This window comes from Streptomyces sp. NPDC045287 (genome assembly GCF_056432325.1).
Map to the genome: position 1 here is coordinate 1 of NZ_JBWKJG010000015.1, position 57671 is coordinate 57671.

The following is a 57671-nucleotide window of genomic DNA, read 5'->3' on the forward strand; positions in this document are numbered from 1 at the left end:
TGTGATCCGTCGTGGTGAGCCAATCGACGACGATACGCCCCACACCCCGCCCCTTCACGGGCACAAGAGTGGACGACTCCATAGACGTGACCATGTGAATCCCATCGGTGGCAGGCCATGAACGCGACCATCGCCCCCTGTCGCGACGGTCAGAACACTACTGACCGGGGATTTCCCTGACACCTCGGACAAGCCGGTTGAGGAGAAGACATCTCATGCGATTTCTCTCCCGGGCGGACCCGCGCGGCCCGGCCGCCCCGCGTTCACCGCGAGGAACGCGTGCACGGGCGCGTAGGCCGGGTTCGCGGCCCGGGAGGTCCCGCTCTCCCGCCCGGCCGGCCTCCGCGCGCACCGCCCCCGCACGGCGTCGTGGCGCCGGTCGACGTCCGCCCGGCCCGCCCCCTCCCGCGGAGTTCCGGGACGGGCCGCGACGCGTGGGGGCCGGCGCCCGGAGCGGGGCGGGAACGGACCCGGCCCCGGTCGCCGGGCGCCACGGCGCCGCCGTGCCGGCCGCCGTCCGGGCGCCCCGCGGCGGGCCGACCGCGCCGCCGTCGTTCACTCGACGGAGTCCATGAAGGCCAGCATCCGGCGGTTGACCTCGTCCGCGTGGTCGATCTGCGGCCCGTGGCCCGTGCCGGAGACGATCTCGGCGCGGGCGGACGGCACCAGGCGCGGCACGCGCTCCACCTGCCGCCGCGGGTGCACGAGGAGGCTCCGCTTGCCGAGCACCAGGTAGAGCGGGGTGCGGATGGCGGACAGTTCCGCCTCGGACAAGGGCAGCGGGGCCGGGCGGCGGATGCGGTACGCGCGGACGCCCAGCCGGATCATCGCCCGCAGCTCCGGCACGACCAGCACCGGCTGCTCCAGCCAGGCCGCCAGCCGTGGGCGCAGCGCCTTGGGGGCGGACGTCGCGAAGAGGCTGGCGAAGATCCAGGCGAAGAAGCGCAGCCCCACCTTCTCCAGCCCGCCCGGGTCCAACAGGGTGACCGAGGCGAGGCGGTCCGGCCTGCGGTGCGCCTGGTTCAGGGCCAGCCACCCGCCGTAGGAGGAGCCGACCAGGTGCACCTGGTCGAGGCCGAGTCCGGCGAGCGTCTCGTCCAGCCACCGGGCGGCGTCCTCGGGCCGATGGAGGGGCTCGCGCTGCACGCTCCGCCCCGGATCGCCCGGCGTGTCGATCGCGTAGACGGGACGCTCGGCGCTGAGCGCGGGGGTGTTCGGATACCACATCGCGGAACAGCTGCCCGCGCCGTGCACGAGGACGACGGGGGTGCGGGCCGGGCCGGACGGGTCGTCGGAGCCGTACCGGTAGACGTGCGTCGTCCCGAAGTCCGTCTCCACGTCGGTCTCCGCGACGGCCGGTGCCCCCAGGGCGAACACGGCGTCGCACGCGGCGAAGTACCGCTCCCGCAGGGCGTCGTTCACATAGCGGCCGACGTCGGGCCGGGTACGGCCTCGGTCACGGGTCCTGGTCTCGGGCACGGTGCGCCACCTCCGGGGGGTCGTCTGTTCGTGATACGACCGTACCATCAAAATGATACGGCTGTACCATCAAGAGGGCCGGCCCGGTACGGGCGGGCGGGACCCCTGGACGGGAGGCGCACACCGATGCCCAAGCGCGTGGACCACGCGGAACGGCGTACCGAGATCGCCGAGGCGCTCCTGCGCGTCGCGGGGCGGCGCGGGCTGCACGCCGTGGGGATGCGCGACGTGGCGGCGGAGGCGGGCGTGTCGCTGCGGCTCGTGCAGTACTACTTCGAGACCAAGGAGAAGCTGCTGCTCCACGGCCTCCAGCACCTGGCCGAGCGGTTCGGGGAGCGGGTCGCCGCCCGGATCCGGGCGGCCGGGGGCGACCCGGACCCGCGCGCGACGGTCGAAGCGCTCCTGATGGCGTCGCTGCCGTCCGACGAGGAGAGCCGCACGTTCCACCTCGTCTACACCTCGTACGCCGTGCTGGCCGTGACCGACCGGGCGCTCGCCGCCCAGCCGTTCATCCGGAACCCCGACGCCGCCGAGGACGCCCTGACCGGACTCCTGGACCGGGCCCGGGAGGCAGGGCTCGCCCGGTCGGACGTGGACGCCCGCCTGGAGGCGGTCAGCCTGCTCGCCATGTCCGCGGGGCTCGGCACCGCCGTCCTCGCCGGGCAGCGCACCCCGGAGTCCGCCGCCGAGGTCCTGCGCCACCACCTGGACCGGATCTTCCCGGGCGGGCGCCCCGCCGAGGCGTGACGGCCCGGGCGGCGCCGGACGGGCGGGTCCCGCTCGGGTCCGCCCGTCCGGCGCCATGCCCGTCCGGCACCGTGCCCGTCCGGCACCGTGCCCGTCCGGCACCGTGCCGGTCCGATGCCGTGCCCGTCCGGCGCAGCGCACGCCCGCCTACGGCGCCATCTCGTACGCGCCGGACAGCGCCTCGACGCGCTCCCAGACGCGCGCCGAGCGGGCCGTGTCGACGACCGGGCGGCGGACCGCGTCCAGGGCCCAGCGCTGCTGCTCCTCCGTGGCCGAGTCCTTGCCGTGCAGCTCGACGGCGTACGCGGAGAAGTCCCGTACGAGAACGGCGAACAGCTCGTCGAGCACGTCCTCGTCCAGGCCGGTCAGAGCCGCCTGCTCCAGGATCAGCTGGCCGTGCACGACCAGCGCGAAGAGCTGGCCGACGGCGAGCAGCAGGTCGAGGTCGCGGCTCTGCTCCTCGTCCGGGGCGGCCGTGGCGGCGAACGCACAGAGGGCGTCCGCCTGCTCCCGGAAGCGGCCGACGTTCGACAGGTGCGCGTACGCGTCGAACGCGGGCCGCCAGTCGTGGAACCGGATGGCGCCCAGGCCGCGGGCCGGCCCCTGCCGGAAGAGGAAGGCGTCGTCGGCGGCGTCCAGGCGGGTCGGCACGGGAGCGTATCCGGCCGGGTCCAGCAGGTGGTTGCGCATGAACTTGAGGATCAGCGCCAGGTTGACGTGGACCGTGCCCTCCAGCTTCGGCAGGCTCCGGATCTCGGCGGCGGCCTGCGCGAAGTACGTGTCCTTCTCGAAGCCCTTGGCGGCGATGACGTCCCACATGAGGTCGACGACCTTCTCGCCCTCGGTGGTGACCTTCATCTTCGTCATCGGGTTGAACAGCAGGTACCGGCGGTCGTCGGGGCCCGCGGAGCGGAAGTAGTCGACGGCCCGGTCGCTGAACAGCTTCATCCCGACGAGGCGCACGTACGCGTCGGTCAGCTCGCGGCGCACGTGCGGGAACGCGGTGACGGGGCGGCCGTACAGGATCCGGTTGTGCGCGTGCGTCACGGCCTCGTACATCGCGTGCTCGCAGATGCCGATCGAGGCGGTGCACAGGTTGAACTTGCCGACGTTGACGGTGTTGAGCGCGGCGTCGAACGCGGCGCGCCCGGTGTGCAGGACGTCGTCGGGGCGGACCGGGTAGCCGTCGAGGCGGAACTCGCTGACGTACTTCGAGGAGTCGACGACGTTCTTCACCAGGTGGTACGCCGGGTGGCGGCTGTCGGCGGCGAAGAAGACGTACCCGTCGGGGCCCTCGACGTCCGTGCGGCGGCCGAAGACGGAGACGAGGCCGGCGGCGTTGCCGTTGCCGATGTAGTACTTGGAGCCGCTGGCGCGGAAGCCGCCCTCGCCGTCGGGCTCCAGCAGCATGTCGGTGGAGTAGATGTCGGCGCCGTGGCTCTTCTCGGACAGGCCGAAGGCGAACACCTCGCCCTGGGAGAGCAGTTCGGCGGCGCGGGCGCGGGCGGCGGCGTTGTCGCTCTGCCAGACCGGTCCGAGGCCGAGGATGGTGACCTGCCAGGCGTACCAGTAGTCGAGGCCGTAGAAGCCGAAGATCTCGTTGAGCGCCGCGATCCGGGCCGTGTCCCAGCGCTTGTCGGCGTGGCCCCCGGCGGCGGAGGCGGGGGTGAGGAAGGTCGCGAACAACTGCTCCTTCGCCGCGAAGGCGAGGAAGTCCGCCAGCCAGGCGCGCGAGCGGTAGTCCTCGATCAGCCTGCGCTTGCCGCGGGCCTCGAACCAGTCGACGGTGGCGCGCAGCAGCTTGCGGGTCTCCGGGTCGAAGTGCGCCGGGTCGTAGGTGCGCGGGTTGAACAGCAGGGGGTCGGCCATGCGGGGTCGCCTTTCCGGTTCGGGGGGTGTGCGTGGTGGTGGGGGTGCGGGGCGGCGCGGCGGGCGGCCGGGCGCCGCCGCGGGGTCAGCGGCCGGGGCCCAGCCGGTGGAGGGTGGCCAGTACGTCGTCGAGCCAGTCGATCATCATCCGCTCGTACGCGATCCCGCCGCGGAGGACCGCGTGCTGCAGCTCCCGGCCGGGGTCCGGCGGGGTCGGCGCGCCGGGCGCCGTGCCGAAGTCGCGCTCCTCGCCCGCCAGGTAGTGGGCGAGCCTGTCCCGGTGCATCCGCTGGTGCCGCTCGACCTCCCGGACCAGGGCGGCGGGGTCGTCGAAGGCCGCGCCCCGGATCTTCACGGCGAGGTCGTGCCGGACGCTCTCGGGTTCGATCGGGTCGTGCAGCCACCGGGAGAGGGCCTCCCGGCCCGCGGCGGCCACCGAGTACTCCTTCTTGTCCGGGCGCGTCCTCTGCGGCACGCCGCGCACGTCGACCCAGCCGTCGGCCTCCATCCGTTTGAGGACGCGGTAGATCTGCTGGTGGGTGGCGGTCCAGAAGTAGCCGATGGACCGCTCGAACCGCCGGGCCAGCTCGTAACCGGAGCCCGGCTTCTCCAGCAGGGAGACGAGGATCGCGTGTTCGAGCGCCATGCCGCGATCCTGCTATGCAACTAGTTGCATAGACAAGCCGGGCCGTCCCGGTGAGACGCGGCTCACGCGCCGGCGGGGAGGGGATGGGGGCGTCCGCTGGGCGGTGCCCGCCGTCCGGTCGCCGGGGTGTCGGCGGCTCCGGACGTTCCGCCGCCGTCCAGAGTATTGACGCGTACGTGACATGGCGTTGTTATGGGAGCGCTCCCATTTGATGTTCCGTACCCGAGTTCCCGGCGCTCACTTACTGGAGTCGCAGTGAGAACAGCACGAAGCACCACACCGAAGAGGTCCCCGGGCGGCCTGCTGGGCGGGCTGGCCGCCCTCCTCGGGCTGACCGTCCTCGCCACCCTCGGCCCGGCCACCACCCCCACCGCCCGGGCGGCCGAGGCCGACCCGCCGTCCGGCGCGGCCGCCACCGGACTGCACATCCGCGACGGCCGCCTGCTGGAGGGCAACGGCAACGACTTCATCATGCGCGGCGTCAACCACGCCCACACCTGGTACCCGGGCGAGACGCAGTCGCTGGCCGACGTCAAGGCGCTGGGCGCCAACACCGTCCGCGTCGTCCTCTCCAACGGCCACCGCTGGACGAAGAACAGCCCCGCCGACGTGGCCGGCGTCATCGACCAGTGCAAGGCCAACCGGCTCATCTGCGTCCTGGAGGTGCACGACACGACCGGGTACGGCGAGGAGCCCGCGGCCGCCACCCTCGACCAGGCGGCCGACTACTGGATCGGCCTCAAGGACGTCCTCGCCGGCGAAGAGGACTACGTCATCGTCAACATCGGCAACGAGCCCTGGGGCAACACCAACCCCGCCGGCTGGACCGCGCCGACGACCGCCGCCGTCAAGAAGCTGCGCGCCGCCGGCTTCCAGCACACGATCATGGTCGACGCGCCCAACTGGGGCCAGGACTGGCAGGGCGTCATGCGCGCCAACGCCCGGACCGTCTACGACGCCGACCCCACCGGCAACCTGATCTTCTCGATCCACATGTACAGCGTCTTCGACACCGCCGCGGAGATCACCGACTACCTGAACGCCTTCGTGGACGCCGGGCTGCCGCTGCTCATCGGCGAGTTCGGCGGGCCGCCCGACCAGTGGGGCGACCCCGACGAGGACACGATGCTGGCCGCCGCCGAGCAGCTCCGCCTCGGCTACCTGGCCTGGTCGTGGAGCGGCAACACCGACCCGATCCTCGACCTGGCGATCGACTTCGACCCGGGCCGGCTCAGCGGCTGGGGCCAGCGCATCTTCCACGGGGTCAACGGCATCGCCCAGACCGCCCGCGAAGCGACCGTCTTCGGCGGGACAGCCCCGGACGACACCCAGGCCCCGACCGCGCCCGGCACCCCGGCCGCCTCGGCCGTGACGGCCACCTCCGCGACCCTCACCTGGGCGTCCGCCACCGACAACGTCGGCGTCACCGGCTACGACGTCGTCCGCGTCACCGGCGGCACCGAGACCGTCCTCACCGCCTCCACCACCCCCACCGCCACGCTGACCGGCCTCACCGCCGGCACCACCTACACCTTCGCCGTGTACGCCCGCGACGCCGCCGGGAACCGCTCGCCCCGCTCCGCCACCGTCACCGTCACCACCGAGAAAGACGGCGGCACCCCCGGCACGTCCTGCTCCGTCGGGTACCGCGTCGTCAACGAGTGGCCCGGCGGCTTCCAGGGGGAGATCACCATCCGCAACACCGGCACCACCGCCCTCAGCGGCTGGAAGCTCGGCTTCACCTTCCCCGACGGCCAGACCATCACCAACATGTGGGGAGGCACCCCCACCCAGAACGGCGGCGCGGTGAGCGTCGCCCCGGCCTCCTACACGTCCACCATCCCCGCCAGCGGCGCGGTCACCGTCGGCTTCACCGGCAGCAAGGGCACCACCAACACCGCCCCCGCCGCGTTCACCCTCGGCACCACTCCCTGCACCACCCCCTGACCCACCCGGTGCGGCGGCGGAGCCGGCCGCAGCACCCGCGGGTCGCCGGAGGCACCGCCTCCGGCGACCCGCCGGCACCGGGCCTTCCCGGGCCGCCCCCTCAGAGCTTCCGGGTGTCCCGCGGCTCGACGTACGGCTCCGCCGCGGGCGGGTGGCCCGTGGCGACGGCGCGTTCGCGTTCCAGCTCGGCGTTGAACTCCAGGCCGAGCAGGACGGCGATGTTGGAGATCCACAGCCACACCAGGAACACGACGACGGCGGCCAGGCTGCCGTACGTCTTGTCGTAACCGGAGAAGTTCGCCACGTACAGGGCGAACGCGGCCGACGCGACGATCCAGATCAGCACCGCCAGCAGCCCGCCCGGGAACACCCAGCGGAAGCCGTGCCGGACGTTGGGGGCCGCCCAGTACAGCAGGGCGATGATCAGGCTGAACAGGAACACCATCACGGGCCACTTGGCGATGTTCCACACGGTGATCGCCGTGTCGCCGAGCCCCAGGACCTCCCCGGTGCGCCGGGCGAGGCCACCGGTGAAGACCACCCCGATGGCGATCAGCGCCAACAGGACCACCACGACGAGCGTGACGGCCAGCCGCACGGGCAGCGTCTTCCACACCGGGCGCCCCTCGCCGATGTCGTACACGGCGTTGGACGCCCGCATGAACCCGGCCACGTACCCGGACGCCGACCACAGCGCGACGGCCAGGCCGGCGACCAGCGCGAACCCGGCCCTGCCCCGGCTGCCCTCCAACTGCTCCAGCACACCGGCGATCAGGTCGCGGGCGGTGCCGGGCGCCAGCCCGCCCAGGTTGTCGAGGAGCGGCCTGATCGTGGAGGTCCCCATCAGCCCGACGACCGACAGGAGGGCCAGCAGTGCGGGGAAGATCGCCAATATGCCGTAGTAGGTGAGCGCGGCGGCCCAGTCGGTCAGGTCGTCCCGCTGGAACTCCTTGACGGTGCGCTTCAGCGCGGTCCCCCACGAGCGCCCCGACATCTGCGTGGGCCCCCGGGCGGGCTCCCGCGCCCCGCGCCCGCGGCCCCCGGAGGCGCCGCCGTCGCGGCGCGTGCGCGCGTTGCGGTCCATGGTTCCTCCTCGGGCGGTACCACCCGGCCGGGCCGGGCTCCGGGCCGACCCGGAACCCGGCCCGGCCCGGAGCGGTCCGTCCCGGCGCGCGCCGGGACTACGCGGTGCCCGGAGTGCCGGACCCCGATCCGCGCACCTCGCCGGCGACGTGCTGCCCGGACTCGCGCGCCTGCTCCTTGAGGTGCGCGGCCTGGTCGCGGGCCTGCTCGCCGGTGCTGCGGGCGGCTTCCGCGGCGGTGTCCTTGACCTGCGTGGCTGCCTGCCGGGCGGTCTGCGTGGCGTCTTCCTTCAACCGCTGCGCCGACTCCACGGCCGCCGCCTTGACCGGCTCGATCATCTCGCCGGCCCGGTCGGAGATCCGGCTCACCGCCTGCTGCTCGGACTTGGTCTCCGGCAGCAGGGAGGCGGCGAGCATCCCCGCGCCGAACGCGATCACCCCGGCCGCCAGCGGATTGCCCTGCGTCTGCCGCATGGCCTGTTCCGGGGCCTGCTTGACGGCTTCGCCCATGTGCTCGGCGCTGTCCTGCGCGGACCGCGCCGCGTGGCGCGTCCGGTCCGCGGCGGCGCTTCCCGTGTCCGAGGCGACGCCCATGACCCGGGCCCGCAGGCCCGACGCCGCCGAGCGTGCCCGGTCCGTACGCCTGCGCACCATCCGCTTCGGGCTGGTCCGGTCGGCCAGCCGGTCGACGTTCTGCGACAGCCTGTCACGCGTCGCTTCGATGTCGGCCCTCACTTGGTCGGGTGACGTGCCCATTGCGCGTCCTCCTTCAACGTCTCGATCGTCCGATCCGGCTTCGGCGACACCTCCCGCATGCGGGACCGGCCGAGCACGAACAGCACGGCCGCGATCACCGCCCACACGGCGGTGACGATGAGCGCGGCCCAGCCGGCGTCCATCACGTTGGCCAGCCCGAACACGGCCGCCAGCGACAGGAAGAGCGCCACCATGTAACCGGCGAAGCCCGCGCCGCCGAACATCCCGGCGGCCTTCCCCGCCTTCGACGCCTCCTCCTGGATCTCGGCCTTCGCCAGCCGGACCTCCTGCCTGAGCAGGTGTTGTACGTCCGCGGTCACCGCGGCCAGCAGCTCGCCGGCCGAGCGGTCCCGCGTGGAGCGCACCTCCTCCGAGGGCAGTGTGTGGGCGCCGCTGCGCGCCCGCGGGGAAATGGTCGCCATGTCACACCACCCGGGGGTATTCCGGCAGCTCCGTGCCTGCCGACCCGCCCGGAGGCAGGACCGGCTCCGTGATCTCCGACGTCCGCCGCGCGTCGCCGTCACCGGAGTGCGCGGCGTCACCGGACTGCACGGCCTTGCCGGCCTTCATGAGACGGCCGGCCACGAGACCCGCCACCACCGCTCCGCCGAGGAAAGCGCCCGGCCGCCGGCGTGCGAAGTCCTGGAGGTCGCCCATCAGGCCGTCCACGCCGCGCTGGTCCAGGTAGTCCGCGGCCCGGCGTCCGCCGTTGGCGGCCTGCGTGACGAGACCGCGGGCGGGGGAGTCGTCCGACGCGTTCCGCGCCATGCCCTCGAGGTCGTCCGCCCACTGCCGTACGGTGCCGGCGAGCCGCTCCGTCTGGCCCTGTCCTTCGTCCCGGACGCGGCGGCGGAGGTCGCGGACGGCGCTGCCCGCCTGCTGGCGGGCCTCACCGGCGACCGCCTTCGCCTGCTCGGCGGCGCTCCCGGCGACCTCGCGGCCCGCCTGACCGGCCTGAGAGGCCGTGACCGAGGCCTGTTCCTTCGCCACCTCGCCCGATTGCCGAACCCGACCGGCATCAGTCATAAGCCACTCCTCCTTCAGCTGCGGACCCCCTGTGGAGCCGGGGCCCGCCGGATTGTGTGTCGGGCTCGCGGGTACCACCGGGCGCCCGTGCAAAACAGCGGTAGCCCCGGCTTCCCGTCCCGATCGGCCGCGGTGCGGCCGGAGCGGGAGCGGAAGCCGGGGCTGCGGGCGGCCGGACGGGTCCGCGGGGAGGGGCCGCGGACCCGGCGGCGCGGCGCCGGGTCCGATGCGGGTCAGGCCGTGTGGAGCCTGAGCCCGTAGCGGTTCAGGATCTCGTTGACCGGCTGGTGCCAGGTCTGGCCGCCACCGCGGCAGTCGCCCCAGCCCCCGGAGGTGACACCCTGTGCCTGGTCACCGCTGATGAAGGAGCCCCCGGAGTCACCGGGCTCGGCGCAGACACTGGTCTTCGTCATCTGGTGCACCGGGCCCTGGCTGTAGTTGACGGTCTCGCCCTTGGCGAGGACGACACCGCAGTGCCAGCGGGTCGTCGACCCCGAGCGGCACACGGACGCGCCGACGGGCGCCTCGGCCGATCCGCGCACGAGCTGGTCGGGGACGGTGCCCCAGCCCAGGACGACCGGCACGGTCCACCAGCCGCTGCCCACGCTCACCCACGCGTAGTCGTCGCCGGGGAACGACGACCCCTGGAACGCGCCGACGTGGCTGCGGTCCCAGCCGTACACGGCCGCGCCCGGCGAGCCGCAGTGCCCGGCCGTGACGAAGCCGCCGTGCACCGAGAACCCGATGGAGCAGCGGACGTTCCCCGTGTAGTACGGGTCTCCGCCCACGGTGCCCGCCGCGAAGGTGCGGGGCACGTCCCCCGCGGTCCGGACGGTCACGGGGCCCGCCTGGCGGGCGCGCGCCACGAAGTCCCGGACGGCGGGGTCGTCCCGGTGGCCTTCGGCCACGTGGACGGCGACGGTGTTCGCCTCCGGGTCGACGTGCCAGCTCGCCACGCCCGCCGGGGCTTCGAGCCGGTCGATCCGGGCCTTGGCGGCGTCGAGCCGCCGCGCGGTGTGACGTACCAGTACGGTGTCGGCGCCGGTCGCCTCGACGGCGGCCCGCCTGGCCCGGTCCGTTACCGCGACGGTGAGCCGGCCGGAGTCCGCCTCGAACCACGAACCGCCGTAGGCGGCGCCCGCGGCCCGCCGCGCCGGCCCTTCGACGCCGCGCGCCGCCGTCTCGGCCCGGAGGCGGGCGGCGGCCTGCTCCTCCGTCAGCCCCAGGTCGCGCCGCATCGCGGTGAGCAGGCCGGGGGAGAGCGGGGTGTCGGCCCGGGAGGGGGCCGGGGACCGGTCGACGGCCGAGGCGGTGGAGGGACCGAGGGCCGCCGTGACGAGGAGCAGGGCGGAGGACAGCGCGGAGGACAGTGCGGTGCGCAGGATCGTCGTACGTCTCACTGGATTCCCTTCCGTCATCACTGACAGGGATCGGAGTGGAGCAAGAACGGTGTGAGAGCGCTCTCAAAAGACGCACGGCAGAGCGTACCGGCTCCTCCATGGCAGGACCATGCCAACGCCTTCGGTCTGGCTCGGAACCGCCCCCGCTCCTGGTCGTCTCGCGGCGCGCGGACGATCCCCGCGTAGCGGCGGCCGGCGGTCAGCGGCCCCGGCGCCGGGTGAGGAACCAGGTGCCGCCGACGACCAGCAGGGCGAACATCGCCAGCCCCCCGCCCTGCGCGGCCAGCAGCCAGAGCCGGTCGCGCAGCGGCAGGGTGCCGTTGAGGGTGACCTGGAGCGAGCCGACCGCGAAGGCGATCGCGGCGGTGAACACGGCGACCAGCTCCACCGCCCGTACCGACGAGGTGCGCAACGCCTCCTCCAACTCCCGCTGCGCACGCTCCTGCCGGTCCCACCGGAGCCGGTGCTCGGCGTCGAGGCGGGACCGGACCCGCGCCTCCTGGATCGCGTCGCGCTTGTTCAGGTACTGCTCCTGGAGCAGCTTGTGGCTGCCCCGGTTGCCCACTGCGGGCAGCAGGCGCAGCGCGGCGTCGATGCTGTCGAGGGCCGCGTCGTGCTCCCCGCACATGTGCCGGCCCCACGCCAGTCTGAAGTGGAACATGTGGTCCCGCGGATGGTCGCGTACGGCCTCCTCGGCGCGTGCGCGCAGCAGTTCGCCGTGCCCCTCGAACGGTGACGCGGCGTAGATGCCGTTGAGGCAGACGTCGATCACGTGCCGGGTCCGCCGGGGTGACGCCCAGGCGCGGTCGAGCAGCGAGACGGCGTGTTCCGAGGTGATCGCCCGGCTGCCGAACGCGGCGAACGCCCGCAGCGCCAGGAACAAGGGCTCCTCGTGGTGGGGGCCGGCAGCCAGCGCGAGCAGCGACGAGGAGAGGAACTGGTGCAGTTCGTCGGACCAGAAGTTCGAACGCAGCTTGCCCGCGTGGTACAGCGTCGCGAAGTACGCCACGTCACCGGAGGGCGAGTCCCGCGACACGATCTCCTCGGTGGCCTCGGCCAGTTCGCGCGCCGACTCGACGGTGTCCTTCGTGATGAACGCGTACCCCAGCGCCCACCTCTCCGCCACTTCGGTCCGGTGTTCCTCCGCGACGCGCTCGACCAGCCACACCGCGCACGCGGCGGCGGTGCGGATGCTCGGCAGGTCCAGGAACCGCAGCCGCCAGTAGCGGTCGGCGCAGATCAGGTACGGGTCCGCCGCGAAATCCGACGAACCCACGTCGAACGGGGGCTCCGTACCGTCGCGGTGGAGCGCCGCGGCCACCTCTTCGCAGACCCGGTCCAACTGGCGGGAGTCGCCCGTCATGATGCCGCCGAGCCGTGCGTCGACCGTGACCCTGTCCATGTTCCCCCTCATCGGCGCGTACGGCGATGTCCCGCCCCTCTGCCTACCACGCCCGACCGCCACCGTGTCGGCATATCATCCGATCTTGCTGGTGAACGTGGCGGTCTCGACGTCGATGGTGACCGGAATCCGTCGCCTCCGCAGCCGAGGGGGCTCCGGCTCGTGCGGCAGCGGGCCGAGACGTTGCTCCGGGGGCCCGCGTGGCGGGGGGCGGAATTCTGCGGGGAGGATACGATCAACGGCGGGTCGTGGGCGTTTTGCCGGAGCTTGCCTGATTCAGGCTGAGTGTCCCCGTGGTGTAGAACTGATAAAACGCCGGCGTTCACGCGAACGGAGTGACGCGGTCACCCGGATGCCGCGCATCCAGGCGATGTGGGTTGCGTTAGGCGGGATATGGCAGCAACGCTCACCGACAGCTATACCTCCGGTCGCGCCAGAGTCCCCGCCTGGGCGCACAGTTCCGTGGCCATGGGCGACTTCGTCTTCATCCCGGCGTCGCCGCTCTCCGGCAATGACGACGGGAAACTCTGGAACACGGACGAAGCCATCCCCCTCACCTGGTCCGCCCCCCTCCTGGAAGAATTCGTCACCGCGATGGAACGCATCGAGCGTGACTTCTCGTGCTCGTGGAAGAAGGTCGACCTGTCAGCAGGCAGCGCGGACCCGGCGGCCGGGAAGCGGGCGGGGCTGCACGAGCATGCGTGACTTCGGCGCCGGGGAGTCCTTCGGCAACCCCTACGGCTACCACGACCGCACCGGCACCCAGGCGTGGGCGCGGTCGCCCGAGGACCCGACCGTCCCGCAGACGGACCTCTCCGGATACGGCGGGCCCGGCGGCCTGCTGGACTCCTCCTGGGATCCGGCGGAGGAACTGGCCTCCCTGCTCCAGGGCACCATCGCGACCGAGCGGAACATCCCTCCACCGGTCCGCCACCCGGAGGACGAGGGCTACCCGCTCGCCCACGACCCCCTCGCGGGCCTGACCCAGATCACCGCCGACCTGCCGCCCGTCCGCCGCACCGCCGGCCCCGGCCACCGCAAGACCCGCCGGATCGCCATCGGCTGGGTGCCGACGATCAGTTACTCGATCGCCGCGGCGGCCACCGTCCTCGTGTCCATGGTGAGCGTCTTCAGCGGCGTCGTCGCCTACGACCCGCTGCGCCACATCGCCAAGTCCCGCATCTCCGCCGACGTCGTCGACTGGTGGCCCCTGCTCGTGTACGGCCCGTGGCTCGTGGCGTCCCTCTCCGTCCTGCGGGCCGCCGTGCACCAGCGCCGCGCCGCCCACTCCTGGATCGTCGTCCTGCTGTTCTCCCTCACCGCGATGCTGCTCTGCGTCACCCAGGCGCCCCGCACCCTCACCGACATCGCCGCCGCAGCCCTGCCGACGGTGGCCTCCCTGGCCTGCTTCCACCAGTTGGTCCGCCTCATCACGCTGACCAGGCCGCCCCGCAGGCCCACGCGTGGCCGCCGCGTCCTCCGTCCGTCCGCCCCTCCCGCGGCGATTCCCCTGCCCCGGCAGTCGACCGACGGCAAGCGCCTCTTCTGAGGACCGGCACCCCTCTCCGCGGCGGCGCCCCGAGCGGTGCCCCGAGCCCGCGCAGCCGCGGGGAGGGCGAGACCTCCCGCGCGGGGCCACCGGACGCGCACCGGCGAGCCGGGCCCGCCCACGCGGTACTTACGAAAGGAAACCCCTGTGGACACCACCCTGTGGCTCCTCGTGGCATGCGCGTCCGTGTGCTCGATGGTGTCGGCGTTCGGCTCGTCCCTCCGGATCGGGATGTCCCGCCTCGACGCGACCGAGCTGCGCCGCCACCGCCACATGGTCCGGGTGCTGGAGGCCAACGCCCAGCTCCTCACCCGCCGGCACGCCGCGTCCGCCCCGCCCCAGGACGGCACGGGGGCGAGGGTGCGTACCCGGTTGCGGAGACGGCTGATGCGCGTGTGCCGCCTCGTGTACCTCCGCTTCGGAGGCTGACGGACCGCCGCGCCCGTGCCGGGACCGCGCGTCGGGACGTGCGCGACGGTGTCGGGACGCACGCGACGGCCGGGCCGCCCCCCTCGCTTCCCCCACTGCCCGGGGTCGGCCACCGGCCCGGCACTACCCCGGCTCCCGTACGCCCGAAATACTGCGCTCCTACGTCATTTCACGGATGCCTCCGTACCACCCCCTCTGGAAGGGTCTCCCCGCGAGGCTCGGGAACAGGGGGAGCGGAACGGATGACACGTCGACGGCAGATACCGGTGGCCGGTTCGGTGATCGCTCGGGTACGCGTGGTGACGGCACCGGCGGGGGTGCCGCTGCTCTCGGTGAGCGCCCGCGGCGGCGCGGGCGACGAGGATCGGGCGGCCCGCCCGACGGCCGCGGCCCCCTCCGGTGCCCCGGGCAGCACCGGTGACGAAGCGGTGGGGAGGACCACCGCCTCGTCGCCGGCGCCGATGGCGTGCCCCGCCGTCCGCCGGGGCCCCGCCCTCCTCCGCTTCGCCGCCTCCCCGGCCACGTGCGGGGAGGCGCGCAGGCCGGCGCCGGTCGCCGTTCGGCGGACCGTGAAGCTCCGCGCGGCCACCGCCTAGGGGAAGGGACCGACCGTGCGGGGATGCCTGCTCCTCCTGCTGGCCGTCGCGTTCCTCGGGCAGCTCCTGTCGACGCCGCTGACCGTCTCCGACCTGATGGCGGCGCAGTCGCCGCCGCAGCACCCCACCCCGGGGGAGAGGGCCGTACTGGTCGGGATCTCCGCGGTGACGGCGCTCGTCGTGACCTGGTCGGCCGGGCGCCGCCGCCCCGGCCGCGCGCCCGCCCTCGCCGCCGGCACGGTGCTGCTGCTGGCGCTGTGCGCGGTGGTGACGCTGTGGGTCCGCGACCGGGTCGGCACCGACAACTGGATGCTCGGCTCCACCCTGGAGGGCCTCGCGGCCGGCGTCACCGCCCTGGTCTTCCGCGTGGTGGCGCGCCGGCGGGAGCGGGGCAGGCCGCTGCCGGGGGAGGTGTGGCTGGCGATGGTGCCGTTCCGGGACAGCGACGAGGAGGCGCGGCACTACTGCGTCGTCCTGAAACGCCGCTGGGGGTACGCCGACGTCCTGCAGATCACCTCGCAGAACAAGGACGGCCGCCCCGGTTACCTCCCCATGCCCAACGGCGAGTGGGACACCGTCTCCGGCAGGGGCCACTGGGTGGAGACCGCTCGGCGGCCGCGCCGGGTGCCGTACCGGAACTTCCTCAAGGACCGGCCCCAGGGGCCCTGCCCCACCGCGACCTGGCGGCAGCTCCGCCGCCGCACCGTCCCGGCCGTACTGCGCGGGCCGCGCCGGGGCACCCCCGCACGCGGCGGGTGGCGGTGAGCGGCGCCGGTACGGCACGGTGACCCCGCTCCGACCACCCGTCGCGTACTTTTCGCTCGCCGCTCGCCGCTCGCCGCTCGCCGCTCGCCGCTCGCCGCTCGCCGCTCGCCGCCCGCCCCGCGCCTCCCGGGCGCGGGGCGGGGCGGGTGACGGCTCGTGTCAGAGGACCAGTTCGGGCTTGTAGTGGTCCAGCCACAGCGCCAGGTCGACGACGCGCTCCAGGCGCAGGCGGTGGCCCCACTCCAGCCGGTCCGGCGCGGTGTCCAGGCACGGCTTGACGCGGGACTCGTCCGCCAGCGCCCGGACCTGGTCGAGGGCGAGGGCGTCCCGCGCCATGTCCTGCAGGCCCCGGTTGTAGTCGGGGTGGTGGGTGGCCGGGTAGTGGTTCTTCGGCCGGTACAGCACCGAGTCCGGCGCGTACCCGACGCCGGCGGCCCGCAGCAGGCTCTTCTCCCGGCCGTCGAAGCTCTTGAGCGCCCACGGGGTGGAGAAGGCGTACTCGACGAGCCGGTGGTCGCAGTACGGGACGCGGACCTCCAGGCCCTGGGCCATGCTCAGCCGGTCCTTGCGGTGGAGGAGCTGGCGCAGCCACCGCGTCAGCGACACGTGCTGCATGACGCGCTGGCGGTGCTCCTCGGGCGTCTCGTCGTCGAGGTGCGGCACGGCGTTCAGGGCGGCGCGGTACGTGTCCTCGCGGAACTCGGTGAGGCCGAGCCGCAGTTCCGGGTTCATCGGCATGGCGGCGTCGTCGCCGGTCACCAGCAGCCAGGGGAACGTCTCCGCGGCGAGCGCCTTCGGGTTGTGGAACCACGGGTACCCGCCGAACACCTCGTCGGCCGCCTCGCCGGACAGCGCGACGGTGGAGTGCTTGCGGATCTCGCCGAAGAGCAGGTACAGCGAGGTGTCCATGTCGCCGACGCCGATCGGCGAGTCGCGCGCGACGACGACCGCCTTGCGGTTCTCGGGGTCGAGCAGGGCCCGCGGGTCGAGGATGACCGTGCTGTGGTCCGTGCCGATGAAGGCCCCGGCCTCACTGGCGTACGGGGTGTCGTGGCCGGTGCGCAGGATGTCGCCGGTGAACTCCTCGGCCTGGTCGCTGTAGTCGACCGCGTACGAGCGGATGCGGGCGTCGGGGCCTTCGCGGCGGCGCAGCTCCTCGGCGAGGAGACCGGTCAGGACGGTCGAGTCGATGCCGCCGGACATGAGGCTGCACAGCGGTACGTCGGCCTCCAACTGGCTGCGGGCGGCGGAGCCGACCAGCTCGCGGACCCGCTCGACGGTGGCCTCCCGGTCCTCCCGGTGGGCGGTGGCCTCCAGTTGCCAGTAGCGGCGCTCGCGGATGCCGCCCCGGTCCAGGACGAGCAGTCCGCCGGGCTCCACCTCGCGGACGCCGGACCACACGGTCGGACCGGTGTTGAACAGCAGGCTGTACGCCTCCCGCAGCCCGTCCGCGTCGACCCGCGGCCGGATCTCGGGGTGTGCGAACAGTGCCTTCGGCTCGGAGGCGAAGGCCAGACCGCCGTCGACGGCCGCCCAGAACAGCGGCTTGACGCCGAGCCGGTCGCGCACCAGCAGCAGCCGCTGCTCCCGCTCGTCCCAGACGGCGAACGCGAACATGCCCTCCAGGTGCTCCGCCATGGCCTCGCCCCACTGGGCGTACGCGCGGAGGACGACCTCGGTGTCGCTGCGCGTGCGGAAGGCGTGGCCCAGGCTCTTCAATTCGGCGCGCAGCTCGTGGTGGTTGTACACCTCTCCGCTGTACGTGAGGACGACGGCCGGGTCGTCCGGGCGGTCCAGCATCGGCTGGACGCCGCCGGCGATGTCGATGACGGCGAGGCGCCGGTGGCCGATGGCGGCCCGCTCGCCGACCCACACGCCGCCCGCGTCCGGCCCGCGGGGGGTGAGGGTGGCGGTCATGGCCTCGATGACGGGGGCCTGGTGCCGGGCGTCGCGGTGGAACGACACCCAGCCGGTGATTCCGCACATGGTGCACTCCTACTTCATGGTCAGGGGCGGGCGGCTGGTCATGGTCAGGGGCGGGCGGCTGAAGCCGCGTCGGTCCCGTCGTCGGTCAGGGGCGCGGCCGTACGGCCGCGGAAGGCGATCAGGGGGACGGCGGCGCAGGCGGCGACGGCGGCCGTCGCGAGTCCGGCGCCCACCCCGCCGGAGGGGCCGGCCAGCCCCCACGCGGCGGTCGCCAGGGCGGGGCCGACGGTGAAGCCGAGGCTCCGGGCGAGCTGCAGCGTCGACGCGACGGTGGCGGTCCGCTCCCGTGGCGCGGAACCCATGACGAGGGCCTGCGTCGGACCGCCGTTGAGCCCCATGCCGAGGCCCGCGAGCGCCAGCCGCCACGCGATGTCGGGCAGTGACCACCCGTCGTCGAGCGGCACCAGCAGGAGCAGCCCGACGGCGGTGAGGGAGGCGCCCGCGACGGCCACGGGCCGGGCCCCGAAGCGGTCGGCGAGCCGCCCGCCGACCGGCCCGGCGAGGCCCATCCCGAGCGGGAACGCCAGCAGCGTCAGCCCGGTCGCGGTCGCCGTGGCGCCCGTGTCCCGCTGGAGGTGCAGGGCCGCCACGTAGTGCATCGCCGCGAACCCGGCCGCCAGGCCCAGCACGGCACCGTGCGCCGGGTACGCGCGGGACGCCCGCAGCGCACCGGTCACGGGACGGCCGCCCGGCCCGCGCAGCCACCACCACAGCGGCGGTACGGCGGCGAGCGCGAGCAGCAGCCACGCGGGTGCGTCGTACGCCAGCGTCAGCGACACGAGCAGGACCGTCACGCCGGAGGCCACCAGCACCGTGTCGACGAGCGCCCGGCCGTCCAGGGGGCGCAGCCCGCCGTCCTTCGGCATGGCCCGCCAGGCGATCACCAGCGCGAGGAGACAGACCGGGATCTTGACGAGGAACACCGCGCGCCAGCCCAGGTGGTCCAGCAGCAGCCCGCCCACTGCCGGGCCGGTCACCGCGCCCAGCGGGCCCAGCGTCGCGGGCACGCTCATCGCCCGCCCGCGCGCCTCGGGCCGTACGGAGCGGATCGCCAGCACCGGCATCAGCACGAACAGCACCGCGCCGAAGGCGCCCTGCGCGAGCCGGGCGGCGATCAGCCACGCCGCCCACGGCGCGGCGGCGGCGAGCGCGCTGCACAGCGCGAACCCGCCGGTCGCGACCAGCAGCGCGGACCGCTGCCCCACCCCGTCCAGCCACCGGCCCACCGGCAGCAGCAGCGCCACGACCGGGAGTTGGTAGGCGAGCACGGCCCACTGGGCGGTCGCCGCCGACACGCCCAGGCTGTCGGAGATGGCCGCGAGCGCGATGTTGACGATGTTCATGTCGAGCATCGCCACGAACGACAACATGCCCGCCACCGCCACCAGGAGCCAGCGGTCGCCGGCTTCCGGTATGTGACCGGACGGTTTTGAACGGCGGCCGTCGCCTGACACCCCCGGGCCTCCCCCTCGTCGCGCGGCCGCAGTGGACGGCCTCGTCCCAGAAGTCGGAAGCGTGAAACGGCTGGTTCCCGGTTCTCGGCCCGTCGCGTCGATCAGGCGTGAAATCGAAGGTCCTAAAAGCCCCGAACCTCCGATGTAAGGGCCGGTAGGCGCGCGGAACACCGGCGGAGAACCGGCTTCCGGCAGCGGGCGGCCACCCGGCGCGCCAGGACGTTCCTCGCTGATCAGGCGGCTTCGCGGCGCGACGGGCGGGCCCGGCGCCGACCCCGGGAGGGGCGGCGGGGGCACGCGCGGCGGTTCCGCTTCCGGGCGGGGAGCCGGGTGCGCCCCCGGCCGCGGGATGTGGCTGAAGAAGGCCGGTGGCGCCGAGGGCACGCGAACCTCCTACCGGCGCGCCGCCGGCCCCGGACACCCGTGCGCGGCGGAGCGGGCCCGCGCGCTCCTCGGGCGACTCGTTCCGGCCTCTTCGTCAACTCCCTTGCGCCGTTGGCCAGTTAGCGGCTTGTGGGGTGCCCGTGGTCCGATGTTTGCATGGGGCACGTGACCCGAATCGTCTGGGACTTCGACGACGTCGATGCCGCCGCCACCCCGCAAGCCCACCTGGACTACCTGGAGAGGACCGAGGCGTTCCCGCCCATGGCCGCCGTCCGCGAGCACACCTACGCCGCGCTGCCTCCGGGCAGGGGCGTGGACGTGGGCTGCGGCCGGGGCCGCGCCGTGGCCGACCTGACCGCGCTGGGCCGCCCCGCCGTGGGCGCGGACCGCAGCGACGCGATGGTGCGCTCCGCCCGGGAACGCTTCCCGGCCTGCGAGTACACCACCGCGGACGCGACCGCCCTGCCGTTCGAGGACGAGAGCCTCGACTGGTACCGGTCGGAGCGCACGTACCTGCACATCGCCGATCCGCTGCGGGCCCTCGCGGAGGCCCGCCGCGTCCTGCGTCCGGGCGGCACCGCGGTCGTCGCCGACCAGGACTTCGACTCCACGGTGATGGCCTCCTCCGACCCGGCGCTGACCCGCGCGGTCGTCGCCGCGCTCACCGACTCGATGGCCAACGGCCACGCGGGGACCCGTATGCCCGCCCTCTTCGCGGAGGCGGGCTTCACCGACGTCACCGTGCAGGCCCTGCCCCTCGCGTTCTCCTCCCTGGCCCCGGTCGCGCCCCTGCTGATCGAACCCGCCGGGGCCGCCGCCGTCGCGGCCGGCGCCGTCTCCGAAGACGAGGTCCGCGCCTGGCGGAGGGGCCTGGAGCGGCTGGACCGGCAGGGGACGTTCGTCGTGGCGATGACCATGTTCGTCACCACCGGACGCCGTCCCTGACCGGCCCCGCCCGTCCCGTACGCGGGTGACGCCCCGCCCGGTCACCGCGTCCCGCGGGGAGCGCCGCCGGGCGGGGCGGGCGCGGTGAGGTCCGCGGCGGTGTGCCCCGCCGCGGTCACCGGCCCGACGGGCCGGCCGGCGTCGGACGCGCGGGCCGGCAGTCCGCGTCCGCCGGAGGAGCCGGCGCGCGCCGCCGGCGCCGGCCCGAGCATGAGGCCGCCGCCCATGGCCAGGACGGCCGCGACGTGCCGCTCGCCGATCCGCGTGGGGGTGCCTGTCACGTGAGGTGCTCCTCTCTGGTCGCCGGCGCCGCCGTGGTGCGGCGCGGCTGGTCAGTCGGTGAGGTTCCCAGCCCCGGTGCGCCGTCGCACGGAATTCCCCCCGGCTGTCGCCCGGTTGGCGTACACGGCGCCTCCCGCCGGGGCCCTCGTCGCCGCGCGCGCCGGCCGGTGACCCCGCGCGGACCGGGCCGGTCGGGCGGTGAAGGCCGCCCCGGCTCCCGCCGTCCGGCGCGTCCGGGCGGTGCCCGGCCCACCCGGTGCCCGGCCCGCCCGGCGGGTACGCGCCGCCCGCCGCGCCCCCGTATGGGGCTGCGGCGTTCGGCCGTTGCCGTTGCCGTTGCCGTTGCCGTTGCCGTTGCCGTTGCCGTTGCCGTCGCTGTCGCCGTGCCCGCGCGGCGCCCGCGCCCGTGTGCGTCCGCGCGGGCCCGTGGACGGGGGCAGGTCAGCCGTTGGCGAGGGCCTGGACGCGGTCGTAGGCGCCGTTGAACCGGTTGTGGTCGCCGACGATCGGGCCCGAGGAGGTGTACTGCCACATCGTGTGGTACGCCCAGCCGGCGGGGAGTTCGCCCACGGTGGTGTTGTAGCGGGCGATCCACAGCGGATGGGCCGAGGCGAAGCCGCCGTAGTCGCCGGTGCACTGCCTCCACCAGCTCGTCGCCGTGTAGATCACCGCGTCGCGGCCGGTCCGGTACTTGTAGCGGGCGAGGAAGTCGCGGATCCAACTGACCATGCCGGCCTGGGTCTTGCCGTAGCAGGCCGCGCCGTAGGGGTTCCATTCGATGTCGAGCGCGCCCGGCAGGGTCTTCCCGTCGCGGGACCAGCCGCCGCCGTTGTCGACGAAGTAGTCGGCCTGGGCGGCGCCGCCGGCCGTGTCGGGGGTCGCGAAGTGGTACGCGCCCCGGATCATGCCGATGCCGTACGAGCCGTTGTACTGCTGCGGGAAGTAGGGGTTCTTGTAGTACGTCCCCTCGGTGGCCTTCACGTAGGCCCACCGCACCCCGCTCGTCCAGAGGGCGGACCAGTCGACGTTGCCCTGGTGGCTGGAGACGTCCACGCCCTCCGTCTGGGTGGCGTAGGGGCCTGCGGGGACGCCGCCGACGCCGTCGTGGGCGGCGACGCCCGTCCCCATGCGGGCGCTGCCCCGGGGCGGCTTGCCGGGGCCGTCGGCGGCGCTCGCCGCTCCCGGGAGGGCCAGGAGGAGGGCCAGGACGGCGAGCAGGGCCGTGGCCATGGCGGTTCGGGTCGTTCCGGATCTGTGCACGGGCATGGCGTGCCTCCGAAAACCTGGTGTGAACATGACAGGTTACGCTTCACGCTACGCACGTAGAACGCGCCGCGGAAGGGCGAACGGAACCGCCGTTGGTCTACGCCACCGAAACCGGTGCCGAACTGCGGCGACGGCGGGGGTTTTCAGAGCCGGCCCCGTCCCGGCGCGGGCGCGTCCCCGCGGCCCGGCGGCCCCGCCCCCCGGACTCGACCCCCACCGGGCTGTGCTACGTTGCCGGGGCCAGTCGCACTCCGTACGCACGCGTACGACGAGTCAGGGAATCCGGTGCGAATCCGGAACTGACGCGCAGCGGTGAGGGTGACGGGCGGGGCAACCGATGCCACTGGGCCGCGCACCGGCCCGGGAAGGCGCCCCGTCCGGATGATCCCGAGTCCGAAGACCTGCTGGCGCACCGTACGGACGGGCCCCGCGCATGGGCCCTCGACACCGAGGACGGCTCCGTGCCCTTTCCGCGTCCAGCGCGCCTGCCCGCCGCCGCCCTGTGCGGCACCCTCCTCCTGACCGGCTGCGGCGGCGCCCCCTCCGACGACTCCTCCCCGCCCCGGGACGACGCCGCGACCCGCGTGATCGAGAACTGCGGGCGCCAGGTTGAGATCACCGGGGACGGCCCGCGCCGCGCCGTCTCCCTCGACCAGGGCACCACCGAGATCCTCCTCGCCCTCGGCCTCGCCGACCGCATGGCCGGCACGGCCACCTGGACCGACCCGGTCATGAAGGGGCTGGAGAAGGAGAACGCCCGCGTCGAGCGCCTCGCCGAGAACCAGCCGTCGTTCGAGAAGGTCCTCGACGCCGAACCCGACTTCGTCGCCGCCTCGTTCGCCTCCACCCTCGGCAAGGGCGGGGTCGCCACCCGCGACCGGTTCGAGCGGCTCGGCGTACCGACGTACCTCTCCCCGTCCGACTGCGAGGGCAAGGACAACAGCGGCGACGGCGACGGCGTCCGCACCCGGCCCCTCACCATGGCCGCCGTCCACGGCGAAGTGCGGGACCTGGCCCGCGTCTTCGGCGTGGAGGAGCGCGGCGACGCCCTCGTCCGGAGCCTCACCTCCCGCGTCGCCGAGGCGAAGAAGGGCCTCGACGCGTCGGACGTCACCCTCATGTACTGGTTCTCCGACGCCGAGTCCCCGTACCTGGCGGGCTGCTGCGGCGCGCCCGGCGTCATCACCCGCGAGCTCGGCGCGAAGAACGCCTTCGACGACACGACCGAGGAATGGCCCCAGGTCACCTGGGAGACGGTCGCCGACCGCAACCCCGACGTGCTCGTGATCGGCGACCTCACCCGCAGGTCGCAGACGGCGGAGAGCGCCGCCAAGAAGATCGAGTTCCTGGAGTCCCACCCCGTGACCCGGAACATGGACGCCGTGCGCCGCAAGCGGTACGTCCTGCTCAGCGGCCAGGCCATGAACCCGACCATCCGGACCGTCGAAGGCGTCGAACAGGTCGCCGCCGCCCTCCGCCGGTTCGGCCTCGCCCGGTGACCGCCGCCCTGCTGCGCACGGCGGCGGGGCTCGCGGCACTCGCCGTGTCCGTCGCCCTCGCCATCACCATCGGGCCCGCCGACATCGGCGTCACCGACGTGTGGTCCACCGTCGCCGCCCACCTCGGCGGCGCCCCGTCCGGCCTCACCGCGATCCGCGACGGCATCGTGTGGGAGCTGCGGCTGCCCCGGACCCTGCTCGCCGCCGTGTGCGGCGCCGGCCTCGCCGTGTGCGGGGCCGTCCTGCAGTCCCTGCTCCGCAACCCGCTCGCCGACCCCTTCGTCCTCGGCGTCTCCTCCGGGGCCTCCACCGGGGCGGTCCTCGTCGTCGTCCTCGGCGTCGGCGGGGGCGCGCTGTCGGTGTCCGCCGGGGCGTTCGCCGGAGCCGTCTGCTCGTTCGCGCTGATGATGCTGCTGAGCCACGTCCTCGGCGGCACCACCGACCGGGTCGTCCTCTCCGGCGTCGCCGCGATGCAGCTGTTCTCCGCCCTCACCTCCTTCGTCGTCGTCACCTCCGCCGACGCCGAGACGACCCGCGGGGTGCTGTTCTGGCTGCTCGGCTCCCTCGGCGGCGCCGGCTGGACCGACGTCGCGCTGTGCGCCGCCGCCCTCGCGGCCGTCCTCGCCGTCTGCCTGGCGTACGGCAGGACCCTCGACGCGTTCGCCTTCGGCCAGGACGCGGCGGCCGCCCTCGGCGTCCACGTCGCCCGCACCCGCGTCGTCCTGCTCTGCGCCACCGCCCTGCTCACGGCCGTACTCGTCAGCTCCGCCGGCGCCATCGGCTTCGTCGGCCTCGTCCTGCCGCACGCCGCCAAGGCCCTCGTCGGGCCCGGCCACACCCGGCTGCTGCCCGCCACCGCCCTCGGCGGGGCCGTGTTCCTCGTCTGGGTCGACACCCTGGCCCGCACCCTCCTCGAACCGCAGGAGGTCCCCGTCGGCGTCATGACCTCCCTGCTCGGCGTGCCGGCCTTCGTCCTCGTGCTGTACCGGACCAGGAAGGCCACCCGATGACCCTCGCCGCCGACCGCGTCACCCGCACCGCCGACGGGAAGGCCATCCTCGACGGCGTCACCCTCATGCCCCGCCCCGGCGGCGTCACCGGACTCCTCGGCCCCAACGGCTCCGGAAAGTCCACCCTGCTCCGCCTCCTCGCCGGTGTCCTCGCCCCCGCCTCCGGCGTCGTCACCCTCGACGGCCGCCCCCTGCCCGACCTGCGGCGCAGGGACGTAGCCCGCCGCGTCGCCGTCGTCGAGCAGCAGGCCGACACCCTCGTCGAGCTGACCGTCGCCGACGTCGTACGCCTCGGCCGCGTCCCGCACCGCCGCGCCTGGAACCCGCCGTCCCCCGCCGACGAGCGGGCCGTACGCGACGCGCTCGCCCGCACCGGGCTCGCCGACCGCGCCGGACAGTCCTGGCACACCCTCTCCGGCGGCGAACGCCAGCGCGTCCAGATCGCCCGCGCCCTCGCCCAGGAGCCGCGCGAACTCCTCCTCGACGAACCGACCAACCACCTCGACATCCAGCACCAGCACGACCTGCTGGACCTCGTCGCCGCCCTCCCCGTCACCACCGTCGTCGCCCTGCACGACCTCAACCTGGCCGCCCTGTACTGCGACCACGTCGTCGTCCTCGCCCACGGCCGCGTCGCCGCCGCGGGAACCCCGCGCGACGTCCTCACCGAAGACCTCGTCGCCGACGTCTACGGCGTCCGCGCCGAGGTCACCACCCCGGACGGCGGCGACCGCCCCCACATCCGCGTCATCGGCACCCTCGCCCGCCACCGCCGCACCGCACCGGATTGTCCGGAAAGGCGGTTGCGTACCGCCGGTACGGGGCAGGACCTTTGACGCCCGTGTGACCGCCCGCGCGGGGGCGCGGGCCGGGGGAGGGGTACGCGCGTGACAACGGGGGAAACACAGGCCAGGATTCCGGCCTATCCGGGGGTCGAACGGTTCGTCGACGCCTTCGACAAGCTCGTGGTGCGACCGCGCCGAGGTCGCGGCCGCGTCCCGGTGGTGCTGCTGAGCGAACCGGGCGACGGACGGGCCGGCTGCCGCATCGTCGCCGGGCTGCGGTCCCGGCTCACCGGCCGCCACGGCCGGCTCGCGCCGCACGCCTACCTCACGGAGGCCGTCGGGGACCCGGCCGTCGCACCGCTGGAGCTGTACGAGCAGATCGCCTACCAGCTCGACGAGTCCATGCCGCACGGCAGCGGCCGGCTCCGCCTGCCCGCGTACCGGCTGCTGCGCGCCGTCGTCACCGCGCCCGCCGCCGGCGGCCTGATGGAGCGCCGTCCCAAGGAGCTGCGGGACCACTGCTACGCCCAGCACCGGGAGGTCTCCGGGCTCGCCCGCGGCCTGTGGTGGCTCGGCGGACGCGACCAGGCCAACGGCGGCACGCTCCTCGAACTGCTGTGGAACTTCGTCGCCGGCCCGCTCTTCCAGCGGCTGCCCCGCGCCCTGTACGGCCGCCGCGCCAGCCGGCGCATGCTGGGCCGGGCCCGCTCCGGCACCCGCCGCTGGTACGCGGAGTGGGTCCGCCAGCAACAGGGCACCCCGCCCACCGACTTCTTCCGCTCGGCGCTGGACCTCGTCGGCGGCGGGCCGGGCGGCGACCCCGAGCAGCTCGACCGCATCCTCGTCCACGCGCTCCTCGCCGACCTGGAGGCCGCGAGCCGCAAGCGCTGGTACGACCCGTGGCGCCGGCGCCGCGTCAGCCGCTTCGTCCTGCTGGTGGAGGAGGCCGGCCCCGCCGAGTCCCGCGTCCAGCGGTTCCTGCGCGAACTGCGCTCCGCCATGGAGGACCTGAGGTGCACGTCGGTGGTGGCGGTGGCGGGCGGAGTGCGTACGCTCGCCAGCCGCATCCCCGACATCGAGGCCCCCGGGCTGGCCGCCGCGGGCGCGGAGCTGCACCGCATCGCCCAGCACGGCATCCCGCCGGGCCGCCCCTCCGGCATGGTCGTCCCCGTGTCCGAGGGGCCGGAGGACGACCAGGCCGCGACGTACTGGCTCGGCCGCTGGCCCACGCTCGCGCCGCCCGCGCACCGCTGGGGCCCGGGCGCCGAGATCGCCGCGGCCGCCGGTGCCGCGCTGCTCGCCCTGGTGGTGGCGGCGGGCCTGGTGGCGGGCGTGCCGTTCGGTCACAGTGGTCCGGACCCGTGTCTCGGCTCCACGTTCCTCGGCACCGACGGGCAGTGCGTCGGCGTCGCCGAGGGCGCGGCGTCGTTCGGGACGGTCGACGGGGAGCGGGCCGTACGGGACGTGCTCGAGCGCATCGAGCGGCAGAACGAGGCCGTGGAGCGGGAACTCGCCGGCCGCGCCCCCGACCGCAACCGGCCCGGGGCCCGCACCGTCGTCTACTTCGGGCCGCTCAGCGGAGGCAGGGACGCCGAGGACCCGGTGCGCGGCGGCACGCTCGCCGAACTGCGCGGCCTCGCCCTGGCCCAGGCGTTCGTCAACGCGCAGGCCCTGGGGTCGGGCGAGCGGGTGCCCCTGAGGGTCCTCGCCGCCAACGCGGGCGACCGGTTCAAGGACGCCCCGGAGGTCGCCCACCGGATCGTCGAACTCGCCGCCCGGGACCGGTCCATCGTCGGGGTCGTCGGTTTCGGCCAGAGCCGCCGCCGCACGTACGAGGCGATGCGGGTCTTCGACGAGGCCGGCCTGCCGATGGTCGGCACGTCCGGCACCTCCGACGAACTCCTCGCCCAGGGCGAGCACTACTACCAGACCGCGCCCACCGACTCCCGCGCCGGTCGGGTCATGGCGGCGTTCGCCCGGCACGCCCCCCTGGCGGACGGCCGCCCGGCGCGGCGGATCCGGCTCGTCGCCGACCCGTCCGACGCCTACAGCGCCGGCCTCGCCACCGCCTTCCGCGCCGCGTACGGCGCCGGGCGCACCGCCACGCTGCTGTACACCCCGACCGACGCGCCCGAGCCGTCCGCCGTGCCCGGCACGCTGGCGGGCACCCGGGTCGCCACCACCGACGACCTGGCGCGCGAGGTGTGCCGCGCGGTCGCCGAGGAACCCGGCACGGCCGTGGTGTGGGCGGGGCGCGGCAGCCACTTCCAGCTCTTCCTCGGCGAACTCGCCCGCGGCGCGCGGACCTGCCCGAAGCTGAGCGTCCTCGGCGGCGACGACGTCACCAACGCGCTGACCGAGGAGCACCGCCCCTGGGAGGTCTTCCCCGGACTGGACCTGTACTACGTGTCGCACGGCCGGGCGCCGGCCCTCGCGCGCGACAGCAGCGAAGCGGCGGCCTTCCTCGCCGCGTACGACCGCACGTACGCGAAGGACCACGGCGTCCGCACCGGCTCCATGCGCCAGGACGCCCACGTCGCGCTCGCCTGGGACGCCATGCGCTACCTCGCCGAGGGCGTCGACCAGGCGTGGCGGGGCACCGGCGGCCGCGACGACCGCCTCGACCGGCGGTTGCTCCAGGCCGTGCTGTACCAGGGGCTGGGCGGGGGCGGCTTCGACGGCGCCACCGGCTGGATCGACGCGCACGGCGCGGCGGGCGGCGAGCGCTCCACCCGGCAGAAGCTGATCGCGGTGGAGCGCGGCGGGCCGTCGGGCGCGCGGACCGTGCTGCTGTGCGGGGCGGTCGCGCACGGCGACGTGCGCGAGCGGTGGGGGAGCGGCCGGGGGCACCCCTGCCCCTGACGGACGGGGGCCGCCGTGCGGCGGCCCCCGCGCGGCATGTCCCCTCACCACTTAATTTAGTCCGTGATTTAAGCTGTTCCGTGTGAAGTCGGCCGTCACGGCCCCGAGCGGGGACAATGGCGCGACGGGGTCGGCGGGAAGGGGCGGGACATGGCGGGACGAACGGGGCGGACGGTCTACGACCTGCGCAGGAGCAACAGGGCCGCCGTGCTGCGGTGCCTGTACTTCGACGGACCCCTCAGCCGCCAGGAGCTCGGCCCCGCCACCGGCCTCAGCTCCGGCACCATCAGCAACGTCGTCGGCGACCTCGTCGCGGACGGGCTGGTCGAGGAGGCCGGCAGCGTCGAGTCCGACGGCGGACGCCCCCGCATCCTCGTGCGCGTCGCCCCGGCGAGCGGGCACCTCGTCGGCGTCGACATCGGCGAGACCCGTGTCCGCGTCGAGCTGTTCGACCTGGCGCTCACCGAACTCGCCCGCACCGAACGCCCCCTGACCGGCGGCGGCTACGACGTCGACGGCATCGTCGGCCACGTCCGCGACGGCGTCGACGAGGTGCTGCGCCGCACGGACGTGGCGGCCGGGACCCTCCTCGGCGTCGGCGTCGGCGTGCCCGGCATCGTGGCGCGCGCCCCCGAGCGCGGCGCCGTCGTCCACGGCCAGACCATCGGCTGGGACGCGGTCCCCCTGGAGGACCTGCTCAGAGAGACCAGCGGCCTGCCCGCCTCGGTGCCCTTCCTGATCGAGAACGGCGCCAGGACCCTCGGCCAGGCCGAGATGTGGTTCGGCGCCGGGCGCGGCGCCCGCAGCGTCGCCGTCGTCCTCCTCGGGTCCGGCGCGGGCGCCTGCCACGTCACCGACGTCGCCCAGCAGGGCCGCGCCCTGGAGTGGGGACACCTGACCGTCCAGGTCGGCGGTCGCCGCTGCCGCTGCGGCGCCCCCGGCTGCCTGGAGGCGTACGTCGGCGCGGGCGCCCTGCTCGACCGGTGGCGGGAGGCGGGCGGACGGCCCCCGGCCGGCACGGACGAGGAGGCCGCGCTGGCCGCGCTGGCCGACGCCGCGTACCCGCCCGGCGGTGATCCCGACCCGGTGGCCCGCGCGGTGCTGCGGGAGGCCGCCGAGTACCTCGGCGCGGGGCTGTCGGGGCTCGTCAACCTGTTCCAGCCGGAGAGGATCCTCGTCGGCGGCTGGGCCGGTCTCCGGCTGGGCCCGCGCTTCCTCGACGACGTGCGCGAGCACGCCACCGCGTACTCCCTGGCGTATCCGGCGGACCGGGTCGCCCTGGACCTCGGCGCGCTGGGCCCGGACGCGGTCACGGTCGGCGCGGCCACCCTCCCCCTGGCCGGTTTCCTCGAAGCCGGCGGCCACCGCCCGCCGTCCGCCCGGCCCGCGCAGACCCCCGCCTGGCAGGCCGCCCTGGAGTCCCGCGTCCTCACCTGACGGCCCGCCCGCCCGGCCGGAGGTTAGCGGGGCCGGGAGCGAGGAACACGGGGGTGCATGAAGCAGACGAAGCGCACGCCGGAAACCGCCGCGGAAGAAGTCCTGCACGAGTTCGAGGAGGCCGAGCTCCGGCTCGACGACGGAGAGGCCGGGAAGAACGACGGCGAGGCGGCCGACGCCCTCACCCCCAGCCGGTCCGCCCAGGAGTCCGTGCGGGGGCGCGGCCCGGACGACGAGGACGCGCCCGGACCGGGGCGGCGGTAGGGGCGCCGCGGGCCCCGCGCCCGCCCTGCCCCGCCGCAGCACCCCGCCGGTTTGACCGGCTGCTGCCGGGTCACCCGTGGGGGGTGCGTCGACACAGACCGTCACTTCGTGCACACGGGTTCGTGCACACGGGTGACCCAGGCCCCGGAGGAACTGGCATGGCTGTACGGCACCACCTCATACAGAGTCCGCCATCGGCGGTGTGGGAGGTCCTCAGCGACCCCGACAAGTACGCCGAATGGGTCGTCGGCACCGAGGAGACCCACCCCCTGTACGGCACCTGGCCCGAGGTGGGCGCCTCCCTCCAGTACACCGTCGCGCTCGGTCCGGTCCGTTTCGAGGGCTCCACCGTGGTCCGCCGCCTGGAGCCGCCGAACCGGCTGGAACTGGAGGTCGAGAGCGGACCCGCCGGCACCGCCCGCGTCGCCGTCGAGATCATCCCCTGGGGCGAGGGCACCCTCGTCATCGTCGACGAGCACCCCCTGCGCGGCCCGGGCGCGCGGCTGCACAACGTGGTCCTCGAAGCGGCCATCCAGCTCCGCCACCGCCGCATGCTGCGCCGCCTCGCCGAAGTCGTCGAGGGCGCGCACACCGCCGCGGCCTGACCGCCGCCGCCGAACGCGGGAGGAGACCTGCCATGCCCGACGCCGTCGTCGTGGGGGCCGGGCCCAACGGCCTGGTCGCCGCCAACCTGCTCGCCGACCGCGGCTGGACGGTGGAGGTCCTGGAGGCCCAGGACGAGCCGGGCGGCGCCGTGCGCAGCGACCGCGGCGTCGACCCCGACCACGTCAGCGACCTGTTCAGCTCGTTCTACCCGCTCACCGCCGCCTCCCCGGTCATCCGCTCCCTGCGCCTCCACGAGTGGGGCCTGCGCTGGAGCCACGCCCCGGCCGTCGTCGCCCACCCGCTGCTCGACGGCCGCTGCGCCGTGCTCGAACGCGACCCGGAGCGCACCGCCGCCGGACTGGAGTCCTTCGCACCCGGTGACGGCGCCGCCTGGCAGGGCCTGTACGACCTCTGGGGCCGCGTCCGCGCCGACGCGCTGAGCGCCCTGTTCACGCCGTTCCCGCCGGTGCTGCCCGGCCTGCGGCTCGCCGCCCGGCTGGGCGCCGCCGACGGGCTGCGCCTCGTCCGCACGGCCCTGCTGCCGGCGCGGCGGCTGGGCGAGGAGACCTTCGCCGGGGACGGCGGGCGGCTGCTGCTCGCCGGGAACGCCCTGCACGCCGACCTGACGCCCGAGACGGCGCTCGGCGGCGGCTTCGGCTGGCTGATGTGCATGCTCGGCCAGAGCTTCGGCTTCCCCGTCCCCTCCGGCGGGGCGGACGCCCTCACCGAAGCCCTGGTCCGCCGCCTCGTCGACCGGGGCGGCACCGTCCGCTGCGGGCGACGCGTCACCGAGGTGACGGTGCGCGGCGGCCGGGCGCGCGGCGTGCGCACCGCCGACGGGGAGACCGTCGCGGCGCGCCGCGCCGTCCTCGCCGACGTGCCGGCACCCGCCCTGTACGGCGGGCTCGTCGCCTGGGACCACCTGCCCGACCGGCTCCGCGACGACATGCGCCGCTTCCAGTGGGACTTCGGGACGGTGAAGGTCGACTGGGCCCTGGACCGGCCCGTCCCCTGGGCCGCGGAGGGGCCGGCCCGCGCCGGGACCGTGCACCTCGCGGACGGCGTCGACGAACTCACCCGCTTCGCCGCCCAGATCGCCAGGCGCCTCGTCCCGGACCGGCCGTTCATGGTCATGGGCCAGATGACCACCGCCGACCCGTCCCGCTCGCCCGCCGGCACCGAGTCGGCGTGGGCGTACACCCACGTCCCGCGCACCGTCGCGGGCGACGCGGGCCCGGACGGCATCACCGGCGCGTGGACGCAGGACGACCGGCAGCGGATGGCGGACCGCATGGAGGCGGTCGTCGAGCGGTACGCGCCCGGCTTCCGCACGGCGGTGCGGGCCCGCCGCGTCCTGGCCCCGCCCACGATGGAGGCCATGGACGCCAACCTCCGGGACGGCGCCATCAACGGCGGCACGTCCGCGCTCCACCAGCAACTGGTGTTCCGCCCCGTACCGGGCACCGGCCGCCCCGAGACGCCGGTACGGGGCCTCTACCTGGCGTCCGCCTCCGCCCACCCGGGCGGCGGCGTGCACGGCGCGCCCGGCGCCAACGCGGCGCGGGCGGCGCTGCGGACCAGCGGGGCGTCCGTGTCGGCGCTGTTCACGACGGGGCAGCGGCTCCTCACCCCCCGCCGCTGACGGGCCCCCCTCTCCGGGGCCGGCCGGACGGCGGAGAGGGGGATCCCGCGAAGTGGGATGCCGGGGAGCGGGGGTGCCACCCGCCCGAACCGCCTCAGCGGCCCGAACCGCCTTCAGTGGCGGGCCCGCCGCACCACCCCGGCCGCCGTCACCGCGACCGCCGCCGCCGCGCCGGCACGCCGACCCGCCGTGCGGACCGTGCCGTGCCAGCCGCCTCCCACGGTGCCCGGCCCCGGCGGCGGCGCGAAGAGGGTCCCGTCGTCGTGCGGGGCGCTCTCGCCCCGCACGAAGTGGGTGCGGTCGACCTTCACCGCCAGCACCCCCTCCAACGCGCCCGGGGCGGCCGCCGCGAGCAGCCGCAGCGACCGCGTCGACACGCCCACGAAGACCTCGCGCCGCGGCCTGCGCACGGCGCCCACGATCGCCCGGGCCACGCGGCGCGGCGTGTAGATCGGCGGCATGGCCCGCACCCTGCGGCCGGTGCGGTTGGCCAGGTGCTGGAAGAACGGCGTGTCGACGGTGGCCGGGAGCACCGTGCACACGTGGACGCCCCGCTCGCCCGCCAGCCGCAGCTCCTGCCGCAGCGTGGCGTCGAAGGCCAGCAGCGCGTGCTTCGACATCGTGTACGCGCCGTTGTACGGCGACGAGACCAGGCCCAGCACCGACGCCACGTCGACCAGGACGCCCGCGCCCCGGCGCCGCATCACCGGCAGCACCGCCCGCGCCCCGTTGACGCACCCCAGGACGTTCACGTCGAGCACGCGGCGCACCTCGTCGGCCGGTACGTCCTCCACGGCGCCGAACACGGCGACCGCCGCCGCGTTCACCCACACGTCGACGCGCCCGTACTCCCGTACCGCGCGCCGGGCGAGCTCCGCGACGGCCGCCTCGTCCGCCACGTCGACCGGCTGGACGACCGCCCGGGCGCCCCGGTGGGCGCGGCACTCGCGGGCTACCGCCTCCAACGCCTCCGTCCCGCGCGCGGCGAGCACCAGCGCGGCGCCGTGCCGGGCGAACTCCAGCGCGGTCGCCCTGCCGATCCCGCTGGACGCCCCGGTGATGACCACGACCAGGTCCTTGGTGTGCACGTCGGCCTCCGGAACCCTCTAGACGGTCGGGCGAACGCGGGACGGAGTACCCGCGCCCGCCCACCTCCACTCCCCCCGCCTCCGCCGGATCCGCGCACCGGCTCGCCGCCCCACGGGCACCGTCCGCCCCGCCCGCCGCGGTGGGCGGCGACGCGGTCATGCTGGTGGTACGCGGACGACACCGGCGCGGCCGGACGACCCGGGGAGGAGGCACGCCGTGCGGGAGCGGGAAGGAGTGCCGGACGTGCGGGAAGGAGGGCCGGACGTGGCGGTCCTGGTCGGGCTGCAGGCGTCCGGGAAGTCGACGTTCTACCGGCAGTGCCTCGCCGACCGGTACGTCCTGGTCGGCAAGGACCTGTTCCCGCGCGGCGCCCGGAACAAGCAGCGGCGGCAGATGGCCCTCGTCGAGGAGGCCCTGGCCGCGGGCCGGCCGGTGGCGGTCGACAACACCAACCCGTCCTCCGAGGAGTGGGGTCCCCTGCTGGCGGCGGCCCGCGCCCACGGCGCGACCGCCACGGCCTACTGGTTCCCGCCGGACGTGGCCGGTTCGCTGCGCCGCAACGCCGCGCGGCGGGGCCGGGAGCGGGTGCCGGAAGTGGGCCTCTACGCCACGCTCGGCCGGTTGCGCGCCCCGTCGCGCGCCGACGGGTTCGACGCCGTGCTGGAGGTCCGGTTCGACGGCCGCGGCGGGTTCGCCGTGCGTCCGGTGCCCGGTGGGGAGGCGCCGCCCGGTCGGAGGCATCCCGCCGGGCCTCCCGGGTACCCGCCGGGCGACGTACAGGATCCGACGCACGGAGGAGGGATCGAGGTGACCGTGCCCGAGGAGAACCGGCCGAAGACCACCACCACGGACGATGTCATCGAGTCCACCGACACGGACGACCAGCGGGAACGGCAGCCCGGCGGCACCGGCCGCTCCCTGCGCGAGGCGATGGAGGAGGCGGGCGTCAAGCGCGAGGACTACGAGGAGTAGCCGGCGGCCGGCCGGTGCCCGGCGCGCCCCCGACCGCCGGCCGGGCCGGCAGGCCGGCGGCCGGCTCGGGGAGCCGAAGGGGCGGCGGGTACCGGGGGACGGACGCGTTCGGCGCTCCACGCCCGCGCACGACCGTCCCCTCGACGCCCGCTGAGAGCGCCCGGAGGCGCGGTCCGCCGCAGGGAGGGCCTAGAAGGTGAGGTTCCAGGCGTCGATCCTGCCGGTGTCCCGCGTCGCGACGTCCCGGACGCGGAGCTTCCACGTGCCGGCCGCGGTCTCCGCGGAGGCGTCGACCGTGTACGTCTTCACCACGTCGTCGCCGCTGTCGCCGTTGGCGAAGTCCTCCAGCGGGTACACCGTCCCGTCGGGGGCCACCAGCGAGACGACCAGGTCGCCGCGGTAGGTGTGCTTGATCTCCACGCCCACCTTCAGGGCGGCCGGTGCGTTGCCGTCGAGGCCGGTGACGGTGATCGGGCTCTCCACCGTGGCGTTGTCGGCGACGGCCACGTCGGCCGGGTTCTCGAAGTACCTGCCCGGCGCGGGCGGCGTCGTCCCGCCGGTGACCGCCTTCAGCGCGTCGGTCTGGCCCTCGCCGAAGAACCCGTTGTTCGCGGTCGTGCCGGTGCAGCGGCTGTCGGCCGGGCAGGCGGTGTCGGTGGCCTGCGACGCCAACCGGGCCCGCAGGTCCGCCGGGGTGAGGGAGGGGTCGGCGCTCGCCATCAGCGCGGCGACACCGGCCACGTGCGGCGACGCCATCGACGTGCCGTTCATGTTGCCGTACGTCCCGCCCGGCAGCGTGGAGTAGATGCCGGACGAGCCGTCACCGCCCGGCGCGGCGATGTCGATGACGTCGCGGCCGAAGTTGGAGTACGACGCCTTCACGTTGCCGCGGCCCATGGCGGAGACCGTGACGACGCCCGGCAGTTCGGTCGGGATGTCGACGCACGCGTTGGTGATGCGGCGGGTCACCGGGGTCGAGTCGTTGGGGCTCGACGTGTCGGTGGTCTTGTTCGCCAGGTCGTAGGAGGAGTTGCCGGCGGCGGCGACCTGGAGGGAGCCCTTGCCCTCGGCGTACGCCTGGGCCCGCCGGACGCCCTCGATGATGGCGGCCTGGTCCGGGTCGTCCGGGCAGTTGAACATCCACGGGTCGGTGTAGTAGCTGTTGTTGGTGACCTTGAAGCCGTGGTCGCCGGCCCACATGAACCCGCAGATGGTGTTCTCGGCGTAGAACAGCGCGGTGCCCGGCTCCGCGATGCGGACCGAGGAGATCCGCACGCCCGGTGCGACGCCGACGACGCCCTTGCCGTTCTTCGCGGCGGCGATCGTCCCCGCGACGTGCGTGCCGTGGGTGTCCACGTCGCGCCAGGCGCCGGGGCGGGTGTCGGGCCTGCCGTAGGCGCAGGAGACCGAGTCGGCGGCGTTGAAGTTGGGCGCGATGTCCTGGTGGAGGTCGTCGACGCCGGTGTCCAGGACGCCGACCTTGACGGCGGCGGAGCCGGTGGTCACCGCCCACGCCTGGTCCGCCTTGATCTGGGTCATGTCCCAGCGGTTGGACTCGGTGAGCGTCGTCGGGCTCTGCGCCGGGGCGGTCGGGAGGGCCGGGGCGTACGCGTCGGCCGGCACGTCCGAGGTGCGGGTCGCGCCGACGTGCTGCACGCCGGCGACGCCGCGCATCCTGGCGGCGAAGGCGGTGGACGTGGAGTGGGCGACGACGACGCCGATCGCGTCGTGATGCGCGAAGACCGTACCGCCGTTGCCGGTGACGGCGGCGCGGACGGCCGAGGTGTCTCCCGGAGCGGTGATCACCAGGTACGCGCGGGTGCCCGCGGCCCAGGTGCCGGCCGGGCTCGCCGCGTTGGCCGCCGTGATGGCCGGCGCGGCTGCCGGGGTCCGCGGGGTGGCCGCGGCGGGGGCCGCGGGGACCGCGAGGGCGACGGCCGCGCCGAGGGCGGCGACGGCGGCCGAGCGCCTGAGCCCGGCGGATATGTGGGGAAGCATGTGTCCTCCGAAGGCCCGGCGGCACGGGTGGTGCCGGCCGGGGTGAAGAAGTGGTCGACGCGCAAGATCTCATCCGGGGGCGCGTCGAGGGAAGTGCCGTTTCGACGCGGGCCGTTCGGCACCCCGGTGCCCGGCCGTTCCCCCGTGGCCGGAAAGCGGCTTGCGGTCGGCCCGCGGTGCCGGTGCGTCAGCGGTCCGCTTCGGCGACCTGCCGGGCCAGCGCGGCGCGCAGCCAGTCGTCCACGGCGCCGAACGTCGGCTCCGGGGAGGCGGTCGCCTCGGCGGTGAGCTGCCAGAAGCGGTCGATGTGGGGGTGGGCGACCTCGTCGAGGAAACGGCTCAGCCGCCGCCGGAACTCCGGGGTGTCGCGGGTGTCGCGCATCGCGGCGTGGGCGGCCACGAAGCAGTCGAGCGCCTCCCCTTCGGAGGGTCCGCGCCGTGCCCGCACGTCGGGCGCCGCCAGCGCGAACGCCTCGACGAGCCCGTCGTACAGCACCGCCGGACGGCACGTCCCGCCCGGGGTGCTCGCGACCGGCCGGCACACGCTGACCGCGCCGGTGGCGTCCGTCGCCAGGGCGTTCAGCCGGGCGAAGGCCAGGACCTGCGCGGGAGTCGGGTCCTCGGGCGGCGGCGGCACCGCCGAGTCGGTGATCGACGAGAGCAGCCGGGCCGGCAGCCGCGGCGGCAGCACCCGCCGCAGGAAGCGCGCCACCGGAGCCGTACTGGGCGGTGCGTCCAGCGTCCCGATCAGCCGCAACCGGTCGGCGCGCTCCTTTGCCGGACAGTCCCGCAGCAGCCGCAGGGCGGCCTCCCGCCAGCGCAGCGCCACCATCCGGGAGCCCAGTTCGCGCAACTGGCCCGCGATGACGTCCTCCAGGGCGTCCTCCCGGTCCAGGACCCGGCCGACCTCCGCGACGGGGAGGTCGAGGCCGCGCAGCGACCGGATCAGCCGCAGCCGGTCGAGCGCCTCCGGGCCGTACCGGCGGTGGCCGCCGGCGCTGCGCGAGGTCTCCGGCAGCAGCCCCAGGTCCGAGTAGAACCGCACGGCCTTCACGGTGGCGCCCGCGCGCTCGGCGAGCTCCCCGATGCTCCACGTCCCGTCGGTGGACACCCCTTTCACCTCCCTCGGCGGGGAGCCCCACGGTACCGGGGCGCGCGGGCGCGCCGGTACCGCGGGGGAGCGGAGGCGAACCGCCGCCCACACCGGCCGCGTCCCGGGCCCGGGCCCCGGCGGCGGCCCGGCACGCCGGTGCTGCCGGCGCCGTACGGGCCGGCCGCCGCCCGGAGCGCCGCCGTGCGTCCCGCGGAAGCACCGGCCGGCCAGGGGGCGTTGACATACGCGTCGCCGCAGCGGACGCGGGAGGGCGCGGCCCCGCCGCCCCGGTGCCGCCGTCGTCGGTGGACAGCACCGGTGCCGGACCGCACGCCCGCGACGACCGCAGCGCCCGAGACGACCGCGACGACCGCGGTGGCGGTGATGGCGCGCGGGGCGGGCGGTGCGCCGCGACGGGCGGGGGACAGGGGACACGCGCCCCCCTCCTCTCGTTCCGCGGGGAGGGGAACGCGGACGGGAGCGCCGGGGGACGGGCCCCGGCCCGACAGTTACAGGTCACCTCTGCGACCGGCTCTTGTCCTGAAGGCGCGGGTCGAGGTCCGTCAGGTGGACGCGCGGTGGCGGTACCCGGTCCTCGCCGCCCGCGTCGTGGCCGCCGGGAGTCGATCGGCCGGGCCCGCGGGCGTACGGGCGCACCGCCCGGGTGCCGCCCGGCCCCGGGCCCCGAAACCACCACCGAACCGGGCGAACCGCAGCCGCCGCGCACGCCTTCCCGAACGCCCCACCGGCATGGGCGGAGGGCCGGGGCGTACGAACCGGATCGTGTTGACAGTGCCGATCACCGTACGGGTTAATGGGCGCGAATGGCTTCAAAGTGCGGCTCGTCGTTCCCGCCCGCTCGGGAAACGGGCCGCCCTGCAGCCGGAGTGAGCACGGTACGTCACGGCGAGGCGGCCCCCGGTCGCAGGCTCGAATCCGGTGTCCGCCGGGAGCGGGTGGACGGGGAAATGCGGACCGGGATCTTCTCCGGAGGGAGATCAATGCCCCATCTCGACCCTTTCACCGTCCCGGAGTTCCACCTCCCCTTCGAGGGCTCCAAGGAACCGGGGGGTGACCGCGCCAACGCCGAGGCGACCGCCTGGGCCGTCGACCGGGGCCTGGTCGAGGCGGAAGCGGCCGAGCAGTTCGCGGGCATCGGCTTCGGCCACCTCGCCGCCCGCGTCAGCCGCGGCGCCTCCTCCGGGGAACTGGTCCTGCTGGCCGAGTGGATGGCCTGGTCGTTCGTCCTTGACGACCAGCACGACCACCTCATCAGGTCCGGCCGCCTCGACGACTGGAAGCCCCTCTCCGACGCCATCGCGCGCCACGTCGGCGGCGGGCCGGCCGACGCGCCGGAACCCGCCCGCGACAACCCGCTGGTGTCCTCCTTCGCCGAACTGTGCGACCGCGTTCTGGCCGGAATGCCCCCCTTGCTCCAGGGCCGTTACCGCCGCCACGTCCCGCGCATGCTGCGCTCCCTCGACGAGGAAGCCGCCAACCGGCGCCCCGGACACCGCCCCGCCGTCGAGGACTACGTCCTGACCCGCCGCCACAGCTCCCAACTCCTGCCCATGATGGACATGGTGGAGGCCGCCCAGGGCATCGAGGTCCCCGACGAGGTCGACGCGAGCCCCGCCCTCACGGAGCTCGCTTGGAGCGCCATCGACGTCATCTCCTGGGGCAACGACGTCTTCTCGCTCCCCAAGGAGTACTCCTGCGGCGACACCAACAATCTCGCCGTCCTCCTCGCCGACGGGCACGGCCTCACCCTGCCCGAGGCCGTACGGGCCGTCGAGGAGCGCATCCGCGCCCGCGTCGAGGACTTCCTCGCCGCCGCCCGCGACCTGCCCCGCGCCCTGGACGCCCTCGGCGTCACCGACCCCGTCGCCCGCGCCGCCGTGGAACACCGCGTCCGCAGCTACGAAGACTGGATGATCGGCGCCGACCTCTGGCAGCGCCACGACTGCACGCGGTACCGCGACGAGCGGTTCGCCGCGGGGCGCGAAGCCGCGTACACGCGCCCGGACCTGGTCACCGTGGGATGAGACGGCGTCCCACGACCCGTACGCCCACCGGCCGCGCGGCGTTACCCGGCCGCCCGCGCGCGGCCGGCGGCGCGCCCGTGGCGCCCGGCCGGCTGCCCGTCGTCGGCCACGCCCTCCGACGTCGCGGGGACCGATCGCGTTCCTCGAGTCGCTCCGCGGCGTCGTCCGCGTCGTCCACGTCGTCCGTATCGACCTCGGCGGCTGGCCCCTGACGTCCTGACCGACCCGGACCTCATCCACACCGTCCTCGACGGCGAGGCCCATGTGTTCGGGCGCGGCAGGATCTTCGAGAAGCTGCGCCCCCTCTTCGGCAACGGCACCGCCACCACCGACGGGGCGCTCCACCGAAGGCGGCGCCGGCTCCTGCAACCGGCCTTCCGGCGCGACCGCCTCTCCCGGTACGCCGAGCTGATGTGCCGCGAGGCGGACGCCACGGCCGCCTCCTGGACCCCCGGCCGGGAGGTCCGCGTGGACCGGGAGATGCGCCGGTCCGCCCTCTCCGCCGTCGCCGGGATGATCTTCTCCGGCGACGTGGACCGGCCCGCCGTCCGGGAGGTCCACCGGTCCTTCCCGATCGTCCTGGAGGGCACGCTCGTCCGCACCGTCATGCCCAAGGCGTTCGACCACCTGCCCGTCCCCCTGAACCGGCGCTTCAAGGGCGCCGCCACCCGCCTGCGCGCCATCGTCGACGAGGTCGTCGCCGGGTGCGGCCCCGGGGACCGCGGCCACGACGACCTCGTCCCGCTGCTGCTGACCGGCACCGACCCGGAGACCGGCGGCACGATGAGCGCCGAACAGGTCCGCGACGAACTCGTCACCCTCCTGTTCGGCGGCACGGAGACGGCCTCCACCACCCTCTCCTGGATCTTCCACGAACTCGCCCGCCACCCGGACGTGGAGGAGCGCCTCCACGCCGAGGTCGACACGGTCGTCGGCGACCGCCCCGTACGCCCCGGCGACCTCGCCTCGCTCACGTACGCCAAGAGCGTCTTCGAGGAGTCCCTGCGGCTGCACTCGCCCCTGCTGTTCACCCGGCGGCCCCCCACCCCGGTCACCCCGGGCGGCGTCGACATCCCCGCCGGCACCGAACCGGCCCACAGCCCCTACGCGCTCCACCGCGACCCGGACCTCTTCCCGAACCCCACGGCCTTCGACACGGAACGGTGGAACGACGCCGACCCGTCCCGGATGCCGCCGCGCCCGGGCAGCTCCATCCCGTTCGGCGCGGGCCGGCACACGTGCATCGGGGACGCCTTCGCCGTCGCGGAGATCCTCTCCGCCGTGGCGAGCGTGGCCCGGCGGCGGCGCCTGGCACACGCCCCGGCACCACCGTGAAGGAGGTCCCCGCCGGCATCCCGCTGCCCGACGCGCTGCCCATGATCCCCGTGCCGCGCCGCTGAACCGCCGCCCGGGCGAACACGCCAGCGAAGGATACAGCGCCACCCCCGTACGAATGGCGGTGTTCCGGGAAGAATGGTGATCCACGGCAACTTCCCGTGCCCTTGCGCCTACACTCGGCCGCACGTGCTGGAGGGGGCAAGTCATGACAACGGCCGGAGGGCGGCGGGGAAGCGACGCGACCCCGCTGCTGGAACGGGAGTCCGAGCTCCTCACCATCGAGCGCGCGCTCGACGACCTGTGCGGCACGCCCTCCGAGGGCGGGCGCCCGTCCCGGCAGGGCGGGGTGATCGGGTTCGCCGGACCGGCGGGCCTGGGCAAGACCACGCTCCTCACCCGCCTCCGCCGGTCCGCCGCCGCCCGCGGCTGCACCGTGCTCTCCGCACGCGGCGGCGAGCAGGAGCGCCAGGTCCCGTTCCACGTGATGCGCCAGCTCGTCCAGCCCGCCTTCGCCGCCATGCCGGAGGACGAACGCCGCGAGATCCTCGGAGACTGGTACGACATCGTGGCGCCGGCCACGGGGCTGTCCGCACCCAAGCCCGACGCCAACCCCGACCCGCAGGGCGTCCGCGACGGACTGGACTGGGTCGTCACCAACCTCTCCGTACGCAGCGGCCCCGTCGTCCTCACCGTCGACGACGTCCACTGGGTCGACTCCGAGTCCCTCGCCTGGCTCATCGCCTTCGCCGCCCGCGCCGGGGAGCTCGGCATACTGATCGCCGTCGCCTGCCGCCCCGACGAACTCCCGTCCGACGCCCTCCCCCTGCACAACCTCGTCGCGCGCAACCGCTCCCGCGCCCACGAACTGGCCCCGCTCACCGCCGCCGCCGTGAGCCGCATCGTCCGCGCCACCCTCGGGGAACACGCCGACGAACTGTTCTGCCGCGAATGCTGGGCCATCACCGGCGGCAACCCCTTCGAGGTCGTCGAGCTCACCGCGAAGGGCAACGCCCGCGGCCTCGTCCCGCGCGAGGAGAACATCCCGCAACTCCGCGACCTCGCCTCCGCCGTCAAGGGCAACGGCCTCATAGAACGCCTCGAACAGCTCGGCCCCTCCGCCGTCCGCCTCGCCTGGGCCGCCGCGGTCGTCGGCAGCGGCGTCCCCGCCGGCATCGTCGGGACCGTCGCCGCGCTCGGCGACGCCCAACTCGACGACGCCGTCGACCTGCTGGACACGGCCCGCATCCTGACGGTCCTGCCCAACCTGAAGCGCGAGCGGGTCGTCGAGTTCTACCACCCGCTGATCGCCACCGCCGTGTACCGGTCGATACCGCACGGCGTACGCGTCGGCATGCACGGCGTGGCCGCCCAGGCCCTCGTCGACGAGGGGCACGGCGCCGCGGCCGCCGCCCGCCACATGCTCGAGATGCACCCGGAGGGCGACCCCTGGGTCGTCCAGCAGCTCCGCCGCGCGGCCCGCGACAGCTTCTCCGCGGGCGCGCCCGACGCGGCCCGCCGCTACCTCGCCCGCGCCCTGCGCGAACCCCCGGACATCGAGGACCGCGCGCAGGTCCTGTTCGAACTCGGCTCCGCCAACCTGCCGCACGAGCCCGCCACCACCGTCAACCAGCTGCGCGCCGCCCTGGAGGAACCCAAGATCGGGCAGGACCTGCGCGAGGTCGTCACGTACCGGCTCGCCCAGGCCCTCGTCCACACCGGCCAGATGGACCAGGCCACCGGCCTCCTCACCGAGGAGGCCCACCGCACCACCAGCGCCCGCACGCGCCTGCGCATGCAGGCCGAGCAGTTCAAGTGGAACGCGGTCAACGCCGCCGAGCACGACTCGCACGGCCGCTCCCGTCTACTGTCCCAGCTCGCCAGACGCCTCACCGGCCGCGACCTCGCGGAACGGCACATCCTCGGCCTGCGCGCCTGGGACGTCGTCCTGCGCGGCGAGCCCGTCGCCCAGTCCCTCCACTACGCCGACCGGGCCCTGCGCGGCGGGATGAGCTGGACCGACCAGGACTTCGGCTTCGAGGTGCCGGCCGTCGTCGCGCTCACGCTGGTGTACTGCGACCAGCCCGGCCGGGCCGAGGAGCTGTTCCACGACGACATCGCGGAGTTCGAGGCGAAGGGCTGGCGCGGCGCCCACCTCTCCTTCGCGTACACGCTCCTCGGCTACATCCGCTACCGGCGCGGACGGCTCGCGGAGGCCGAGGACTTCGTGCGCAGCGGACTGCAGATCGCCGACCGCGTCGGCCGCGGCGTCCCCGCCCAGCTGTACGCGATCGGCACCCTCGTCGAGACGCTCCTCGCCCGGGGCCGCATCGACGCGGCCCAGCGGATCGCCGACGGCTACCGGTTCGGCGAGGACCTCCCCAAGACCGTCATCTACCCCGACCCGCAGGCCGTCCGCGGCAAGCTCCTGCTGGCCTGCGGCAGGATCGACGAGGCGGTCCAGCAGTTGACGGCGGCCGGCGACCGGCTCGAGCAGCGCGGCACGCGCAACCCGGCCTGGAGCCCCTGGCAGCTGGACCTCGCCCTGGCCCTGGCCGGCCACCGGCCCGAGGAGGCGCGGCGCCACGCCGACGAGGCCGTCGCCCGGGCCCGCGGGTTCGGCACCGCCAGCGCGATCGGCCAGGCCCTGCGGGTCGCCGCGGCGGTCTCCGAGCCGGCCCGCGCGATCCCGCTGCTCGCCGAGGCCGTCGATCACCTGGAGCAGTCGCCCTCCGCGTACGAGCTGGCGCACGCGCTGGTCGACCACGGCACGGCGCTGCGCTCCGTCGGCGACCTCGACCAGGCCGCGCAGCGCCTCTACCGCGGTATGGAGACCGCCGCCGCCTGCGGTGCGGACACCCTCGTCACCCGGGCCCGCGACCAGCTCGCCGCCGCCGGCCTGCGGCCCCGGCGCCCGCTGCCCGTCGAGCGGGACACCCTCACCACCCGGGAGGAGGCGGTCTCCCTGCTCGCCGCGGAGGGCCTCGACAACGCGGCCATCGCCGACCGTCTCGACAGCGACGAGCGGACCGTGTCGGAGCTGCTGTCGGCGGTGTTCACCAAGCTCGGCACCGACAGGCCCGGCCTGCGCCGCTGCATCGGCCTGTGACCCCGTCCGCCGGGCGGCGCCCAGGCCCCGGCCGGGGCACGCCGGAGGGGTGGTGGTTCAGCGGACCGCCCGGTCGGCGTCCGGCTGCGGATGGGTGACCCGGAGCTTCGACTGGCCGTGCGGCAGCCGCTCCCAGTCCTCCATGAACCGCGCCTCCAGACCGTGCCTCCGCGCCAGCCGCACCAGCGTCTCGGTCCGGTAGTAGAAGTCCTCCCGCAGCACCTGGTGTTCGGCCCCCTCCGTGCGGTCGAAGGTGAAGTCGAAGAACCCGCCCGGCGCCAGCACCCGCCCCACGTGCGCCAGGCACTCGTCGATCACCTCCAGCGGCGAGTGCGAGAACACGCTGTGCGCGTGCACCACCGTGAACCAGCCGTCCGGCAGGAAGTCCAGCCGCAGGTCGTCCACCGGCGTCAGGTACGGCATCCGGTCCTGTAGCCCGTACCGCACCAGCGTCTTCTTCGCCTCGATCAGGATGTCCGGCGAGATGTCGATCCCGTAGTAGTGCCCCGGCTCCAGGTGCTCGATGAACCGCCACCCCGCCCGCAGGTTGCCGCACCCGATCTCCAGCATCCGGTCCTGCGGGCGCAGCCCGTGCTCCACCAGGTAGTCGAACTGCATCCGGCCGACGGCCAGCCACCGCTCCCGCGACGGCCCGCCGCCCACCGCCGCCTCCGGGCTGCGCGCCGTGTCGCTCGCCATCACCGCCCGGTAGTACGCCACGTGGTCGCCGCCGCTGCGCAGCCGCAGCCACAGGTCGCGGCCCGCCCGCCGCACGTACGGGACGATCCGCTCCGGGTGCCGCAGCGCGTACCGCGCCTTGTACGACGGCCTGGACCGGTCCGTCCACGGTCGAGCCGATCCGCTCCGCGGCATGGCGCCCTCCTGGATGTGTCTTCCGCGTGCCGGACATCTGCCCGGTCCACGGTGCACCGCGCGGCGCGCGGGACGGCCGGGACACGCCGTGCTACGCCGCCCAGTGCCCCGGGCGCCGCAGCGCGGCGGGGATCCTCGTCGCGCCGTCGCCCCGCGCGGCGGTCAGCTGCGGCTGCGTCAGGAACAGCGCCCCCGTCAGGTCGGCGCCGGACAGGTCGGCGTCCCGCAGGTCCGCGCCGATCAGGTCGGCCTCGCGCAGGTCGGCCCCCGCCAGGTCGGCGGCGATCAGGCAGGCGCCGCGCAGACTGGCGCCCCGCAGCTTCGCGCCGCGCAGCCGCGCCCCCATCAGATCGGCGCCCCGGCGGTCCTTGCGGCGCCCCGGCACACCGGCCCTGGCCAGCTCGCTGGCGCGCAGCAGCAGGACGTTCACCTCCGCCCGCAGCGCCGGCACGTCCAGGGCCAGCAGGGCCTCCGCGCCGCCGCGGGTCAGGGCGTCGATCTCGTCGTGGCGGCGGCGAAGCTCCCGGTGCACGGGCCGCGCCGCCGCGAGGTCCAGCGCCTCCGCCGCGTACCGCAGCAGTTCGTGCAGCTGCCGCATGACGGGGAACACCGCGAACATCGTGCGCGCCGAGTCCGGCTCGGCCCGCCAGTCGCGGCCGCCGAACGTCACCCGGGACACCTTCTGGCCGGCGCCGAAGCAGTCGAAGACCGTGCAGCCCGGGTAGCCGCTGTCGCGCAGCCGCGCGTGGATGCCGCAGCGGAAGCCGTCGCCGAGGTTTCCGCAGGGCGTTCCGGCGGGCTTGTCGGCGGCGAAGTCGGCGGACCTGGCGAAGGGCAGTGCCACACAGCAGAGCCCGAAGCAGCTGGCGCAGTCGGCCCGCAGGTCGGTTCGGTCGGTGTGCGGGGTGCGGGCGGACACGGCGGGCGGTCTCCTACGGGCGGTGCGGGCGGTGCCCGGCGAGGCGTACGGACGTGCCCATTGTCCCCTCCCGGGGGACCGGGCCCCCGCCCGCTCCCCGCGGGGGCGGCGCGGGTCGCGCGGGCCCGGGCGGCCGGTCAGACCGGCACCGCCCGCAGCGACCCGCCCCGCTCCCGGGGCCCGGCCACCACGCGCACCCCGAAACCGCGGCTCACCCGGTCCAGGGTGGCCCGCAGCCAGTCGCGTTCGGCGTCCGACGCGTGCTCCAGGCGCAGTTGCCGCGCCCGTACGGGAGCCATCCGCAGCGAGGCCAGCCGGCCCGTGTCCGGCTCCAGCGCCGCGAAGTACAGCAGGCGCAGGTCGTCGCGGTACTCCTCGTAGCCGGTGATGCCCTCGTAGTCGTCGACGAGGTCGCCGCAGCCGTACAGGACCAGCTTGCCCCGGTACACCTCCAGCGGGCGCGGGTGGTGCGAGGAGTGGCCGTGCACCACGTCCACCCCGCCGTCGACCAACGCGTGCGCGAACCGCACCTGGCCGTCCGGCACCCCGTACCCCCAGTTGGAGCCCCAGTGCACGGAGACCACCACGAGGTCGCCGGGCCGCCGGGCCTCCCGCACCCGGCGTACGACGTCCCCGGCGGCGGCCCCGGTCGCGGCGGGCACGAGGTCCACCCCGGGCCGGCCGGGCGAGGCCGCCCACTCCTCGGGGACGCCGCTCGACGGCATCCCGCACGCGAACACCAGCACCCGTCGCCCGCCGGGCACGGGGACGGCGGCGGGGCGGCGCGCCTCCGCGAGGTCCCGGCCTGCGCCCGCCGTCCGCAGCCCCGCCGCGGCCAGCGCGTCGAGGGTGTCCAGCAGCCCCCGCCGGCCGAAGTCCAGGACGTGGTTGTTGGCGAGCACGCAGACGTCGGGCCGGGCGGCGGCCAGCGACGGAAGGTTCTCGGGCGCCATCCGGTAGTGCACCGCCTTGCCCGGCTCCGGGGCGCCCCGGCGGGTGACGGCCGTCTCCAGGTTCACCACGCGCACCTGCGGCGCCGCCTCGTCGAGCAGCGGCAGCGCCACGCCCCACGGCCAGGACGGGGCGGCGGGGCGCGGCACGGGGCCGTGCGCGGCCTCGGCGAGCGCCACGTACGCGCGGGCGTCGCCGACGTACTCCTCCCACAGGGTGGGGTCGCCGGGGCGGGGCAGGATCTGGTCGACCCCGCGCCCGAGCATCACGTCGCCGCAGAGGAAGAGGGTCACCGCCGGTTCCCCGCGCATGCCTCCACCGTAGACCGGCAGCCCCGGCGACCGGGCGGGTGAGCGGCCGCCGCCACGATCGCGCGCGGCGGGGCCGCGGCGCGGAGGCCGCCGCCGCGGACGCCTCCGGCTCCCCGGGCGGCGCCGGACCCGCCGCCCGGGGCGGAGGCCACCGGCGGGGCGGCCCCGCGGCCGGACCGGGAGCCGTCCGGCCGCGGCTCCGTCAGGTGCCGCCGCCGCACGGGGGCGACCGGCGTGGACCTTGCGGTGGGCGCGGGTCGTGACGGGCCCTTCCACCGGACGGCCGGTCCGCGTTCGCCGCGCCCGGCGGGTGCCCGCGCCGGGCCGCGGGCACCGGGGCCCCTCCGCTCCGCTTCCCGGACCGGCCTCCCGCCGCCCGGGCGGCGGGCTCCGTCACCAGGCCAGGGCCGCCAGGCGCGCGGTGATCCGGGTCCGGTCCCAGGCCCCGTCCGCGACGAGGACCCGGTAGCGGCGGGCCAGGGTCTCGCCGGGCGGCAGCACCAGCTCGCGGTGGAACGCGAACGACGGCGCGACCGCCGCGAACGGCTCGCTGCGGACGAACCAGTGCGCCGGGTGCGTGCCGCCCGCGCCGGTGTGGTCGTTCTCCGGGGCGTGCGCGAAGACGAGCGTGGCGTGCCCGTCGGCCCCGTCGTGCTCCCCGGTGTACGCGAGCCACTCCGCCCGCGCCCCCATCAGCGCGTCGCCCTCGGCGTCCGGGCCGACGACCGCGCCGCCCCGGAAGGCCCGGGGGCCGCGCCAGAACAGTCCGGTGTACCCGGCCATCTCGCGCCCCCGCGTCGTGGGGCTGCCGAACCGCAGCGGCTCGGCACGCCGGTTGGTCACCGCCGAGGACCAGGTCAGCGCCCAGCAGCCGGCCGCCGGGTCCACGTCGTGGACCTCGATCCGGCGCAGTTCGTCGGCCCACAGCTCCCCGCCGTACGGGTGCCAGGTCAGCCGTTCCTCGACGGTGACCCGGCCGTCCTGCTCGTCGCACCGGTCGAACGACCGGTGCGCCATGGACCCGACCCGCTCCGGCAGGGCGACGTACCCCTCGCCCGGCACGTACGTGTCGCCGCCCCACAGGTTCTGCCCGGACAGGTACGAGGCCGTCATCTGCAGGCCCTTGTGCCAGCGGTGGTCGTTGGGCCGGTACCCGGTGACGGTGTGCCCGGCGAGGGTGCGCAGCGGGTGCGCGTACGGCTTCGGCGCCTCCCAGGCGGCCTCGGGCCGGTAGACGTACCGCATCAGTTCGACGTCGCCGACGAGGACCGACACGTGGTCGCCGTGCGCGTGCACGATCCGGGGCCGGGTGCCGCTCACCGCGCGGCCCCTTCGTGGGCCGCCGCCGTGCCGCCGGCCGGGGCGGGCACGGGCACCGCCGTGGCGGCGGGCGCGGGTTCGGCGGCGGGCGCGGATCGGGGGGCCCAGCCGGAGGTGCCGCCGTGCAGCGACGCGTAGAACGGATCGCCCGGCCCGATGTCCCCGGCCCGTACCGCCGTCCCGGTGAACGCCGACTTGTACAGGGCGGCGACGAGTTCGAGGCTCTTGCGGCCGTCCGGGCCGCTGCTGCGGGGGCGGCGCCCGGCGCGCAGGTCGGCGAGGAGGCCGCGCAACTGCGCCAGGTGGGAGCTGGGCTCGTCGGGGCCGAAGTCCCGCCAGCGGGCGGCCTCCGCCGGATCGACGCCGGGGGCGGGGGTGATGCGCCAGTCGGCGTTGCCGTACCCGTACAGGTGGGTCAGCTCGACGGTGGCGCGCTCGCAGTCGATCCGGACGCGGCTCACCTCGTCGGGGCTCAGCACGCTGTTGACGACCGTGGCCAGCGCGCCGCCGGCGAACCGGACCAGCGCCGTGGCCACGTCCTCCGTCTCCACGTCGTGGACGAGCCGCCCGGCCATGGCGCGGATCTCCTCCCACGGGCCGAGCAGGTCCAGCAGCAGGTCCATCTGGTGGATGCCGTGGCCCATGGACGTCCCGCCGCCCTCGGTGTCCCAGCGGCCGCGCCAGGGCACCGCGTAGTACTCGGTGTCGCGGTACCAGGTGGTCTGGCAGTGGGCGACCAGCGGCCGGCCCAGCGCGCCCTCGGCGAGCAGCCGCCCGACGTGCCGGGCGCCGGACCCGAACCGGTGCTGGAAGACGATCGCCGCGTACGGGCCGGGCCCGGGACCCGCGCCCTCCGCCGCCTCCATCGCGTCGAAGTCGGCCAGCGACGGGCACGGCGGCTTCTCGCACCACACCCACGCCCCGGCGCGCAGCGCGGCGACGGTCTGGTCGCGGTGGAAGCGGGGCGGGGTGCACAGCACGACCAGGTCCGGCCGGCGTTCGGCCAGCATCAGGTCGTAGTCCGTGTACGCGTGCGGGATGCCGCCCTCCCGGCAGAACACCGCGACCGACCCGGCGTCCACGTCGCACGCGGCCACCACCTCCAGCGGCTGCTCGGCCGCGAGCGCGGCGAGGGCCGGCAGATGGCTGTGCCGGGCGATGGCCCCGGTCCCGACGACGGCGACGCGGACGGTGTCCGTACGGGACGTCACCCCCACCCCCCAGACATGTAGTAAGCGCTTTCTCCGGCCGGAGAGAACCTAGGTCCGGGGCGGCTCCCCGTCAAGCCCGGGGGAGGGGCGGGGCCGTCGGCGGGGCACCGGACGGTGGGGTGCCGGGCGGCGGGGCCCCCGGCGGTCGGGTGCCGGGGGGGGCGGGTGCCCGGCGGTCGGGCGGCGGGTCCGGTCGCCCGGGCGGGTCAGGCCGTGAGCCTGCCCGGCAACCAGCGGAGCTGCGCCGCCTGCTGGTACGCCTCGCCGCCCTCGTGGTCGTTGAAGGCGTACACCTCGATCCCCTTGTCGTCGTGCGCGTACGCGTTGAACGCCGCGAACACCGTCGACGGCGGGCACGTCAGGTCCTCCAGCGCGGCGGAGAACAGCGCCGGCGCCGTCGCGCGCGCCGCGAAGTGCACCCCGTCGAAGTAGGCGAGCGTCCGCGCCACCCGCTCGACCTTCCCGCGGTGGGTCTTGAGGTACTGGCCGATCTCCCGGTACGGGTGGCGGTCCGTCACCGTCGTCGCGCGCGGGAAGTCGCACAGGAACGGCACGTCGGGCGCGACCGCCGCCAGGTCCGGCACGAGCCCGGCCACGGCCAGGGAGATCCCGCCGCCCTGGCTCGTCCCGATCGCCGCCGTGCGCGACGCGTCCGTCAGCGGGTGCGACCGGGCGGCCTCCACGGCGCGCACCGCGTCGGTGAACACCCGCCGGTAGTAGTACGTCGAGGGGTCCTCGACGCCCCGGGTCATGAAGCCGGGCACGGAGGGGGCGCTGCCCACCGGGTCGGGGGTGTCCCCGCCCGCCCAGCCGCTGCCCTGTCCCCGGGTGTCCATGACGAAGTGCGCGAACCCGGCCGACGCCCACAGCAGGTGGGTGTGCGGCAGGCCGCGCCCGCCGCCGTACCCGACGAACTCGACGACCACCGGCACCGGTTCGGTGGTCCCGGCGGGTATGACCAACCAGCCCTTGACGGGGTGGCCCCCGAAGCCGGCGAAGGTGACGTCGTGCACGTCCACGGTGGAGAGGCCCGTGTCGACCGGTTCGAAGCGCGCGTCGAGCGGGTGGGAGCGGCCCTCCTCCAGGGTCTTCGCCCAGAACGCGTCGAAGTCCTCGGGCTCCACGGACGAACTCCGGTAGGCGCGCAGCTCGTCGAGGGGAAGGTCGAAACGTGCCATCGGGCACCCTCCTTGATCATCGCAAACGGACGAGCGCACCCTACGCGCCCCGGCCGGGGTTCCGTCAGGGGCCTTGCGGGACCGTCGGGCGAGCTGCTACCCCTTGGTTAGGAAAGTTTCCTTCCAGTCCTCGGCTCTCAGCCCGTCCGCATCGGAGGCCCCATGAGATCGGCACGGACCTGGACAGGAGGGCTCGGCACGGCCGCCGGCGCCCTCGCCACCGCCCTGTTCCTCGGGCTCACCACCGCCCCCGCGGCCCCCGCCGCCCCCGCGCCCGCCGCCCGGACCGCCCCGCCCGTCGCCCCCGCGCCCGCCACGGCGTACGGGGCCGAGCGGGCGCCCGCCCCGGGTGCCACCGTGGCGTCAGGCCGCACCGGTTCCACCGGCACCGGTTCCACCGGCACCGGTTCCACCGGCACCGGTTCCACCGGCACCGGTTCCACCGGCACCGGTTCCACCGGCACCGGCTCCGCCGGCCACGGCGCGACCGCCGCCGCTCCGGCCGCCGCCACCACTCCGGCCGCCGTCAACGGCCGGCTGAAGGTCTGCGGCACGAAGCTCTGCAACCAGTACGGCAAGCCCGTCCAGTTGCGCGGCATGTCCACGCACGGCCTGCAGTGGTACGGCCGGTGCGTCACGCCCGGCTCCCTCGACGCCCTCGCCGGCGACTGGAGGGCCGACGTCCTGCGCGTCTCCCTGTACGTCCAGGAAGGCGGCTACGAGACCGACCCGCGCAGGTACACCGACCTGGTCCACTCCGTCATCGAACAGGCCACCGCGCGCGGGATGTACGCCATCGTCGACTGGCACATGCTGAGCCCCGGCGACCCTTACCACAACCTCAGCCGCGCCAAGACGTTCTTCACCGAGATCGCCCAGCGCCACCGCGGCAAGACGAACCTGCTGTACGAGATCGCCAACGAGCCCAGCGGCGTGAGCTGGTCCCGGATCAAGGGCTACGCCGAGGAGTTGATCCCGGTGATCCGCGCCCACGACCCGAACACCCCGGTCCTCGTCGGCACCCGCGCCTGGTCGTCGCTGGGCGTCTCCGAGGGCGCCGACGAGTCGGAGGTCGTGGCGAACCCGGTGAACGCCGCCAACATCATGTACACGTTCCACTTCTACGCCTCCTCGCACCGCGACGCGTACCTGGCCACGCTCTCCCGCGCCGCCGACAGGCTGCCCGTCTTCGTCACCGAGTTCGGCACGCAGAACTACGCGGGCGAGGGCGACGACGACTTCGCCATGGCGCAGCGCTACCTCGACCTGATGGCCGCGAAGAAGATCAGCTGGGTCAACTGGAACTTCTCCGACGACCACCGCACCGGCGCCGTCTTCAAGACCGGCACCTGCGCGAACAACGGCCCCTGGGCCGGCACGGCGCCGCTGAAGCCCGCCGGGGTGTGGGTCCGCGACCGGATCCGGACCCCGGACGACTTCCCGACGGGCTGACCCGCCGACCGGCCCCTCCCCGTCTCCATCCGCCCCTCCCCGTCTCCATCCGCTTCCACCCGCCCCCGCCCGCCGCGGACCGCTGTGGTCCACTGTGCGGGCGGGGGCCGCGACCGTCCGGCCGCGCGCCGCCCACGCGCGCCCCGGCGCGCCACGAGCACCAGACAGGAGGAGCAGTGCCCCGTTACCGCCAGCCCGGCGTCGTCCTGACCGACCACCACTTCACCGTCCCCCTCGACCACGCCGACCCCTCCGGCGAGCAGATCGAGGTGTACGGACGCGAAGTCGTCGCCGCCGGGCGCACGGACGCGGACCGCCTGCCGTGGCTGGTGTACCTGGAGGGCGGCCCCGGCTGCGCGGCCCGCCGCTTCACCGGCAACCAGGCGTGGCTGGCCCGCGCCGTCCAGGAGTACCGCGTGCTCCTCCTCGACCAGCGCGGCACCGGCCGGTCCACCCCGGCCAACCGGCAGACGCTGCCGCTGCGCGGCGGCCCGGCCGACCAGGCCCGCTACCTGGCCCACTTCCGCGCCGACTCCATCGTGCGCGACTGCGAACTGATCCGCCGCCGCCTCACCGGCGGCGCACCGTGGACCGTCCTCGGCCAGAGCTTCGGCGGCTTCTGCGCCACCCACTACCTGTCCACCGCGCCCGAGGGCCTCGACACGGTGCTCGTCACCGGCGGCCTGCCGTCCCTCGACGCCACCGCCGACGACGTCTACCGCGCCGCGTACCCGCGCGTCCGGCGCAAGAACGAGGCGCACTACGACCGCTACCCGCAGGACGTCGAACGGGCCCGCCGGATCGCCGCCCACCTCGCCGAGCACCCCGCCGTCCTCCCGGACGGGTACCGGCTGACGGTCGAGGCGTTCCAGTCCCTCGGCATCCTCCTCGGCGGCGGCGACGGCAGCCACCAGTTGCACTACCTCCTGGAGGACGCCTTCGTCCCCACCCCCTCCGGCGCCGCGCTGTCCGACACGTTCCTGGAGGCCGTGCGCTCCCAGCTCTCCTTCGCGTCCCGGCCGCTGTACGCCGTCCTCCACGAGGCCATCTACGCCCAGGGGAAGGGCCCGACCGGCTGGGCCGCCGAGCGGGTGCGCGGGGAGTTCCCGGAGTTCGACCCGGCGGCCGCCCTCGCGGGCGACGCCCCGCTCCTGTTCACCGGGGAGACCGTCCACCCCTGGCACTTCGAGTCCGACCCGGCCCTGCGGCCCCTGCGGGAGGCCGCCGACCTGCTCGCCGCCCGCGCCGACTGGCCCGCCCTGTACGATCCGGCGCGCCTCGCCGCGAACACCGTGCCGGTCGCCGCGGCCGTCTACCACGACGACATGTACGTCGACACGGCCCACTCCCTGGAGACCGCCCGCGCCGTCCGCGGCCTGCGCACCTGGGTGACGGACGAGTACGAGCACGACGGCGTGCGGGCGAGTGGCACCCGGGTCCTGGACCGCCTCCTGTCACTGGCCCGCGGCGAGGTCTGACGCCGCCCGCGCACCCGGGAGGCGCGGGCGTCCCGCCGGCACGGCCGGGAGCGTGCCGGCGGGGCGGCGCGGGAAGACCCGTACGCGGCCGGGCCGACCGTATCCTGCGCGCATGAGCGATCAGGACAACCCGTCGGCGGACCGCCGGGAGGCCGCCCCGCTCCGGCCGATGCCCGAGGACTGGCGCAAGGCGCTCGCCGTCGTCGCGCACCCCGACGACCTGGAGTACGGCTGCTCCGCGGCCGTCGCCGGCTGGACCGACGCCGGGCGCGAGGTGGTGTACGTGCTCGCCACGCGCGGCGAGGCGGGGATCGACGGCCTCGCGCCCGCCGTCTGCGGTCCGCTGCGCGAGCGGGAGCAGCGGGCGAGCGCGGCGGTCGTCGGCGTCGGCGAGGTGGAGTTCCTCGGCCACGAGGACGGCGTCGTCGCGTACGGGACCGGCCTGCGCCGGGACGTCGCCGCCGCGATCCGCCGCCACCGCCCCGAGCTGGTGATCACGCTCAACCACCGCGACACCTGGGGCGGCGCCACCTGGAACACCCCCGACCACGTCGCCGTGGGTCGCGCCGTCCTCGACGCGGCCGCCGACGCGGGCAACCGCTGGATCTTCCCCGAACTGGCCGAGCGGGGCCTCGAACCCTGGGACGGGGTCCGCTGGGTCGCCGTCGCCGGGTCCCCCCGCCCCACCCACGCCGTCGACGCGCGGCCCGGCCTGGAGCGCGCCGTGCGCTCCCTGCTGGAGCACCGCACGTACATCGAGGCGCTGACGGGCGAGGAGCCGGAGGCGTACTGCCGGAACCTCCTCACCGGCGGCGCCGGGGCGGCGGCCGGACGGTTCGGCGGCGTGCCCGCCGTCACCTTCGAGCTGTTCCCGCGCTGACCGCGCTGACCCGCGCCGTGGCCGCCGCACGGCGCGGCGGCCACGGGCCCCCGGAGGGACGGCCAACCGCACTGTTCCCAGGAAGACAAGCGACCGCTTAGTATGCGACCCACTGCGGTACTGCCCGACTCTTCTGTGGAGGCCCCAATGCAGGCATGGCGCGTGCACCGGAACGGCGAGCCGAGCGAGGTGATGCAGCTCGACGAGACCGACCGGCCCGTGCCCGGCCCCGGGCAGTTGCTGCTGAGGGTGCGGGCCGCGAACGTCAACTTCCCGGACGCCCTCCTCTGCCGCGGCCACTACCAGGTGCGCCCGCCGCTCCCCTTCACCCCCGGCGTCGAGATCTGCGCCGAGACGGAGGACGGCCGCCGCGTGATCGCCACGCCCACCCTGCCGCACGGCGGACTCGCCGAGTACACCGTGGCCGACGAGGCCGCCGTGCTCCCCGCCCCCGAAACCCTCGACGACGCCGAGGCCGCCGCCCTGCACATCGGCTACCAGACCGGTTGGTTCGGCCTGCACCGCCGCGCCGGCCTGCGCGAGGGCGAGACCCTCCTCGTCCACGCCGCCGCCGGCGGGGTCGGCAGCGCCGCCGTCCAGCTCGGCAAGGCGGCCGGCGCCCGCGTCATCGGCGTCGTCGGCGGCGCAGCCAAGGCCGCCACCGCCCGCGCCCTCGGCTGCGACACCGTCGTCGACCGGCACGCCGACGACATCGTCGCCGCCGTCAAGGAGGCCACCGGCGGCCGCGGCGCCGACGTGGTCTACGACCCGGTCGGCGGCCCCGCCTACGCCGCCTCCGCCAAGTGCGTCGCCTTCGAGGGCCGGATCGTCGTCGTCGGCTTCGCCAGCGGCGACATCCCCGCCCCCGGCCTCAACCACGCCCTGGTCAAGAACTACGCGATCCTCGGCCTGCACTGGGGCCTGTACAACCAGAAGGACCCCGCCGCCGTCCGCGCGTGCCACGACACCCTCACCGACTACGCCGCGAAGGGCCTGATCAAGCCGCTCGTCAGCGAACGCGTCCCCTTCGCCGACGCCGCCTCCGCCGTCCAGCGCGTCGCCGACGGCACCACCACCGGCCGCCTCGTCGTCCTCCCCGGCGGCCCGGAAGGAGCCACCCGATGACCGTCACCGCAGCCGACCTGCGCGACCGGGTGCGCGGCCTCCTCGCCGCCCACCCGCCCGCCACCACCGACCGCGCCGACTTCCTGGGCGCCCGCTTCGACGCCGGCCTCGCCTGGGTCCACTACCCGCAGGGCCTCGGCGGCCTCGGCGCGGACCCCGCCCTCCAGGCCGTCGTCGACGTCGAACTCGCCGCCGCGGGCGCCCCCGACAACGACCCGCGCCGCATCGGCATCGGCCTCGGCATGGCCGCGCCGACGATCCTCGCGTACGGGACCGAGGAGCAGAAGCAGCGCTTCCTGCGCCCCCTGTGGACCGGCGAGGAGGTGTGGTGCCAGCTGTTCAGCGAGCCCGGCGCCGGCTCCGACCTGGCCGCCCTCGGCACCCGCGCCGTCCGCGACGGCGAGGGGGACTGGGTCGTCGACGGACAGAAGGTGTGGACGTCCAGCGCCCACCTCGCCCGCTGGGCCATCCTCATCGCCCGCACCGACCCCGACGCCCCCAAGCACCGCGGCATCACCTACTTCCTGTGCGACATGACCGACCCCGGCGTGGAGGTCAGGCCCCTGCGCCAGATCACCGGCGAGGCCGAGTTCAACGAGGTGTTCCTCACCGGCGTGCGCATCCCCGACAGCCACCGCCTCGGCGAGGTCGGCGACGGCTGGGCCGTCGCCCGCACCACGCTCATGAACGAGCGCGTCGCCATCGGCGGCGCCCGCATCCCCCGCGAGGGCGGCATGATCGGGCGCGCCGCCCGCACCTGGCGCGACCGCCCCGAGCTGCGCACCCACGACCTGCACCGGCGCCTCCTCGACCTGTGGGTGGACGCCGAGGTGGCCCGGCTGACCGGGGAGCGCCTGCGCCAGCAGCTCGCCACCGGCCGCCCCGGCCCCGAGGGCAGCGCCATGAAGCTCGCCTTCGCCCGCCTCAACCAGCAGATCAGCGGCCTGGAGGTGGAAATCCTCGCCCAGGACGGCCTGCTGTACGACGACTGGACGATGCGCCGCCCCGAGCTGGTCGACTTCACCGGCCGCGAGGCCGGCTACCGCTACCTGCGCTCGAAGGGCAACTCCATCGAGGGCGGCACGAGCGAAGTACTGCTGAACATCGTCGCCGAACGCGTCCTCGGGCTGCCCGCCGAGCCGCGCGACGACAAGGACGTCCCGTGGAAGGACCTCGCGCGATGACGGATCTGCTCTACTCCGAGGCCGAGTCGGACCTGCGGGCCGCCGTGCGCGCCCTGCTCGCCGACCGTGCCGACCCGGCTGCCCTGCCCGCCCGCCTGGAGGGGGCCGGCCCGTACGACGCGGAGCTGTGGAACGCCCTCGCCGGGGACATCGGCGCCGCCGGCCTCCTCGTCCCCGAGAAGCTCGGCGGCCAGGGCGCGAGCCACCGCGAGGCCGCCGTCGTCCTGGAGGAGCTGGGCCGCGCGGTGACCCCGCTGCCGTACCTCACCAGCTCCGTCGTCGCGACCGGGACGCTGCTCGCCCTCGGCCCGTCCGACCCGGCCGCGCCGCTCCTCGCCGACCTCGCCGCCGGACGCCGGACCGCCGTCCTCGCCGTCCCGCTCACCGCGGGCCCGGACACCCCCGTCCCCGCGGAGGGCGCGACCGCCGCCGTCGCGGACGCCGTCCTCGCCGACGTCCTCCTCGTCCCGCGCCCCGACGGCCTGTACGCCGTCGACGCCGCGGACGTCGCCGTCCGGCCGCAGACCCCGCTCGACCTGACCCGCCCCCTCGCCTCCGTCGAGGTCCTCCCCACCGCCTCCGGCACCCACCTCGCGGACGCCGACGCCTCCCGCGCGGCCGTCCGGGCCGGGCTGCTCGCCGGGGCCGGGCTGCTCGCCTCCGAACAGCTCGGGCTCGCCGAGTGGTGCCTGGAGGAGGCGGTGCGGCACACCCGGACGCGCCACCAGTTCAACCGGCCGATCGGCTCCTTCCAGGCGCTCAAGCACCGCATGGCCGAGCTGTGGCTGGAGGTCGCCGGAGCCCGCGCCGCCGCCCGGAACGCCGCCGACGCGCTCGCCGCGGACAGCCGCGAGGCGCCCCTCGCGGTGGCCGTCGCCCAGGCGTACTGCTCCCGCGTCGCCGTGCACGCGGCGGAGGAGTGCGTACAGCTGCACGGCGGCACCGGCATGACGTGGGAGCACCCGGCGCACCTCTACCTCAAGCGCGCCAAGGCCGACCAGCTCGCGTACGGGTCGGCCGGCCACCACAAGGA

At 75.3% G+C, this 57671-nt stretch carries 48 protein-coding genes and 1 riboswitch (1 of these 49 running past the window's edge); of the genes, 26 read left to right on the forward strand and 22 right to left on the reverse strand.

Annotation, left to right across the window (positions count from 1 at the left end; all coding sequences use genetic code 11):
- Positions 1–555: 555 nt before the first annotated feature.
- A complete protein-coding gene (locus tag AC07D6_RS23590) occupies positions 556–1527 on the reverse strand; it encodes an alpha/beta fold hydrolase (protein ID WP_391654595.1) in 972 nt (323 codons plus the stop codon).
- 78 nt (positions 1528–1605) lie between these two features.
- Here AC07D6_RS23590 and AC07D6_RS23595 point away from each other — a divergent pair, with 78 nt between their 5' ends.
- Entirely contained in the window at positions 1606–2226 is a 621-nt protein-coding gene (locus tag AC07D6_RS23595) for a TetR/AcrR family transcriptional regulator (protein WP_315881711.1), read from the forward strand.
- A 147-nt stretch (positions 2227–2373) separates the two neighbouring features.
- On the opposite strand, the gene AC07D6_RS23600 is transcribed toward AC07D6_RS23595, so the two are convergent.
- Together AC07D6_RS23600 and AC07D6_RS23605 are read right to left on the reverse strand one after the other, a co-directional pair.
- Positions 2374–4095 (reverse strand): acyl-CoA dehydrogenase family protein, encoded by a 1722-nt coding sequence (locus AC07D6_RS23600; RefSeq protein ID WP_479047331.1) that lies wholly within the window; start codon positions 4093–4095, stop codon positions 2374–2376.
- A gap of 85 nt (positions 4096–4180) precedes the next feature.
- Positions 4181–4741: a PadR family transcriptional regulator gene (locus AC07D6_RS23605; protein ID WP_479047334.1), complete on the reverse strand. Its 561-nt coding sequence runs from the start codon at positions 4739–4741 to the stop codon at positions 4181–4183.
- A 255-nt stretch (positions 4742–4996) separates the two neighbouring features.
- Here AC07D6_RS23605 and AC07D6_RS23610 point away from each other — a divergent pair, with 255 nt between their 5' ends.
- Positions 4997–6688 carry a cellulase family glycosylhydrolase gene (locus tag AC07D6_RS23610; RefSeq protein WP_479047337.1) on the forward strand — a complete coding sequence of 564 codons (1692 nt, stop codon included), beginning with the start codon at positions 4997–4999 and terminating at the stop codon, positions 6686–6688.
- A 100-nt stretch (positions 6689–6788) separates the two neighbouring features.
- On the opposite strand, the gene AC07D6_RS23615 is transcribed toward AC07D6_RS23610, so the two are convergent.
- From AC07D6_RS23615 to AC07D6_RS23640, 6 genes are all read right to left on the reverse strand, one after another.
- Positions 6789–7772 (reverse strand): YihY/virulence factor BrkB family protein, encoded by a 984-nt coding sequence (locus AC07D6_RS23615; RefSeq protein ID WP_479047340.1) that lies wholly within the window; start codon positions 7770–7772, stop codon positions 6789–6791.
- Between the two features lie 97 nt (positions 7773–7869).
- The gene (locus AC07D6_RS23620; protein WP_479047343.1) at positions 7870–8526 is read right to left on the reverse strand and encodes a DUF3618 domain-containing protein; all 657 of its coding nucleotides are present in this window, start codon (positions 8524–8526) and stop codon (positions 7870–7872) included.
- Entirely contained in the window at positions 8502–8948 is a 447-nt protein-coding gene (locus tag AC07D6_RS23625) for a phage holin family protein (RefSeq protein WP_315880137.1), read from the reverse strand. Before AC07D6_RS23625 ends, AC07D6_RS23620 begins: the two co-directional genes overlap by 25 nt.
- Before the next feature lies 1 nt (position 8949).
- On the reverse strand, positions 8950–9552 hold the full coding sequence (locus tag AC07D6_RS23630) for a hypothetical protein (protein WP_479047346.1): 603 nt from the start codon (positions 9550–9552) through the stop codon (positions 8950–8952).
- A 233-nt stretch (positions 9553–9785) separates the two neighbouring features.
- Complete coding sequence (locus AC07D6_RS23635; RefSeq protein ID WP_479047348.1) at positions 9786–10952, reverse strand: S1 family peptidase; 1167 nt, start codon at positions 10950–10952, stop codon at positions 9786–9788.
- A 199-nt stretch (positions 10953–11151) separates the two neighbouring features.
- On the reverse strand, positions 11152–12354 hold the full coding sequence (locus AC07D6_RS23640; RefSeq protein WP_479047351.1) for a hypothetical protein: 1203 nt from the start codon (positions 12352–12354) through the stop codon (positions 11152–11154).
- 393 nt (positions 12355–12747) lie between these two features.
- Between AC07D6_RS23640 and AC07D6_RS23645 the strand changes: the two genes are divergently transcribed.
- The 5 genes from AC07D6_RS23645 (at position 12748) to AC07D6_RS23665 (ending at position 15693) form a co-directional block, all read left to right on the forward strand.
- A complete protein-coding gene (locus tag AC07D6_RS23645) occupies positions 12748–13059 on the forward strand; it encodes a hypothetical protein (RefSeq protein WP_479047354.1) in 312 nt (103 codons plus the stop codon).
- Positions 13052–13903, forward strand: coding sequence for a DUF2637 domain-containing protein (locus tag AC07D6_RS23650; protein ID WP_479047357.1), 852 nt, complete (start codon positions 13052–13054; stop codon positions 13901–13903). Before AC07D6_RS23645 ends, AC07D6_RS23650 begins: the two co-directional genes overlap by 8 nt.
- 147 nt (positions 13904–14050) lie before the next feature.
- Positions 14051–14332, forward strand: a complete 282-nt coding sequence (locus tag AC07D6_RS23655; RefSeq protein ID WP_479047360.1) for a hypothetical protein — start codon at positions 14051–14053, stop codon at positions 14330–14332.
- Positions 14333–14574: 242 nt separating this feature from the next.
- Positions 14575–14928, forward strand: a complete 354-nt coding sequence (locus AC07D6_RS23660) for a hypothetical protein (RefSeq protein WP_479047363.1) — start codon at positions 14575–14577, stop codon at positions 14926–14928.
- Positions 14929–14943: 15 nt separating this feature from the next.
- Complete coding sequence (locus AC07D6_RS23665; RefSeq protein WP_479047366.1) at positions 14944–15693, forward strand: hypothetical protein; 750 nt, start codon at positions 14944–14946, stop codon at positions 15691–15693.
- Between the two features lie 159 nt (positions 15694–15852).
- Here the strand turns inward: AC07D6_RS23665 and asnB are convergent, their stop codons facing one another.
- Both asnB and AC07D6_RS23675 read right to left on the reverse strand, forming a co-directional pair.
- Positions 15853–17679: an asparagine synthase (glutamine-hydrolyzing) gene (gene asnB, locus AC07D6_RS23670; RefSeq protein ID WP_479047369.1), complete on the reverse strand. Its 1827-nt coding sequence runs from the start codon at positions 17677–17679 to the stop codon at positions 15853–15855.
- A gap of 44 nt (positions 17680–17723) precedes the next feature.
- Positions 17724–19049 (reverse strand): MFS transporter, encoded by a 1326-nt coding sequence (locus AC07D6_RS23675; protein WP_479047372.1) that lies wholly within the window; start codon positions 19047–19049, stop codon positions 17724–17726.
- A 633-nt stretch (positions 19050–19682) separates the two neighbouring features.
- Between AC07D6_RS23675 and AC07D6_RS23680 the strand changes: the two genes are divergently transcribed.
- Positions 19683–20462 carry a methyltransferase domain-containing protein gene (locus tag AC07D6_RS23680; protein ID WP_315880148.1) on the forward strand — a complete coding sequence of 260 codons (780 nt, stop codon included), beginning with the start codon at positions 19683–19685 and terminating at the stop codon, positions 20460–20462.
- 41 nt (positions 20463–20503) lie between these two features.
- Here the strand turns inward: AC07D6_RS23680 and AC07D6_RS23685 are convergent, their stop codons facing one another.
- Positions 20504–20743, reverse strand: a complete 240-nt coding sequence (locus AC07D6_RS23685; protein ID WP_479047375.1) for a hypothetical protein — start codon at positions 20741–20743, stop codon at positions 20504–20506.
- 442 nt (positions 20744–21185) lie between these two features.
- On the reverse strand, positions 21186–22010 hold the full coding sequence (locus AC07D6_RS23690) for a lysozyme (protein ID WP_315880150.1): 825 nt from the start codon (positions 22008–22010) through the stop codon (positions 21186–21188).
- Between the two features lie 224 nt (positions 22011–22234).
- Positions 22235–22433: riboswitch (cobalamin riboswitch) on the forward strand.
- A 38-nt stretch (positions 22434–22471) separates the two neighbouring features.
- On the opposite strand from AC07D6_RS23690, the gene AC07D6_RS23695 reads away from it, so the two are divergent.
- The 8 genes from AC07D6_RS23695 (at position 22472) to AC07D6_RS23730 (ending at position 32115) form a co-directional block, all read left to right on the forward strand.
- Complete coding sequence (locus tag AC07D6_RS23695) at positions 22472–23509, forward strand: ABC transporter substrate-binding protein (protein WP_479047378.1); 1038 nt, start codon at positions 22472–22474, stop codon at positions 23507–23509.
- Positions 23506–24519, forward strand: coding sequence for a FecCD family ABC transporter permease (locus AC07D6_RS23700; protein ID WP_315880152.1), 1014 nt, complete (start codon positions 23506–23508; stop codon positions 24517–24519). The genes AC07D6_RS23695 and AC07D6_RS23700 overlap by 4 nt, the downstream gene beginning before the upstream one ends.
- Positions 24516–25355: an ABC transporter ATP-binding protein gene (locus tag AC07D6_RS23705; RefSeq protein WP_479047381.1), complete on the forward strand. Its 840-nt coding sequence runs from the start codon at positions 24516–24518 to the stop codon at positions 25353–25355. Before AC07D6_RS23700 ends, AC07D6_RS23705 begins: the two co-directional genes overlap by 4 nt.
- 51 nt (positions 25356–25406) lie before the next feature.
- Entirely contained in the window at positions 25407–28166 is a 2760-nt protein-coding gene (locus AC07D6_RS23710; protein ID WP_479047384.1) for an ABC transporter substrate-binding protein, read from the forward strand.
- Positions 28167–28316: 150 nt separating this feature from the next.
- Positions 28317–29603, forward strand: coding sequence for an ROK family transcriptional regulator (locus tag AC07D6_RS23715; RefSeq protein WP_479047386.1), 1287 nt, complete (start codon positions 28317–28319; stop codon positions 29601–29603).
- A 57-nt stretch (positions 29604–29660) separates the two neighbouring features.
- Positions 29661–29867 carry a hypothetical protein gene (locus tag AC07D6_RS23720; protein WP_315880156.1) on the forward strand — a complete coding sequence of 69 codons (207 nt, stop codon included), beginning with the start codon at positions 29661–29663 and terminating at the stop codon, positions 29865–29867.
- A gap of 158 nt (positions 29868–30025) precedes the next feature.
- Entirely contained in the window at positions 30026–30472 is a 447-nt protein-coding gene (locus AC07D6_RS23725) for an SRPBCC family protein (RefSeq protein WP_315880157.1), read from the forward strand.
- Positions 30473–30504: 32 nt separating this feature from the next.
- Positions 30505–32115: a phytoene desaturase family protein gene (locus AC07D6_RS23730; protein ID WP_479047390.1), complete on the forward strand. Its 1611-nt coding sequence runs from the start codon at positions 30505–30507 to the stop codon at positions 32113–32115.
- Positions 32116–32228: 113 nt separating this feature from the next.
- Here AC07D6_RS23730 and AC07D6_RS23735 read toward each other — a convergent pair whose 3' ends face one another.
- Positions 32229–33203 (reverse strand): SDR family oxidoreductase, encoded by a 975-nt coding sequence (locus tag AC07D6_RS23735; RefSeq protein WP_315880159.1) that lies wholly within the window; start codon positions 33201–33203, stop codon positions 32229–32231.
- A 217-nt stretch (positions 33204–33420) separates the two neighbouring features.
- Here AC07D6_RS23735 and AC07D6_RS23740 point away from each other — a divergent pair, with 217 nt between their 5' ends.
- Entirely contained in the window at positions 33421–34176 is a 756-nt protein-coding gene (locus AC07D6_RS23740; RefSeq protein WP_479047393.1) for an AAA family ATPase, read from the forward strand.
- Positions 34177–34365: 189 nt separating this feature from the next.
- Here AC07D6_RS23740 and AC07D6_RS23745 read toward each other — a convergent pair whose 3' ends face one another.
- Positions 34366–36174, reverse strand: coding sequence for a S8 family serine peptidase (locus AC07D6_RS23745; protein ID WP_479047396.1), 1809 nt, complete (start codon positions 36172–36174; stop codon positions 34366–34368).
- 187 nt (positions 36175–36361) lie between these two features.
- Positions 36362–37285, reverse strand: a complete 924-nt coding sequence (locus tag AC07D6_RS23750; protein ID WP_479047399.1) for a helix-turn-helix domain-containing protein — start codon at positions 37283–37285, stop codon at positions 36362–36364.
- A 983-nt stretch (positions 37286–38268) separates the two neighbouring features.
- Between AC07D6_RS23750 and AC07D6_RS23755 the strand changes: the two genes are divergently transcribed.
- The 3 genes from AC07D6_RS23755 (at position 38269) to AC07D6_RS23765 (ending at position 43756) form a co-directional block, all read left to right on the forward strand.
- The gene (locus AC07D6_RS23755; RefSeq protein ID WP_479047402.1) at positions 38269–39312 is read left to right on the forward strand and encodes a terpene synthase family protein; all 1044 of its coding nucleotides are present in this window, start codon (positions 38269–38271) and stop codon (positions 39310–39312) included.
- Positions 39313–39576: 264 nt separating this feature from the next.
- Positions 39577–40647 (forward strand): cytochrome P450, encoded by a 1071-nt coding sequence (locus AC07D6_RS23760; protein WP_479047405.1) that lies wholly within the window; start codon positions 39577–39579, stop codon positions 40645–40647.
- 208 nt (positions 40648–40855) lie between these two features.
- A complete protein-coding gene (locus tag AC07D6_RS23765) occupies positions 40856–43756 on the forward strand; it encodes an ATP-binding protein (RefSeq protein WP_479047408.1) in 2901 nt (966 codons plus the stop codon).
- Between the two features lie 57 nt (positions 43757–43813).
- Here the strand turns inward: AC07D6_RS23765 and AC07D6_RS23770 are convergent, their stop codons facing one another.
- The 6 genes from AC07D6_RS23770 to AC07D6_RS23795 form a co-directional block, all read right to left on the reverse strand.
- The gene (locus AC07D6_RS23770; protein ID WP_315880166.1) at positions 43814–44629 is read right to left on the reverse strand and encodes a class I SAM-dependent methyltransferase; all 816 of its coding nucleotides are present in this window, start codon (positions 44627–44629) and stop codon (positions 43814–43816) included.
- Positions 44630–44720: 91 nt separating this feature from the next.
- Positions 44721–45548, reverse strand: a complete 828-nt coding sequence (locus AC07D6_RS23775) for a pentapeptide repeat-containing protein (RefSeq protein ID WP_315880167.1) — start codon at positions 45546–45548, stop codon at positions 44721–44723.
- A 137-nt stretch (positions 45549–45685) separates the two neighbouring features.
- Positions 45686–46810: a CapA family protein gene (locus AC07D6_RS23780; protein ID WP_479047412.1), complete on the reverse strand. Its 1125-nt coding sequence runs from the start codon at positions 46808–46810 to the stop codon at positions 45686–45688.
- A gap of 393 nt (positions 46811–47203) precedes the next feature.
- On the reverse strand, positions 47204–48130 hold the full coding sequence (locus AC07D6_RS23785; RefSeq protein ID WP_479047415.1) for a DUF6807 domain-containing protein: 927 nt from the start codon (positions 48128–48130) through the stop codon (positions 47204–47206).
- A complete protein-coding gene (locus AC07D6_RS23790) occupies positions 48127–49341 on the reverse strand; it encodes a Gfo/Idh/MocA family protein (RefSeq protein ID WP_479047418.1) in 1215 nt (404 codons plus the stop codon). The genes AC07D6_RS23785 and AC07D6_RS23790 overlap by 4 nt, the downstream gene beginning before the upstream one ends.
- 206 nt (positions 49342–49547) lie before the next feature.
- Positions 49548–50519: an acetylxylan esterase gene (locus AC07D6_RS23795; protein ID WP_479047421.1), complete on the reverse strand. Its 972-nt coding sequence runs from the start codon at positions 50517–50519 to the stop codon at positions 49548–49550.
- 162 nt (positions 50520–50681) lie between these two features.
- Between AC07D6_RS23795 and AC07D6_RS23800 the strand changes: the two genes are divergently transcribed.
- From AC07D6_RS23800 to AC07D6_RS23825, 6 genes are all read left to right on the forward strand, one after another.
- Positions 50682–51971 (forward strand): glycoside hydrolase family 5 protein, encoded by a 1290-nt coding sequence (locus AC07D6_RS23800; protein WP_479047424.1) that lies wholly within the window; start codon positions 50682–50684, stop codon positions 51969–51971.
- 176 nt (positions 51972–52147) lie between these two features.
- Positions 52148–53449, forward strand: coding sequence for an alpha/beta fold hydrolase (locus AC07D6_RS23805; protein WP_479047427.1), 1302 nt, complete (start codon positions 52148–52150; stop codon positions 53447–53449).
- A gap of 112 nt (positions 53450–53561) precedes the next feature.
- Positions 53562–54329: a PIG-L deacetylase family protein gene (locus AC07D6_RS23810; protein ID WP_315880174.1), complete on the forward strand. Its 768-nt coding sequence runs from the start codon at positions 53562–53564 to the stop codon at positions 54327–54329.
- A gap of 147 nt (positions 54330–54476) precedes the next feature.
- On the forward strand, positions 54477–55454 hold the full coding sequence (locus AC07D6_RS23815; protein WP_479047431.1) for an NADPH:quinone oxidoreductase family protein: 978 nt from the start codon (positions 54477–54479) through the stop codon (positions 55452–55454).
- Positions 55451–56638, forward strand: coding sequence for an acyl-CoA dehydrogenase family protein (locus AC07D6_RS23820; RefSeq protein WP_479047434.1), 1188 nt, complete (start codon positions 55451–55453; stop codon positions 56636–56638). The genes AC07D6_RS23815 and AC07D6_RS23820 overlap by 4 nt, the downstream gene beginning before the upstream one ends.
- Positions 56635–57671 carry the 5' portion of an acyl-CoA dehydrogenase family protein gene (locus AC07D6_RS23825; protein WP_479047437.1) on the forward strand. 43 nt of this gene lie beyond the right edge of the window, so only the first 1037 of its 1080 coding nucleotides appear in the window; its start codon is at positions 56635–56637; its stop codon lies beyond the right edge, outside the window. The genes AC07D6_RS23820 and AC07D6_RS23825 overlap by 4 nt, the downstream gene beginning before the upstream one ends.

Bases quoted from the DNA above. Each gene is read 5' to 3' on its own strand.
- AC07D6_RS23590 (WP_391654595.1), bottom strand. From the start codon at position 1,527: ATGGTACGGTCGTATCACGAACAGACGACCCCCCGGAGGTGGCGCACC.
- AC07D6_RS23595 (WP_315881711.1), top strand. From the start codon at position 1,606: ATGCCCAAGCGCGTGGACCACGCGGAACGGCGTACCGAGATCGCCGAG.
- AC07D6_RS23600 (WP_479047331.1), bottom strand. From the start codon at position 4,095: ATGGCCGACCCCCTGCTGTTCAACCCGCGCACCTACGACCCGGCGCAC.
- AC07D6_RS23605 (WP_479047334.1), bottom strand. From the start codon at position 4,741: ATGGCGCTCGAACACGCGATCCTCGTCTCCCTGCTGGAGAAGCCGGGC.
- AC07D6_RS23615 (WP_479047340.1), bottom strand. From the start codon at position 7,772: ATGGACCGCAACGCGCGCACGCGCCGCGACGGCGGCGCCTCCGGGGGC.
- AC07D6_RS23620 (WP_479047343.1), bottom strand. From the start codon at position 8,526: ATGGGCACGTCACCCGACCAAGTGAGGGCCGACATCGAAGCGACGCGT.
- AC07D6_RS23625 (WP_315880137.1), bottom strand. From the start codon at position 8,948: ATGGCGACCATTTCCCCGCGGGCGCGCAGCGGCGCCCACACACTGCCC.
- AC07D6_RS23630 (WP_479047346.1), bottom strand. From the start codon at position 9,552: ATGACTGATGCCGGTCGGGTTCGGCAATCGGGCGAGGTGGCGAAGGAA.
- AC07D6_RS23640 (WP_479047351.1), bottom strand. From the start codon at position 12,354: ATGGACAGGGTCACGGTCGACGCACGGCTCGGCGGCATCATGACGGGC.
- AC07D6_RS23645 (WP_479047354.1), top strand. From the start codon at position 12,748: ATGGCAGCAACGCTCACCGACAGCTATACCTCCGGTCGCGCCAGAGTC.
- AC07D6_RS23650 (WP_479047357.1), top strand. From the start codon at position 13,052: ATGCGTGACTTCGGCGCCGGGGAGTCCTTCGGCAACCCCTACGGCTAC.
- AC07D6_RS23660 (WP_479047363.1), top strand. From the start codon at position 14,575: ATGACACGTCGACGGCAGATACCGGTGGCCGGTTCGGTGATCGCTCGG.
- asnB (WP_479047369.1), bottom strand. From the start codon at position 17,679: ATGTGCGGAATCACCGGCTGGGTGTCGTTCCACCGCGACGCCCGGCAC.
- AC07D6_RS23675 (WP_479047372.1), bottom strand. From the start codon at position 19,049: ATGTTGTCGTTCGTGGCGATGCTCGACATGAACATCGTCAACATCGCG.
- AC07D6_RS23690 (WP_315880150.1), bottom strand. From the start codon at position 22,010: ATGCCCGTGCACAGATCCGGAACGACCCGAACCGCCATGGCCACGGCC.
- AC07D6_RS23705 (WP_479047381.1), top strand. From the start codon at position 24,516: ATGACCCTCGCCGCCGACCGCGTCACCCGCACCGCCGACGGGAAGGCC.
- AC07D6_RS23715 (WP_479047386.1), top strand. From the start codon at position 28,317: ATGGCGGGACGAACGGGGCGGACGGTCTACGACCTGCGCAGGAGCAAC.
- AC07D6_RS23720 (WP_315880156.1), top strand. From the start codon at position 29,661: ATGAAGCAGACGAAGCGCACGCCGGAAACCGCCGCGGAAGAAGTCCTG.
- AC07D6_RS23725 (WP_315880157.1), top strand. From the start codon at position 30,026: ATGGCTGTACGGCACCACCTCATACAGAGTCCGCCATCGGCGGTGTGG.
- AC07D6_RS23730 (WP_479047390.1), top strand. From the start codon at position 30,505: ATGCCCGACGCCGTCGTCGTGGGGGCCGGGCCCAACGGCCTGGTCGCC.
- AC07D6_RS23745 (WP_479047396.1), bottom strand. From the start codon at position 36,174: ATGCTTCCCCACATATCCGCCGGGCTCAGGCGCTCGGCCGCCGTCGCC.
- AC07D6_RS23755 (WP_479047402.1), top strand. From the start codon at position 38,269: ATGCCCCATCTCGACCCTTTCACCGTCCCGGAGTTCCACCTCCCCTTC.
- AC07D6_RS23765 (WP_479047408.1), top strand. From the start codon at position 40,856: ATGACAACGGCCGGAGGGCGGCGGGGAAGCGACGCGACCCCGCTGCTG.
- AC07D6_RS23770 (WP_315880166.1), bottom strand. From the start codon at position 44,629: ATGCCGCGGAGCGGATCGGCTCGACCGTGGACGGACCGGTCCAGGCCG.
- AC07D6_RS23780 (WP_479047412.1), bottom strand. From the start codon at position 46,810: ATGCGCGGGGAACCGGCGGTGACCCTCTTCCTCTGCGGCGACGTGATG.
- AC07D6_RS23795 (WP_479047421.1), bottom strand. From the start codon at position 50,519: ATGGCACGTTTCGACCTTCCCCTCGACGAGCTGCGCGCCTACCGGAGT.
- AC07D6_RS23800 (WP_479047424.1), top strand. From the start codon at position 50,682: ATGAGATCGGCACGGACCTGGACAGGAGGGCTCGGCACGGCCGCCGGC.
- AC07D6_RS23810 (WP_315880174.1), top strand. From the start codon at position 53,562: ATGAGCGATCAGGACAACCCGTCGGCGGACCGCCGGGAGGCCGCCCCG.
- AC07D6_RS23815 (WP_479047431.1), top strand. From the start codon at position 54,477: ATGCAGGCATGGCGCGTGCACCGGAACGGCGAGCCGAGCGAGGTGATG.
- AC07D6_RS23820 (WP_479047434.1), top strand. From the start codon at position 55,451: ATGACCGTCACCGCAGCCGACCTGCGCGACCGGGTGCGCGGCCTCCTC.